The sequence below is a fragment of the Faecalimonas umbilicata genome (genome assembly GCF_004346095.1).
GTDB lineage: Bacteria > Bacillota > Clostridia > Lachnospirales > Lachnospiraceae > Faecalimonas > Faecalimonas umbilicata.
Window position 1 is genome coordinate 1 of record NZ_SLZV01000023.1, and the last position, 55991, is coordinate 55991.

The window sequence follows — 55991 nt, forward strand, 5'->3', positions numbered from 1 at the left end:
ATAAAATCATAAAATTTGACGAAAAAATAAGCCATGAATGGCTTAAATAAGGGGTTTCTAAGGAAAGTTATAAAAATGATGTGTCAAACTCCCGTCACAGACGTTTCTTCTTAAAAAGAGAACTGTAAAGAAAAGGGACGATAAGATTGTAAGGATCCCGTTTTGGGTGTATAATAAAAAAGAAATACCAGTGTGGTTCATAAATAAAGAGAAAAGAACTTTGTTTACTGGCATTGACAGAATCGAAATGGAGGGAAGATTCAAATGAAAATTGCAGTAACATATGAAGAAGGAAAGGTGTTTCAGCATTTTGGACACACAGAACACTTCAAATTTTATGAGGTGGAAGACGGAAAAGTCACAACGAGTCAAGTTGTAGACACGAACGGAAGCGGACATGGAGCGCTTGCAGGACTGCTTGCGGAGCATCAAGTGGATGTTTTAATCTGCGGCGGTATTGGAGGCGGCGCACAGGCAGCGCTTGCGGAAGCGGGAATCAAGCTTTATGGAGGAGTGACCGGAGAGGCAGATCAAGCTGTTGAGGCATTTTTAAACGAAGCACTTTCTTATGATCCAAATGTGAAATGCAGTCATCATGAAGGGGAACACGAGCATCATGAGAACTGTGCAGGCGGCGGATGCGGAAGTGGTCACTGCGGACATTAAAAGAATAAATAAGAGATTCGTAGGCTACCGGAAAAACGGTAGTCTATTTTCTACTCGTTTAAGACCTGGGAGCAGGTACAAAATAGAAAGATCAGACTATTAAGAAGAAAGGTTGATGTCATGATAACAGAAAAGAAAGAGAAGCGGATTTTAATGATGTCCTTTATTTCAGGACTTGCGTTTGCTGTCATAGAATTTATATTTTCTATTTACAGTCACTCACAATCAGCTTTGACGGATGCGGTATATGATGCTTCCGAATTAGTATTTATCGCTTTGTTACTATTTTTAACACCATTGTTTCATAAGCCGGTATCGGAAAAACATCCCTATGGATATTTTCAGATCGAGTCCATATTTGTCATTATCAAAGGAGTCATGATGCTGTCAGTGACAATGGGAGTTTCGGCAGAGATTATTGAGTCGGCATTATCGGGTGGTAATGCGGTGAATAATGCACAAATTTCTGTTTTTCAATTATTTTTGGGGATAGCAAGTATTATTATTTTTGTGATTATGAAAAAGTGGAACAAAAATTTATCCTCTCCTACCATTGAAGCAGAATTGTTAGGATGGAAATTGGATATTGTTTACAGCTTGGGTATGTCATTTGCCTTTTTTATATCACTTTATTTAGAGCGCACACCGCTTGCGTTTGTAGCTCCATATTTTGATCAGATTGTGGCGGTAGTAGTGATGATCTTCATGCTTCCGGAAAGTGTGAAAGTATTGTGGAATGCGATAAAAGAAGTATTTTTGTTTTCACCGGAAAAACATGTAGTGGACGAGATTAAAACACTTTGCAATCCGATTTTAGAGAAATATCAGTTTTCCCCTGTATTTTATGATGTGACTAAGACAGGACGGCATTTATGGATCGCAGTCTATTTTCAGATTGCAACAGAAAGTATGTCTGTGCGGGACTTGGAGTCTGCATTGAGACAGGTAAATGAGCAGACAAAGGAAAAATACCAGGAATGCACGTGTGAATTGATTTTAGTACCCGGAAAATAAAATATGATTTGGAAAGAGATGATTTGGAAAGAGAAAACAATTGCATTGACATCATCTATATGATTATTTATAATATCAGTTTGAATTACATGTATTCCGTTGTTAAACTAAAAAAGGAATAGAAAACAATACAAGGAGGAAATAAGATGAGAAAGAAATTAGTCAGTTTATTGTTAGTGACTGCTATGTCAGTGACTGCTTTAGCAGGATGCGGTTCCAAAGCTGACGGAACTGAAGGAAGTAAAAAAGAAGCGCAGTCTATTACATTTATGGCTCCTGATTGGGCGGTACCGACAGATGAACAGCTGGATGAATTTACAAAAGAAACAGGAATAGAAGTTGTAGTCAATGAAGTTGGCTGGGATGATATTCGTGAAAAAATGGTTACTGCAGCTGCAGGAGGACAGGCCGTTGCAGATGTGGTAGAAGTAGACTGGTCATGGGTTGGTGAATTTTATGCGGCTGACTGGTTAGAGCCATTAGAGGTTTCTGATGAAGTAAAAGCAGATATGCCTACTCTGGAAACATTTACAAAAGATGGAAAAGTACTTGCAATCCCATATGCAAACGATTACCGTTTATCTTACTATAATACAGAACAGTTTGAAAAAGCCGGAATTACAGAGGAGCCTCAGACATGGGAGGATGTGCTGGAAGCATGCCGAACATTAAAATCTACAGGGACAGTAGAGCATCCTTTTGCAATTGCATTAAATGCAGAGGAAAAAACAACAACCTGTTTGATGTGGCTTGCATATACGATGAATGGTGTTGTCTATAATGAAGATGGTACTTTAAATGAAGAATCTGTAACAGAGGCTTTAAAGTACATGGAAACTCTGATTCAGGAAGAACTTGTAGATCCGGCAGATAAGACTTCATCTGGTATGGATGCCTATAAACGTCTGACAGGTGGAAGCGCAAGCTTCTTAACAGGACCGACTTCTTTTGTATCCAGAAGCACAAATCCAGAGGAGTGCAGCGTTGTCGGACAGATTACACCAATCCTTACACCGGGAAAAGAAGGAAAATCCGAAGTGACAATGGCTCTCCCAGAAGCGCTTGGTGTAACAAAATTTTCTAAAAACAAAGAGGCAGCGAAAAAATTTGTTGAGTGGTATACATCTGCTGATATGCAGAAAAAATTAAACGAAACAAACAGTGCGATTCCAACAAGAAATTCAGTGTTAGAAGAACTTATCAACGATGATAAAATTCAGAATGCTGGTGCAATGCTGGAAGAGGCGAAGTTAATTTCTTCTCCATTCCCGGATGGAATCCCGTCTTACTATGCGGAGATGAGCAATGCAATGTACAATGCAATCAACAAAATGGCTCTTGGTGAACTGACAGCTGAAGAAGCTTTCAAAGAAATGGATACTAAGATCACTGAGTTAGCAGGACAGAAATAATGAAAAAGAAGATTTTACCATATCTTTTACTCACACCCATGATACTGATCATGGGTGTATTAGTATTTTATCCGATTGCAGCAACCTTTTCTTACAGCCTAAAGTATTGGAAACTGACTGCGCCAAATGACATTCATTTTATTGGATTCGATAACTACATAAATATTTTAAAATCAGAGTCCTTCTGGTACAGCCTCCAGAATACGGTGTTCCTCCTCGTACTGATTTTGTTTGGAACAACCATTCTCGGGGTGCTGCTCTCTCTGTTTTTGAATATTGAAGTAAAGTTTTCCGGAGTTCTGCTTGCAGTTGCGGTTCTTCCGTGGGCACTGCCGCCTTATGTAAATGGAATTTTGTGGAGATTTATTTTTTACCCGGGATACGGTCTGATGAACAAGCTGCTGATCGGAATGGGAATGGTCGATCAGCCGGTCGAATGGCTCAATTCGAGGTGGACACTTCTCTTTGTCGTATCCATTGTAGTAATTTGGAGGAGCATTCCGTTTATGGCGCTGGTATGTCTTGCCGGAAGACAGTCGATTCCACATGAATTATATGAAGCTGCAAAAATCGATGGCGCAAATGTTCCAAATATTTTTCGGCGGATCACGTTCCCGCTGATGCTTCCGTTTATTGGAATCGGAGTGACATCCACTTCAGTGACAGCGATCAATGTTTTTGATGAGATTGTTGCGTTATCTGGTTATAGCGATCTGGGGAAAAATATCCTTGTGGAAAGCTATTTGACGACATTTAGTTTCCTGGACTTTGGAAAAGGAAGCGCAGTTACCTATCTGGTAATGTTCCTCGCCGCAATCTTAGGAATCTTTTACTTGCGGAGTCTGAATAAGGAGGTGGAATACTAATGAAATGGTTGAAAAAAGCAGGGTATGTTTTGTGCTTACTTGTATTCCTTCTTCTGACGCTTGGACCATTTGTGTGGGCGTTTATTTTGTCTATTACTCCGGAGCATGCGATGCTTGCGAAATCGACAGCGCTTCTTCCGGAAGTAGTTACCTGGAAAAACTATTTGGAACTGTTTGGAGGAAGTCGGAAAGGACAGCTTTTGTTTGCCGGCATCGCAAATTCGTTAAAAGCGGTTGGCATGACTTTGCTGGTTGGGATTCCAATCTGTCTGATGAGTGCATACACGTTGAGTCGTATGGAATTTAAAGGGAGAAAATTCATCCGGAATCTTCTTTTGATCACGATGGTCATTCCTGTCATGGCGACGATCATTCCGTTGTTTCGGATTTTTGTTGCCAGACAGTTGTTGGATAACGTATTTTGGCTCAGCCTTGTTTATGTCAGTTCGTATCTTCCGATGATTACCTGGCTGATGTCCAATTATTTTTCTACGATACCAAAAGAATTAGAAGAAGCGGCAGTGATTGATGGCTGCGGCAGGCTTGCTGTTTTTATGAGGATTTTTCTTCCGATTTCTTATCCGATCATCCTCTCAGCAGCATTGATCATATTTTTAAACACATGGAATCAGTTTCAGATTCCGTTAATTCTCGCTTCTTCTGTGGGGACAAAACCGGTGGCGATCGTTGTATCCGAGTTCATGACAAAGGACTCCATTCAATACGGTCTGACTGCGGCTGCAGGGATTATAACTGTGATTCCACCGGCCATTACAGCGTTAATCTTTCGAAAGTTTTTGATTTCCGGAATGATGCGTGGATCTGTAAAAGGTTAGAGCCTTCCTTTTTTCGTGGGTGAAGTGTGGGACTGTTGGAAAATGAAAAAACATTTTTCAACAGTCTTTTTTTGCTTTTTTTAAAATATTTTGAGGGAAAGATAAAAATATTATAAGTAATAGCCTATAAGTTATATAAAACTTATGTATTTTACAAATGATATAGAGTGTGATAAACTCATTTCGGAAACAGGGAAGACCAGAGAAGGTTTACATAGAAAATGGAGGAGAGCATTATGAAAAAGGATTATAGTAAACTATGGGTGTTATTTAAGTCAATGTTTGTGCTCAGTGCATGCACATTCGGAGGGGGATTTGTCATTGTATCCTTGATGAAGAAAAAATTTGTGGAAGAGCTGCAGTGGTTGGAGGAGGATGAGATGCTTGATGTGACGGCGATCACACAGTCAGCGCCCGGTCCGCTTCCAGTGAATGCTTCGGTGATCATCGGATATCGGATCGCAGGGGTCATAGGTTCGCTGACGGCTATTCTCGGTACAATTCTTCCGCCGATGATCATTATTTCCATCATCTCACTGTTCTATGAACAGTTCCGTACCAATCCGTATATCAGTACAGCGCTGCAGGTGATGCGGGCAGGTGTGGCAGCGGTTATCTTTGACGTAGTCATTAACCTTGCTGGAAATGTGATAAAGACAAAACGGATTCTGTATATTTCCATGATGGTCATCGCTTTTGTTGCGACGTATCTGCTGGATGTCAGCGCAATGATCATTATTCTGACTTGTCTTGGAATTGGTCTGCTGGATCTTGCTGTAGGAACTTTTCGGAAAAAGAATGGAGGGGTTGCATAAATGTTATTATTAAAATTATTTTTTGCTTTCATACAAGTTGGAATGTTCAGTGTAGGCGGTGGATATGCTGCTATTCCACTGATTCAGGAACAGATTGTCAATATTTACGGGTTAATGACACTGGAAGAATTTTCAGATTTGATCACGGTTGCAGAGATGACGCCGGGACCGATTTCCATCAATTCAGCAACGTTCGTAGGAATGCGGATTGCAGGGATTCCAGGTGTTCTGCTCTGTTCGATTGGATGTATCATACCATCCTTTTGCATTTGTCTGATCCTTGCACATTTCTATTATAAATATCGTTCGGTTGGTGGTGTGCAGGTTGTTCTTGGAGCAATGCGGCCGGCAGTTGTATCTCTGATCGCCTCTGCAGGTGCGTCCATTTTGATGTTGGGATTATTCCAGGCAGAGTTAAGAGAAGTGGTAGTTGGTGAACTTCGCGTTGTAGAGTTGGGAATTTTTGTGGTAGCACTGTTCCTCCTGAGAAAATACAAAGTAAGCGCAATTGCAATTATTTTGGGAAGCGGTGTTGTCGGGACGATAATTTATGCACTGTTGGGAGCCATCTAAATCACTGTGAGGTTCATCCGGAAAAGCAGAAGAATCCGAAGATTTTAGGGAAAAAGAAGAGCAGGGACCAAGATAGAAGGGAAGGAACATATGACAATCAGGCATTTGAAAATATTTACGGCGGTAGCAGATTACGGCGGGATGAGCAAGGCGGCAAAGATGCTGCACATCTCTCAGCCGAGTATCAGCCAGGCAGTTTCAGAACTTGAGAAACATTATGGAGTAAAGCTGTTTGAACGGCTTTCACAAAAGATATATTTGACGAAAGAAGGAGAGCTGATGCTCTCTTTTTCCCGTCATATTCTCGATTCGTTCGACCATATGGAAGCGGCGATGAACCGGGCAGTAGAAACAACAAGTCTGCGGATTGGATGCAGCGTATCTGTGGGCACATGTCTGATCAATGATATTCTGGATCAGGCAGAGAAACGGATCCCAGAATGTATGATCAGTGTCAATGTGAGCAATTCTTCAGAGATTGAGAGACAGATTTTAAATAATGAAGTGGATCTTGGAATTGTGGAAGGAATTTTAAAAAGCAAGGATCTCGTCCTGACACCTGTCTGTAAGGATGAGATGGTTGTCGTTTGTGGAAGAGAGCACTGGCTTGCAAAAGAGAGAGGTGTGACATTGGAGATGCTCCAGGGGGAGTCATACATTAGCAGAGAAAGCGGCAGCGCGGAGCGCAATCAGATTGAAAAGATGTTTGAGGATCGTGGAGTACAGCTTCGCAGGACATTTTGCAGTACGAATACGGAAGCAATTAAAAATGCGGTGATCCGTGGAAGAGGGATTGCCATTTTCTCAAGAAGAATGATCGAGAAAGAGGCAGAAGACAGAAGCATTGTCATACTGCCGTTAAAGGAGATCAGTGTCACAAGGAACATCCATCTTGCCATTCATAAAAATAAATATTTGTCAGAGGAAATCAAAGTACTTCAGGAAATTTTATTGAGCAGTTGCTAATTTTTCCAGATTGTACAGACATATGGATTTGAGGAGAGCTAAATCGGATCAGCTATGATTTTGTTTAAGTACATTTAAGGTAACCTCTGTATACTGTTGTCAAGAAACAGATTAGCTATTCAGACAGTATCAGAAGGAGAAAAATAGATGAAGAATTTTCGGAAACAATATGGGAAAAATGTATGCAGAAGTCTTTTGCTTCTTATCGCAGGGACGGCGGTTATAACCGTTCATGCACAGACAGTGAAGCAGGAGGAAAAAGAAGAGGCAGATCTGGAAGCAAAAAGGGAACTGATCAGAGAAATCTATAGCGAGGAATATCAGCAGGAAGTGTCTGATAGACTGGAAGAGGCAAAGGCAGGAGGAAACTATACGGAGGACACCATGCTGATTGAGCCGAACCCATATGGTACGAATTCGTTGTCGCTCTATGTTTATTTCCAGACAAAGGAGAAAGCACAGGTATCCTATACGGTATCAGTAGAGGATGAAAACATTGCAGATTTTACTGCGGATGAAAATGCGCGTCTGCGTGAAGAAGAGTTAGAACACAGGGAGACAGAAGGAAAGACAGAACATGAATTTCAGGTGATCGGGCTTGTTCCCGATCATACAAATACAGTGACTTTTACGATCACCTATGCAGATGGAAATCAGGTGATAAGAGAGTATAAGCACAACCCAGGTTCTGTATACGGAGAGGAAGAAATGCAGCTGGAAGTGACAGATGCAAAGGAAAATAGTGAAGAGGAATTAAGCGATGGTTTGTATGTAATTCTGGGAAATGACAGTGAGGGGCTGGACTTTATGTATTATTATGATACCAATGGTGTGCTCAGAGGGGAAATTCCAATCATAGGATACAGAAGTCATGGGATTCTCTTTTGGGAAGAGTGTATGTACTACAGCATTTCTGCAACGAAGATTGCTGCGGTGAATGCACTTGGAAAGGTGGAGAAGGTTTATGATACCGGGACATACAAGCTGCATCATGACTACACTTTTGATGAAGAAGGAAACCTGATTGTGCTGGCAACGGACACACAGAGTAATTCGGTGGAGGATCGAATTATCCGTATCGATCATGAGACAGGGGAGATTACAGATGTGTTTGATCTGGCTGAGGTTCTAGGGAAGTATAAGGAGTTGCTCACGGATGCGGACACGGAGGATTTAGACTGGATGCATATTAATACATTACAGTGGATGGGAGAACAGACAGTCATATTAAGTTCCAGAGAGACTTCGTCAATATTGAAAATCTCCAGTATCTTTGAAACTCCAAAACTTGAGTACATCATCGGAGAAAAGGGATTTTGGAACGGAACCGGATATGAAGATTTTCTTCTGGAAAAAGATGAGAGCGACGGAACATTTTCCGGAACCGGAGGACAGCATACCGTTACTTATGAAACTTCTGAAGCACTGGAAGACGGAGCGTATTATCTCTACATGTTTAACAATAATCTGGGATACAGTGAGTCAAGAGATTATGATTGGACGCAGATTGAAGGGATTGCCACTTCAATCGACGTGGAAGCGGTTTCTTACTATTATAAATATCTAGTAAATGAGACAGAAGGTACATATGAGCTTGTGAAGTCTTTTGAAGTGCCGTTTTCTCCTTATGTAAGCAGTGCACAAGAATATGATGAGAATATTATCGTGGATTCGGGAATGAAAGGAATCTTTGGAGAGTACGATCAAGACGGAAGTCTCCTGAGACAGTTTCAGATGAAATTAGCAGATAGATATATTTATAGAGTATACAAATATCATTTTTAAAGAAAAGCTCGCAGATGGGACAAAATTCAAGTGTAGTGTGGTATAATAAATTTATTTCATGTAGATGAAAAGGCAGTGTATCTGTCTTTCCAGACAGCAGAAGAAATGAAAAGGAAAAAAGAGGGACAAAAGAGAATGAAGATTTTGAGTATTACAGCACAGAAACCACACAGCACGGGAAGCGGTGTCTATCTGACAGAACTTGTGAAAAACTGGGCAGAAGCGGGACATGAACAGTCTGTTATCGGGGGAGTTTACGAGGAAGATCAGGTTGATTTTCCTGATGGGGTGAAGTTCTATCCGGTATTTTATCAGACAGAGGCACTTCCATTTGCAATTACAGGGATGTCTGACGAGATGCCGTATGAGAGCACATGCTACAAGGATCTGACATCAGAGATGTTGGGGCAATTTCGGGAAATATTTTGCCGTACGATTGAAGATGCAGTGAGGGAGCTGAACCCAGATGTGATTGTCTGTCATCACCTTTATCTTCTGGCAGCGATGGTCAGGGAATGGTATCCGGGGAAAAAGATCATTGCCATCTGTCATGGATCGGATCTGCGGCAGATAGAAAAGAATACTCTGGAGCGAGAGTATATCAAGGAACGTATTCGGCAGTTAGACGGAGTGATCGCACTTCACAGGGAACAAAAGAAGGAAATCGAAAGAATTTTTCAAGTCAAAGAAGAAAAAATAAAAGTTGCCGGTGTCGGTTACAATGATAAGATCTTTTTTCAAACTGGTGAAAAAAAGGAGAAGAAAGAATCGTTTCAGATTATATTTGCAGGAAAAGTTTCAGAAAAGAAAGGAGTATGCAGCCTGCTTCGTGCGCTTTCCTATCTTCCGTATCCAAAAGAAAAATTGAAAGTTGTGCTTGCAGGTGGACATGGGCCGGAGGAGGAATATGAGCAGATACAGCAACTGGCGACAGAATGTCGCTATCCGGTCCAGTTTTTAGGAATGTTGTCTCAAGCAGAATTGGCGGAGCAATTTCGGCAAAGTGATGTATTTATACTCCCTTCTTTTTTTGAAGGGCTGGCGCTTGTCAATATTGAAGCGATGGCATGCGGATGCAAAGTAGTTTGTTCAGATATTCCGGGAATGAAAGACTGGTTTGAGGAAAATGTTCCGGGAGAGCAGATTACTTTCGTAAAACTTCCGAGGATGGAGAACACCGATGAGCCGGTGGCAGAAGAACTTCCGGCATTTGAACAGCGACTGGCAGAAGCATTGCGGCAGAAGTTGGAACAAACAGAAGAAGAAACTCCACAGCTTTCTCAGATTTCCTGGAGAAAAATCAGCGAATGTGTATTGAGATAGAGAAAATTTAGGTTACTCATAGATAAAATGAATAAGTATTCCGTCTTATTTTATATTTCTATTAGAAAAAATGTGGCTGGAGTGATAACATTATTTTTAGAAGTGATTAGTGTGCAGAGATATTCTTGCTTGTCAATAAATGGTTGTACACTTGTCGGAAAAATGGAATTTTTTCATCAGGATTTCGGTGTAAAGATACAGAGAAAGGGGAAAGATTCAGGGGGAAGACCAATGAATCAGGGCGTAAAATGTTTATTGATTTACACATGCATGAGTGTACCTATTCCAAAGATAGTCACTTAAAATTAGAGGAAATCGTAGAGTTGGCAAAAAAGAGAGGGCTGGGGGCAGTCTGCATTACAGACCACGATGATATGGGTCTGAAAGAGTATGCGGCGGAATATTCAAAAAAGACTGGATTTCCAATCTTTGTCGGAATTGAATTTTTTTCCTTACAAGGAGATATTGTAGCATTCGGAATTGAAGAATATCCGAAAGAGCGAGTGAATGCTCAGGAATTTATTGACCTTGTGAAAGCGCAGGGAGGAATTTGCTTCAGTGCTCATCCGTTTCGTAACAACAACCGTGGGCTGGAAGAGAATTTGAAAATTGTTCATGGGCTGGACGGAGTGGAAGTATTAAATGGAAGCACATTGCCGGAAGCAAATAAAAAGGCGGCAGATGATGCCAAAGAGTTAGGATTGGTTACTGTAGGTTCCAGCGATTGTCATGTAAGAGAGAAAGTAGGATTTTTCGCGACGTATTTCCCGGAAGATGTGTATACGATGGAAGACTTTATGCGCGTGTTCAAGAGCGGCGGGTGTAAGCCTGCTTATTATTGGGAAGGGGAATATAAAATCTGGGATATGGAGACGCCGATACATAAGCCGTTTTTGCTAAAAGAATAGAAGGGAAATGGCAGAAGGCGAAAGTAATGAAAACTCATAGAAAGAAGAAACTCTGCCGGGGGAGGTGAGTTTCTTCTTTCACTTTGTGGAGAAAGCCGGAAAGATGTTGTATACATCTTGACCGGCTAAAAAGAAAAAGCTCTATGTAAACGCAAAACGTAGTAGTTAGGCGAAGTACAATAGCCACAAATAATAAAAGTATAAATGCAACCATTGACTTCTTTGTTTTGATAAGATTATGATAAAATAAAGTTGTGAGGAAAGTGTGACAAAAGAGAAAAGGATTTCTTAATAATCTAAAGAAGTTTAGAAAAAGGAGAAAAACGATGAACTATAAGTGGGAGGACAGCCAAAAGTCCTGTCAGATTGAGTTGTTGACGCCAGAAGAATTTCAAAGGTTGTATGCGGAGAAGTTTCCAAGAAGCTTTAAAGGTAATGAGTTGGAGCAGATTCGGTTTTGTAAGGCAGACCGTTTCTACCAGAGAGTGTCGGGGACATTTGCAATTCCGCTGAAGGAAGACCCTTCAGCAGAGAAGATTCGGTTTGGATATTATTTGTTAGAGGATACACTGATCTTTATTGAGAACAATGGAGAGGTCCGTAGAATTTTGGACGAGATGCAGGGATATCAGATGACAGATATTACATCAGCATCCTTATTGTTGTTTGATTTTATGGAGTACCTGATCAAAGATGATATGCTGTATTTACAGCAGTATGAGGAGAAACTTACTCAGATGGAGGAGATGCTTCTAGATGGGGAATTAAAGGACTTCAACAGAAGTCTGCTTGAGGTCAGAAAGGATTTATCCGCATTGAGCGCCTATTATGAACAGTTGTCAGATGTTGGCGAGACGCTTCAGCAGAATGCGGCGGAATTAGGAGATGAGCAGGATAAGTTTTTATTCGGACTGTATTACGAGCGAGCAGAAAGGTTATATGCGATGGTACAGAATCTAAAAGAATATTCGATGCAGTTAAGAGAAATGCACCAGACACAGATTGATATTAGACAGAATGAAATTATGAAAATTCTGACAGTCGTTACAACCATTTTTATGCCGCTGACATTGATTGCTGGATGGTATGGGATGAATTTTAAAAATATGCCGGAATTGGACGCGAAATACGGTTATATAGTAGTAAGTGCAATTTGTCTTGCCATTGTGGCAGTAGAAGTGTGGATTTTTCGAAAGAAAAAGTGGTTTGAGTAGTTGTTGAGGAAGAAAGGATAAAATGAAATGGAAACAATCGGAGAAAAGGCAGAAGGGAAATCTCTGACAAGGTCAGTGACAAAGAAAAGTACACAAAAACGAAGGATAACAAACTGTGAGAGCTGTATGAATTACGAATACGATGAAGAGTATGAGTATTATGTGTGCAGCAAAAATCTGGATGAGGATGAGATGTATCGGTTTGTCCGGGGAGAATTCCGGGATTGTCCATATTATCAGTTTGGAGACGAGTACCAGATTGTGAAGAAGCAGATATAATAGGGCAGTTTCTATACTAGAGAAAGATGAGAAGAGGAAACGATATGGTGATAAGACAGAGCAAACATTTCAACTTGCAGCAGATCTGCGATTCAGGGCAGTGCTTTCGGATGGAGAGAGTATCGGAGAACTGTTACAGGGTGATTGCATTTGGCAGATCTCTGGAAATCTTGCAGGAGGGAGAGCAATGTACATTTTTCTGCACGCCGCACGAGTTTGAGGAGATATGGAACGATTATTTTGATTTGGAAACGGATTATCAAAGTTATATAGAGGAGATTAACCCAAATGATTCTTACTTGCTCGCGGCGGCAGAGTGGGGGAGTGGGATACGGATTCTCCGGCAGGATTTGTGGGAGATGATAGCATCATTTCTGATTTCCCAGCAGAACCATATTACGAGAATCCGGAAGTGTATTCAAAATCTGTGTGAGACATACGGTGAGGAGAGGACAGGCGATTCCGGAAATACATTTTATACATTTCCGGAGCCGGAAAAACTAGCAGAACTTGGGGATGATGATCTCAAAGCATGCAATCTTGGATATCGCAGTAAATATGTTGTGCGGACTGCAAAAAGTATTGTATCAGGGGAAGTGGATCTGGATGCAATCCGACATCTGCCTTATGCAAAAGCAAAGAAAGAGTTGTTAAAGTTGTTTGGAGTCGGTGAGAAAGTTGCAGACTGTATCTGTCTGTTTGCGCTTCATCATCTGCAGGCATTTCCGATAGATACACATATCAGTCAGGCACTTCAGAAGCACTATAAGCGAGGATTTCCAAACCGCAGATATAAGGGCATGCAGGGTGTGATGCAGCAGTACATTTTTTACTATGAACTGACCGGAGATCATGAAAAAAGGCATATGTAAGAAGTGACAGGAGGTATAAATAATGGCAGACAGAACAGTGCAGATAAAAAAACTGGAGCAGCTTGGAATCTGTGTTTCAGAAGGAATAGAGCAGTTCGGGGAAGAACAATATTTTAAAGAATTGGAGCAGTTTGTAAGGGGACAGGAGTTCCTGCGGCTTGGGCAGACAGTGACAAGAGGACAGTGGTCAGCTGCGAGAATGACAATGCGGAGAATCGGTCAGACGATGGAGCGGCTGAGAATGCAGAGCATGAAGAAATTTCTTCCACAGCTTCAGAATACATTTGCCAGAAAAAATACAGCGCAGGCAAAAAATGTGCTTGCGCTGATGACACAGAGACGTGTGCAGATCATTCGGATTTTGACAGAAGCATAAGAGCATTTGTAGCATGAGCTTCTCTTTAGAAAAGTTCCAGAAGGGATTCGGACAGCATTCCCTCGAGCGTGTGGACAAGACATTCTAATCCATGTCGGTCTTCATCGTCGAACCGATGAAGGCATGGACTGTCGATATCGAGGACACCGACTACTTTCCCGCTGCAGTGGATGGGAACGACTATTTCGGAATTAGAGGCAGAGTCACAAGCGATATGTCCGGGGAATGCGTGGACATCTGGCACAAGCATTGTGCGGTCTTCTGCGACAGCAGTACCACAGACTCCCTTTCCTGCTTTGATCTCTACGCATGCAGGTTTTCCCTGGAATGGTCCGAGAATCAGAGTGTCGTCTTTCAGAAGGTAGAATCCTACCCAGTTAATGTCGCGCAGTGCTCCGGCAAGAAGTGCGGAAGCATTTGCAAGATTTGCGGTCAGGTGAGGAACTCCGTCGACCAGTCCGGTCAGTTGCGTTCTGAGAAGACGGTACATCAAAGTTTTGTCATCAGGATAAGTTGTTGCAATCTGTTTCATAAAAAACTCCATTCTGCCGTTCGAACGGCAATTTAATAAAGTCATTCTATCACAAGAAGAAGAACAGGTCAAAAGCCAGGATGGGGATTTTTATGTGGATGAAAGATGGGAAATGTGGAAAAAAGCGGGAAGCAAAATATAAGATGTGGAAAATAGTATCAGATTCAGGAGGAGATATATGATTTTAGTAGACGCGGATGCATGTCCGGTTATCAGGTTGATTGAGCAGATTGCAGAGAAATATAGTGTTCCCTGCATTTTATTTTGTGATACGAATCATGTATTGTCATCTGATTATAGTGAAGTGAAAGTGATCGGTGCGGGGATGGATGCAGTTGATTTTGCACTTGTCGGAGCATGCAGCAGAGGGGATATTGTTGTGTCGCAGGATTATGGTGTTGCGGCGATGGTGCTTGGAAAAGGTGCTTACTGCATTCATCAAAATGGACGAGAGTATACAAATGAAAATATTGACAGGCTCCTGATGGAGAGGCATATGGCTAAGAAAGCCAGAAGGGCAAAGAGCAAGCATCATCTGAAAGGACCTGCCAGACGTACCGAGGAGGATGACAGAAAGTTTGCAGAAGCATTTGAGAGGATCGTTCGAAAGAGTTTTCAGTTATAGGAACAGCTATGGATAAAAGAGCGGAAGGAAAGAAGATACCAGAGAGGCAGGTGAGAGCGTGGAGGAAGTGAAAGTACGGGAGGAATTATCAGAATATCTGGATGGGCTGCAGGAGCAGATGCCGTTGGCATTTTGGAAGCTTGCGGAGATTTTTAAATATCAAGTATTTGAACTTTGCGAGGAACCTGAAGAGAAAGAAGAGGAAAGCGGGAAAAGTTATTTCATCCCATATATGATGAATGATGCGATTGAGGATTATCTGGTCTTGGAAAACTGCCGGATGGTAGGAGAGGTTGCCGCAGAAGAGCAAGCGGGAGGATTGGAACTGTCCGCGAGGATTTCCGGGAAAGAGGGCGCTTATGTACTTGTTGTACGGCAGAAGAGCTTGCTTCATGGGGAGGAAACGGTGTTTACACTGCATTTTGAAAAAATCCGTGAATCTAGAACCTGCTATCAGTACCATGAGATAGGGCATTTTTGGATGGAAGGACAGGAGCAGTGGAGGCGGCTTGTCTATATGGCAGGAACGATCTATGACAAATTTGCGTATGTAGGGGAAGAAGTCTGTACAGAAGGAGAATTGGAACTTCTGAGACTGGTAGAGTTTGCTCCATTTCGGAATTGGTCCCCGGTACGAGAGTCGCTGGAAGAAAAATATCCTGCGACTTATGAAGGAATTGCATGTATGGAGCAGTTTGCGGTAATGGCACAGGATCGAGGATATTTGGCACTGCTTCGTTTGTACCGCAGATTTCCATCAAGATTTCTGGAACGGTGGCTGACAAGAGCGCTGATGGATTCAAGCAGAGAGCAGCTTTACGAAACCATCTTACAGGCAGTGGAAGCCGAGTCAGGTACTTATGAAAAGCGGGATTATGGAACGGCATTTCATCAAAAGATTGCAGAAAAACGGAAGCAGGCGGAACAGAAACTGATTCGAGCAGGATTTACAGGTACATATCCGGAGTATCATCGGGGAGAGTTTGAGGTCATCATTTTGGAGGAGCATCCTTTTACGGTGATGGAATGGGATCATTTTCAATTTCGGATCTACTATATGGTATCGCAGGTGAACCGGCAAACAACAATAGGAAAGAATTGCCACAGACAGGCAAGAAACCGAGGATTCTTTCGGGGAAGAGGAAGAAACAGCTGGATTTTCACAGAAGATGGGAAAAATGTTGCAGACAGAATCCGAAAAAAGATGTAAAATAGAAAAACAAAATAAAAAGAAGACAGACCGTGAGAAAACAGAAAAAGAACAGTAGAAATTACGGGATGACAGGAGAAGATAAAGATGGCAAAGACAAAAAAGCAGAAACTGGCGCTGGAAGTGATCGAGCGCTTGCGGGAGGAATATCCAGATGCAGAGTGTACGCTGGACTATGACCAGGCATGGAAATTGTTGATCGGGGTAAGACTGGCGGCACAGTGTACCGATGAACGGGTGAATATTGTGGTAGAGAAATTATATGAGAAATTTCCAGATGTGGATGCGCTGGCAGCCGCGGATGTGGTGGAGATCGAAGAGATCGTGCGCCCTTGTGGGCTTGGAAAAAGCAAGGCGAGAGACATCAGCGCATGTATGAAGATTTTAAAAGAGCAGTATGGGGGACAGATTCCGAAGACCTTTGATGAACTTCTGAAACTTCCGGGTGTCGGAAGAAAAAGTGCAAACTTGATCATGGGTGATGTATTTGGGGAGCCGGCAATCGTCACGGATACACATTGTATCCGCCTTGTAAATCGAATCGGACTGGTAGATGGCATTAAGGAGCCAAAGAAAGTAGAGATGGAACTTTGGAAGATCATCCCACCGGAGGAAGGAAGCGATTTTTGTCACAGACTTGTATACCACGGAAGGGAAGTGTGCACGGCCCGCACAAAACCACACTGTGACAGATGCTGTCTGGCAGATATCTGTGCGAAGAAAATTTAGAGTACAGGGATATTAGTATGTGGTAGGAAAGATAAATAATAGAATTTTAACAAAAGATGCTATCCCGATTTGTGAGTGATACAAGTCAGGATAGCATCTTTTATGAAAGTTTTGATATAAGTTTTTTAATATCTTTAGATTGAATTCACGCAGCAAGTGAAATTATAAATTTACTTTTGCTAAAGCTGCTTCGTCCCCTACGACTGTCACATCTGGGTGCATCTGTAAGATGGAAGCAGGAACGTGTGGTGTTACCGGTCCGAAAAATGCTTTTTCTACGATGTCAGCCTTGTCAGCGCCACTTACAACTACAACAATTTTCTTCGCTTTCATGATCGTTCCGATTCCCATAGTGTAAGCCTGTCTTGGTACGTCGTCGATAGAAGCAAAGAATCTTTTATTTGCCTCGATCGTACTTTCCTGAAGATTTACACAGTGAGTTGTCTTTGCAAAATCATCTGCAGGCTCATTGAATCCGATGTGTCCATTGTGACCAAGTCCGAGAAGCTGAAGATCCTGACCTCCGAGAGAAGCGATCAGAGCTTCGTAGTCAGCACATTCTTTCTCACTGTCTTCGATCATTCCATTTGGCACATGTGTATTCTCTTTGTCGATGTTGACATGGTCAAATAAATTATCGTTCATGAAATAGTAATAACTTTGATCATTGTCGCGAGGAAGTCCCTTGTATTCATCTAAGTTCACAGTAGTGACTTTGGAAAAATCAAGATCTCCGTTGTTATATTTTTCGATGAGCTGCTTGTATGTACCGATCGGTGAGGAACCGGTTGCAAGTCCAAGTACACAGTCTGGCTTCGTAATGATCTGTGCAGCGATGAGATTGGCTGCTTTTTGGCTCATCTGGTCATAATCTTTCATTTTGAAAATCTTCATCATAGTTCTCCTCCAGTTTCCATGCTTATAAATAAATTAGAAATTTGTACTTTAGATAATTCAAATGTAACAAAATCAAACTGGAAAAGCAAGCTTTTGCAGATGAAATCAACAAAAGTACAAAAAAAACCTACAATCAGATAACGTAGATAACGGTAAAGCGAGAGGTAAAATTAAATGGCTTCCCACCTACCCGAAGCACCGCATGGAAGGACGAGTCCGCTTTCCGATACTGGAAGTCCGATTTCGGAAGATTCTACAGTTCCATGGAAGTGCTTTAACTCTGTGGCGAGCATGTAGGTCAGTACTGCCGGTGCAAGCCCGGTTGTGTAGGAATTGATCAGGAAAAACAGTGGATTGTCTGACAGGATCTTTGTACAGAGTTTCACGAGTGGATGAATGGCATCCTCGATTTTCCAAATTTCTCCTTTTGGACCTCTTCCGTAAGATGGAGGATCCATGATGATCGCATCGTATGTGTTGCCGCGGCGGATCTCACGCTCAACAAATTTGACACAGTCGTCCACGAGCCAGCGGATCGGTGCATCTTTTAAGCCGGAAGAAACAGCATTTTCCTTTGCCCAGTTTACCATTCCTTTTGAGGCATCTACATGTGTGACATGTGCTCCCGCAGCAGCAGCAGCAAGTGTTGCACCGCCGGTGTAGGCAAAAAGATTCAGTACTTTGATCGGACGCCCGGCATTTTTAATCTTTTCAGAAAACCAGTCCCAGTTTGCAGCTTGTTCCGGGAACAGTCCTGTATGCTTGAAACTGAACGGTTTCAGATTGAAGGTGAGCGTTCCATAATGAATCTGCCATTGTTGAGGGAGGTCAAAAAATTCCCATTCACCGCCTCCTTTTGAACTTCTGTGATAGTGGCCATTCATATGTTTCCAGCCTTTGTGTGACTTTGGAGTATCCCAGATAACCTGCGGATCCGGACGGACCAGCAGATAGTCTCCCCAACGCTCTAGTTTTTCCCCGTTTGAACAGTCAATAACTTCATAATCTTTCCAGTGATCTGCAATCCACATATTTTTATTCCTTTCTGTTGTTCGTTTTCTCTTAGAATAGTTAAGTTTGCTATTTCAATGTCAGGCACGTTTGTTCCATTCAGGAATTTTACATGCTGTTTTTTGAGTATTGATTTTACGTTTCTTCTTATATTCTCATAGAATCCGACTTTTTTCAATGATTTTGCAGGAAGAACCGTAGAATTGGGGAAATTGGAGGAAAAATGTAGAAAATTAGGTTTACCAAAGTGAAAAACAGTGATAGAATGTATCTATAAGTGAAGAAGAAGGGGCACTTGAAAAAAAGAAAGGTGGATATGAAAATGATTACAGTAAATGCGATGGGTGATAACTGCCCGATTCCAGTAATTAAAACAAAAAAGGCAATGCAGGAGATCACAGGTCCTGAGACGATAGAAGTACTTGTGGACAATGAGATCGCTGTTCAGAACGTGACGAAGATGGCAGTTAGCTCAGGGGGAAATGTAACTTCTGAAAAATTGGGAGAGAAAGAATTTAAAGTGACGATCCAGATGAACGGTGCAGTAGCCAAGGAAGCAGGAGAGGAAGCAGTATGTACACCAGATCGTAAGGGAGATACGATTGTTGTGATCGCTTCTGACAAAATGGGAAGCGGTAATGATGAACTCGGAAAGGTACTGATCAAAGGATTTATTTTTGCGGTGACACAGCTGGAAGAATTGCCAAAGGCGATGATCTTCTACAATGGAGGGGCAACTTTGACAGCAGAAGGTTCGGATTCTCTGGAAGATTTAAAGAGTTTGGAAGCGCAGGGTGTTGAGATTCTGACATGCGGAACATGTCTGAATTATTACGGCCTGACAGATAAGCTGGAAGTAGGATCTGTGACAAATATGTATACAATCGTGGAGAAGATGGCAGAGGCAGGAAAGATCATTCAGCCTTAGCAAGCAAAAAGAGGTTTTATTTCATATAAGGAAAATCCGGCTGAAGGAGAAATAAAAGTAAAAGACAGAGAGAAGGAGAACAAAAAAGCGATGAAAAAAGACGTGAAATTAACGCAGTTGACGAAGACGGCGGGTTGAGCTGCCAAGATAGGTCCAGAGACACTTGCCCAGGTGTTGGGTAAGCTACCAAAATTTCATGATGACAATCTGCTCGTCGGCATCGAGACGTCCGATGATGCGGCAATCTATAAAGTGACAGAGGATATTGCACTGATTCAGACCGTGGACTTCTTCACTCCAATTGTGGATGACCCCTATACTTTCGGTCAGATTGCAGCGGCAAATTCTCTCAGCGATGTTTATGCGATGGGAGGGGAACCGAAGATTGCGCTGAATATCGTAGGATTTCCGAATTGTCTGGATCCGGCGGTGTTGGGAGAGATCCTGGCAGGAGGAGCAGATAAAGTGAAAGAGGCAGGAGCGGTACTCGTAGGAGGACACTCTGTGCAGGATGATGAGCCAAAATATGGACTTTGTGTATCCGGTTTTGTTCATCCGAAGAAGATTTTTAAAAATTACGGATGCAGACCGGGGGATATACTGATCTTGACAAAGCAGATCGGTACTGGAATCGTCAACACGGCGATCAAAGCGGAGATGGCATCGGAAGCTGCTGTCAAAGAAGCAGTGACGGTGATGGCATCTCTGAATAAGAAGGCAAAGGAAGTTGTAGAAAAATATGATGTGTCAGCCTGCACCGATATTACAGGATTTGGACTGTTAGGTCACTGTGTCGAGATGGCGTCGGCAAGTGAAGTTACCTTTGAATTGCATGTGGAAGACATCGCCTATCTGGAAGAGGCGATCTCATACGCACAGATGGGGCTGATTCCGGCAGGAGCTTATAAGAACCGCGGATATTCGATCGATCAGGTAGACTGTGGAACCGTTGCAGAACATTATGTAGATCTTCTGTATGATCCACAGACATCAGGCGGTCTTTTAGTCAGTGTCTCCCCAGAGCAGGCAGAAGAAATGATAAAAGATTTTGCAGAAAAGGGAATGGATACGAAAATATCAATAATTGGAAAGGTACTGGAAAAAGGTGAAAAACTGATTCACCTGAAGTAAGGAAAGTAAAATGAATAAGAATTTATTATACCGCAGGATACCGAAGGTAGATGTACTGTTGGAAGACGAAAAGATTCGGGAGCTGACAGAGCAGTACAGTTACGATACCGTGCTGGAAGCGGTGCGGGAGGAGTTGGATAAACTCCGGGCGTTGATCGGAACATGCGAAGACGAAGCAGAAGGAATCCGGGAGATTGAACAATTGTCTGTACGGATTCAGGAGGCAGTAAAGGCGATGCATACGCCGAATATGCGTACAGTGATCAACGGAACCGGAACAATTTTGCATACAAACCTTGGACGTGCACCGATTGGGGAGCGTCATATGAGACACATTGCGGATATTGCAATGAATTATTCTAATTTGGAATATAACCTGGAAGCAGGAGCAAGAGGGGAACGTTATTCGCATTTTGAAAAATTACTTTGCAAAATTACCGGAGCAGAGGCGGCGATGGCGGTGAATAACAATGCGGCGGCAGTTATGCTGATCCTGAGCACAATGGGAAAAGGAAAAGAAGTGATCGTCTCTCGGGGAGAACTTGTAGAGATCGGCGGAAAATTCCGGATTCCCGATGTGATGGAGCAGAGTGGAGCAACGCTTGTAGAGGTCGGTACGACAAATAAGACGCATTATACAGATTATGAAAATGCGATCACAGAGGAGACGGCAGCGCTGTTAAAAGTACATACAAGTAACTACCGAATCGTTGGATTTACAGATAACGTAAGTATCGCAGAACTTGTTCCGCTTGGGAAAGAGCGGGAGATTCCTGTAATCGAAGATCTTGGCAGCGGTGTGCTGATCGATCTTAGTAAATATGGACTGACCTATGAGCCGACCGTACAGGATTCTGTGCGAAATGGTGCAGATGTCGTGTGCTTCAGCGGGGATAAGTTGCTCGGAGGTCCGCAGGCGGGGATTATTGTCGGCAAGAAGAAATATATTGACCAGATGAAGAAAAATCAGCTGACGAGAGCGCTTCGGATTGATAAGTTTACAGCGGCAACGCTGGAGGTCGTTTTACAGGAGTATTTATCTGAGGAAAAAGCAATCCAGAATATTCCGGCACTTCGCATGATCACAAAAGAGATCGAAGAGATTACAAGAGATGCGCAGGAATTGGAAGCACTGTTACAGCAGGCAGAATTGCCGGCTCAGATTCAGATGGAGCCATGTGAGTCACAGATTGGAGGAGGATCTCTGCCGTTGGAGCGGATTCCAAGTATGGCTGTGACGATTCATCCGGAAAAGATTACGACAGCAGAGTTGGAACTTCGGCTGAGACATATGTCTGTTCCGATGATCGTGCGTACAATGAATGACAAGATTGTGATCGATGTGCGCACAGTGGATAAGAAATGGTATCCGAAGATCGCAAAGATGCTCAAAGAAGAAGAGATATTGGAGTAAGGGGAAGCAAAGAGATTCGCCTGAATCAGAAAAAAGGGGATCGGCAAAGATCCCCGAAGGTAGAAAGGCAGTACAGATGAAGAATATCATTATTGGAACCGCAGGTCATATTGACCACGGAAAGACAACTTTGATAAAAGCGCTTACTGGGCGAAATACAGACCGGTGGGAGGAGGAACAGAGGAGAGGGATTACGATCGACCTCGGATTTACTTATTTTGATCTGAAAAACGGGGATCGTGTCGGAATCATCGATGTTCCCGGACATGAAAAATTTATCAACAACATGGTGGCAGGCGTCGTTGGAATGGATCTTGTCATGCTTGTTGTGGCAGCAGATGAAGGAATCATGCCGCAGACGAGAGAACATATGGATATTCTCGGGCTGCTTGGAATTGAAAAAAGCATTCTTGTTATCAACAAATGTGACTTGGTTGATGAGGAGTGGCTGGAACTTGTGGAGGAAGAAATCAAGGAAGAACTGGAAGGCACTTTTCTGGAAGATGCCCCGATCGTAGAAGTATCTGCAGCGACAGGAGAGGGGATTCCACACTTGATCGATGTAATTGAGCAGATGACGGCAAAAGAGGTGGAGCCAAAAGAGATCAACACGATCCCGCGACTTCCGATCGACCGTGCGTTTACTTTATCCGGATTTGGGACAATCATCACAGGAACGCTGCTGACGGGAAGTATCAGCAAGGAAGATGTCCTTGAGATGTATCCGATTGGCAAAGAGTGCCGAATTAGAAGTATTCAAGTGCACGGGCAGGATGTGGACCGCTGTTATGCGGGGCAGCGTGTGGCAATCAATCTCTCGAATGTAAAAAAGAAGGAAATTGCGAGAGGATGTGTGCTGGCACCGCCGAACAGTATGAAAAATACAATGCTTCTTGATGTGAAGCTGAATATGCTCCCATCTTCGATGCGAGTGTTGACCAATCATGCGAGACTGCATTTCTTCACGGGAACAAGTGAAGTGCTCTGTCGGGCAGTACTTCTTGACAAGGAAGATCTGGGACCGGGAGAGAGTGGATATGTGCAGCTTCGTCTGGAAGAAGAGGTGGCATTGCGAAGAGGAGACAAATTTGTTGTCCGTTTCTATTCTCCGATGGAGACAATCGGGGGAGGCGTTGTTCTGGAGCCAAATCCAGAGCGAAAGAAGCGTTTCCAGCAGGATGTGATCGAGGAACTGAAACAGAAAGAATCAGGTTCCTCCGAGGATATTATCGAACTTCATGTCAAGGCGCATGCAGAGACGATGGTAACACTTGGGGAACTTGCGAAATTGACTGCACTTTCTATGGAAGAAGTGGAGGCAGATGTACGATCACTGGAAGCACAGGGAAAAGTATATGTATTCCAGATGAAGAAAGATGTCTATGTATGGCATGCGGCGAGTGAAAGTGCAATGAGAGAGACTTTGTGTGAGACGCTGCGCAGTTATCATAACAGTCATCCGTATCGATATGGTATGAAGAAGGCAGAAGTACATATGACTTATCTGAAGAAAGTCAAGGCGAATGTATTTGACCTTTATATGGAAATGCTTGTGGAGAAAGGCGTATTGAGACGTCACCAGGAATTTTTGGCATTGCCGGAGTTTGAAATTCCAAAAGATGAAAGATATCAGAGACTGCATGATCAGATGATCACTGTGTTTGAAGACGCAAAATTTGATTTCGCGAAATTTTCTGAGATCCCATTTGAGGAGAAGGAACGTCCGATGGCCGAAGATATTGTAATGTTTCTTGTAGATGAGGGAAGTGTGGTAAAGGTGGCAGAGGATCTGTATACAAGGAAGCACTTCATGGAAGAAGCAAGAGAGATTGTGGAAGGAATGCTGAGGGAGCGCGAGATCATCACGATCGCAGAGCTTCGAGATGCACTGAATACGAGTCGCAAGAGTGCGAAGCCGATCATGGAATATATGGACAGCATAAAAGTGACAAAACGAAACGGAACAGAAAGTGAAAGGGTAGCATACGTATGAATTTAAAACAGCTGGAAGCATTTGTGAAGGTTACGGAAGGACGGAGTTTCTCCAAGGCAGCAAAAGAATTATTCCTGACACAGCCGACAATCAGCGCACACATTGCTTCTTTGGAAAAAGAGTTGAATACAAGGCTGTTTGTGAGGAATACAAAAGAGGTCAGCCTCTCAGAAGATGGAACCGTTTTATATGAATATGCAAAGCAGATGGTAGAGCTGGAACGGAAGATAGAATATGCGTTTCTTCATGAAGAAAAAGATGCGCCGCAGTGTATTACGATTGCCGCATCTACGATTCCGGCGCAGTATCTTTTGCCGCGGATTCTGGCAAGATTTAGTGAACGGTATCCGAAAGAACAGTTTAAAGTGATGGAGACTGACAGTGCAAGAGCGATTGAACATGTGATCAATCATACTGCAGACATCGGTTTTACCGGGACGGTGATGGAGAAAAAAAACTGCAAGTACATTCCGTTTTACTGGGATGAACTTGTCGTGATCACACCGAACAATGAAAAATTCCGCAGACTAAGGGAGATTGGTTCCCCACTTGACTGGATCATGAATGAGCCGATCATCATGCGCGAGGAAGGATCAGGAACGCGGAAGGAGGCAGAACGTCAACTTCGGGAAAATGGTATTGAGGTGGAGAGTCTGAATATCATTGCAAGTATTGAGAATACAGAGACCATCAAGCGGTCTGTCGGAAATGGATTGGGTGTGTCTGTGCTGTCAAAGCTCGCAGCACAGGATGAACTGATCCATGGAAGGATATTAAGTTTTTCTCTTCCGTCACAGCGCGGAGGAAGAAATCTGAATATTGTATACAACAAAAATTTTCATCTGCCTCAGGCAGTAGAGAAGTTTATTAAGGTGACAAGAGAGGTTTACCAGACATTTTAGAAGAAAATGCTGGTGGGAACCGCAGGGAATGTGAAAGCTGTTTTCTGCGGTTCTGCAAGAAAAAGAAAGCAGGCAGGTACGGTTATGATATATATGGATAATGCTGCGACGACGATGAGAAAGCCAAAGGAAGTCATCGAGGCAGTCGCAAATGCAATGCAGTGTATGGGAAATGCCGGCAGGGGGGCACATGAGGCATCTTTAGATGCATCGAGAGTGATTTACGATACAAGAGAGCGTCTGGCAAGGCTTTTTGGGGCGGAGAGTCCGAAAAATATTGTATTTACAAATAATTCGACAGAGAGTCTGAACATTGCAATCCGGGGGGTGTTATGTCCGGGGGATCATGTTGTGACGACGATGTTAGAGCACAATTCAGTATTGCGGCCGCTTTATGCAATGGAAGAAAACGGTGTGGAGCTGACGATTGTTTCCAGTGATCCGTCGGGGAATATTTCATACGATGAAATGGAAGCGGCGATTCGTCCACACACAAAGGCGATCGTTTGCACAAATGGCTCAAATCTGTCAGGGAATATGATTGATATTGCTCGTGTGGGAGAAATTGCGAAGAGACATGAGGTGCTTTTGATTGTCGATGCTTCACAGACGGCAGGGGTATATCCGATCGATGTACAGCAGATGCAGATTGATATTTTATGTTTTACTGGACATAAATCCTTGTTAGGTCCGCAGGGAACCGGGGGAATGTATGTCCGCACAGGATTGGAAGTCCGCCCACTCAAGTGTGGCGGCAGTGGTGTCGATACTTACAATAAGCATCATCCGAAAGAAATGCCTACTGCTTTGGAGGCAGGGACACTAAACGGACACGGAATCGCAGGACTTGGAGCTGCAGTGAAATATCTGGAGGAGACGGGGATTGATCAGATCCGGGAGAAGGAACTTCAGTATATGTGGCAGTTCTATCACGGGGTGAAAAAGATTCCGAATGTAAAAATCTACGGGGATTTCTCGACAGAGCGACGCTGTCCGATCGTGACGTTGAATATTGGGGAGTATGATTCTTCAGAAGTCAGCGATGAGCTTCTGATGACCTACGGGATTTCTACAAGACCGGGGGCACACTGTGCGCCGCTGATGCATGAAGCGTTTGGAACGGTTGAACAAGGGGCAGTACGCTTCAGCTTCTCACATTATAATACAGAAGAAGAAGTAGAGACAGCGATCCAGGCAATCCGGGAACTGGCAGAAGAGTAGATGCAGAGACAATAAAATAAAAAGAAAGTAAGTAGAAAACATGAGAAAGAAAGAATTGAAACTAGTGATCACCTTCCATACAACAGCAGATGCGATGGCGATGGAGAAAGCATGTAAGGAGCATGGAGCTGCCGGAAGATTGATCCCGGTTCCGCGCACGATTTCAGCGGGCTGTGGGTTGTCTTGGTGTGCAGATCTGACAGAGCGGGAAGCGTTAAAAAGTGTTATGGAGAAAGTCGGACTTCAAGAAGAAGAGATGCATGAGTGCATGGTATAAGAAGGAACAGAAATAAAAATTGTGAGGGTATCGCCCAATCATCTAATTGAATGATTGGGCAATACCCTCAATTTTTTTATTATATTCTGCAAACATTCTTTCTTCGTTTGTGTTAATTTTTTGCGAGGAACTGTGCCAGTGTCCCCGGCAGAAGTTCTGCGCTGTATTTGCTTAGAGAGTAAGATCCCTGGCAGAGCAGCCAGTCGTAGATCAGTGAGCGTTCATACATCGTGTAGAGATGAACAAGTTCGTTTACGGAACGGTCAGAAGTAAACTCCCCACGGTTTTGTGCAGTTTCGATGATTTCCCGGATGCAGGTGAAATAGAATCGCTGATCATCCAGAAGTGCACGTTGGTCTCTTGTCGTCAGCTGCGAGGAGTAGAGCAGTGTCAGAAGTTCCATATCCACGCTTGTCTCGATCATCAGGAACAGTTCATAATTCAAATAGAGAAGTTTGTCAGCGGCAGAAAGAGTTGGATCCATCGATGTGACAAGCTCTTCGTATTTATCATCAAACAGATAGGCAAGTGAGCCGAGCAGGGCATCTTTTCCTTTAAAATAATGATAAAAGCTGCCTTTGGATGTTCGGGAGGCAGTGATGATATCATCGATTGTCGTTGCGTGATATCCTTTTTTGTAGAAAAGGTTCCATGCAGCTTTTACAATCTTACTCTTTGTCGTCTGTCGTTTTCTAGGCATAAGCTGCCTCCTTTCTTTTTGTGTGAAGATTACCCAACTTGGAACCCATACTTTAGCGGATCATCCGGATCGATCACATAGGTTGCTTCTCCGGTAATGTAGGCACTTCCGGTAATCTGTGGGATGATTGCTTTGTAGTTCCCGACAGTTGTTTCCCCTTTGACGATTCCGGTAAATTTAGAGCCGATGAAACTTTCATATACAAAAGGTTCGTTCATGCCGATTTGGCCGTGGGCATACAGTGCGGCAAGCTTTGCGCTTGTTCCGGTTCCGCAAGGAGAACGGTCAGCCATGTGGTCTCCAAAGATTACGACATTTTTCATGGTGCATCCAGGGGTTGTCGTAGAACAGTACAGTTCTGCGAGATCCACAGAAGTAATATCAAGTGTAGGGTGTTTGATTTTTACTTCTTCATTGACCTGTTTTACAAGCTGCATTCCAAAACGTGTCAGCTCCTGGATGTTTTCCGGTGTGACTGTCTTGCCGATCTGTGAGAGATCTACGAGAGCGAAAAAGCTTCCGCCGAAGGAAATATCGTACTTGATTTTTTTGCCGTCAATCACCGTTGTAAGATTTTCTTTATATAAGAAAGCAGGAACATTTGTGAGTGTGACGTTTAAGACTTTTCCATTTTTGACTTCTGCTTTTGTTCGGATCAATCCGGCAGGAGCATCCAATACCACTTCTGTATAAGGTTCCTTTGCCTCGACAAGCCCGGTTTCGATGAGTGCAGTGACAGAGCCGATGGTTCCGTGGCCGCACATATTCAGATATTCTCCGGTGTCCATGAAGATGACGCCAAAATCTGCTTCCGGATGGATCGGATCGGTCAGAAGTGCACCAAACATATCGTGATGTCCGCGCGGTTCGAACATTAGGGCAGTGCGGTATTTGTCATAATGTTTTGCGAGATAGTTCTTGCGCTCGATCATCGTATCTCCCTTTAATGGGGGGAATCCGGACAAAATAATTCGCGTAAATTCTCCTACGGTATGTGTGTCGATTGCTTTGAAAGCGGCCTCGAAAGAGTCCGTGTTTAAATGTGGATTGATTTCCATTGCGGTACCTCCGAAATTTTTATGTCAGCTGTATATAAGATAGCAGACTTGTTAATAGAATAAATACTAGAACGCAGTTCAGTTTTCTAATAGTATTATCAATGAAAAGTCCTAAAAAGTCAATGGAAAGTGGGAGTTTGAAAGAATAAATAAAATGAAAAAAGTTGGAATTTACTATTGAAAAACAGATAGGTTTGTGATAAAGTAAATGAGCAGAGAAAAATGCATATCTGGGGGTAGATGGGTAACTGGTGTGCCTCCTAGTCTTCAAAACTAGTGTGGGGCGTTAGGAGCGTCCCGGGTGGGTTCGATTCCCACATGCCTCCGCCAAAAGGAGAAAAGTTCCAGATGCATCCGCAGTCCGACTGAGAAGTCGAGAGAAGCTGTGGTTCCGGAAGATGCATTGCGTAGAATGTAAAGCACAGATGTCTTTGAGTGGCTTACATATAGATGTGCAGACTGGAATGGATATAGATGGTCAGTGATGACCGAGAACAGAATAGAGAATGCAGGGCTGTTGCTGTCAGAATACAGGGGCAGGCTTGATTAAATGATGAATGAAAAAGCTGAGTATTATACTCAGCTTTTAGTGAATACAGATAAAGGAGTCGAGAGCAGTGGGACGGGTACATATTTTATTAAAGCAGCATGTGGGGGCACCATGCAAGGCTGTCACGGAGCCGGGGGCGGATGTACAGAGAGGGACATTGATCGCAGTTCCGGACGGGCTTGGTGCCAATATATTTTCTAGTGTCTGTGGAGTTGTGGAGTCGGTAACTGACACGGAGATCGTCATTCGCAAGAAGGAAGAACAGCCAGAAAGTTATGTGAAGATTCCGGAAGGAACGAAGGCTGAGATGGTAGCCTATGCTGGTATCACCGGAATGGGCGGCGCGGGATTTCCGACAGCAGTGAAACTTTCTGCAGATTTGCACGGGGGATATATTCTTGTCAATGCGGCAGAATGCGAGCCGGGACTTTGTCATAACATCCGACAGATTGAAGAACAGTGTGACAAGATCATAAGGGGAGTAAAATATTGCATGGAGCTGACAAATGCATCCAGGGCGATTTTTGCAATTAAGAAAAAAAATGAAAAGGCAGTTCGCGTTTTAAAAGAAGCACTGAAAGAAGAGGAAGAAATCACACTTCATCTCTTGCCGGATATTTATCCAATGGGAGAAGAACGAGCAGTTGTAAGAGAGTGTCTTGGAGTGGAACTTGGAGTGGATCAGCTTCCGACGGCAGCAGATGCAGTTGTAATCAACGTAGAGACTGTTTCTAGAGTGGCAGAGGCGATCGATGAGAGAAAGCCATGTTTTTCCAAGAATGTAACTGTCGTAGGAAAGTTAAACGGCGGCGAAGAGCCACATGTCTTTTTAGATGTTCCGATCGGGACGAGTATCGGGGAACTGATTGAGCGTGCAGGAGGGATTAATGGAATTTACGGAGAGATTATCGTGGGAGGACCATTTACCGGGCATGCAGCGCAGGAGGATACCCCGGTGACAAAGACAACCGGAGGGGTGATCGTGACGATTGATCTTCCAGATCTTCATGGGGCGCCGGTAGGACTTCTTGTCTGTGCCTGTGGTGGGACAGAGGAGCGTATGCGCGATATCTGTGCGAAGATGAATGGCAAGGTTGTATCGGTTGCGAGATGTAAGCAGGCCGTTGAGATGAAAAATGGTGCGTTAAAATGTGAGCGCCCGGGAAACTGTCCGGGACAGGTGAAAAACAGCATCCAGTTTAAGAAAGATGGATGTGAGTACATTATAATAGGAAACTGTTCGGACTGTTCCAACACAGTGATGGGATCTGCGCCAAAGATGGGGCTGAAAGTATTCCACCAGACAGATCACGTGATGCGGACAATTCACCATCCGCTGTACAGACACTTAAGAGTATCAAAGAAAGTAGAACAGGATATTTAATCTGCTTTCCGGTCTGGTGGACCGGGAAGCATTCATATAAGGAGGGACATGTTATGTCAATTACAGCAGAAACAGCAAAAGAACATGCGAAGGATCCAGCGGTGCTTTGCTGCCGGGCGGAAGCGGGGATTACGATTGGTGTTGAGAATCTGGAAGATCCAACGATTTTTGATGATCTTGTAGACTCTGGGCTTTTAAATCTGGACGGAGTTCTGACGATCGAGCAGATTCTTGGGGCGACATTGACGAAGACTTGTGATTCACTGACGCCACTTACACCGGATGTGGTAGCAGGAATCAAGGAAGTGGAACAGGAGATGGCTGTTGAAGAGCCTGAAGAAACAGAGGCAGAGCAAAAAGAGGAAGTGGCATCCAGTCAGAGTATTGTCACAACAGCTGGCGGTGTGTTAAAAATTCACATTGGAAAGGGAAAAGATATTGACATCGAAATTCCGACAGGAATCACAGCGGGTGCTGCAGGTGTGCAAATGCCAGCGATGCAGCCGGCTTCTGTTGTGCCGGTTGCAGCGGCGCCGGCAGCGGAAGAGAAACCTGAGAAGGTTATCAGAAGCCTGACAAGAAAGCATTTTAAAATTACAGAAGTAAAACGTGGACCGGAGACAAAGATCGAGGGAACTGTTTTATATATTCGAGAAGGGATTGAGGAGGAAGCAGCAGCTTCCCAGGAACTTGTCAATAGTCTGAAGATTGATATCATCACACCGGAACAGTATCATACATACTCTGAGACGATTATGGATGTACAGCCGATCGCAGCCAAAGAAGGGGAAGATGAGATTGGATCCGGTACAACAAGAGTGCTTGACGGCGTTGTTGTTATGGTGACAGGTACCGATGCAAATGGTGTTCAGATTGGAGAGTTTGGATCTTCTGAAGGAATTTTAGATGAAAATATTATGTGGGGAAGACCGGGAGCGCCGGAGAAAGGTGAAATCTTCATTAAGACAGAAGTGGTCATCAAAGAAGGTACGAATATGGAACGTCCGGGACCGCTTGCGGCCCACACTGCAACGGATGTGATCACACAGGAGATCCGCCTTGCCCTGAAGAAACTGGATGATACACTTGTTATTGATACAGAAACATTTGAACAGGTGAGAAGACCTGGTAAGAAAAAAGTTGTGATCGTAAAAGAAATTATGGGACAGGGAGCGATGCATGACAATCTGATTCTTCCGGTAGAGCCGGTTGGTGTCCTTGGAGCAAAACCAAATGTAGACCTTGGAAATGTTCCGGTTATGGTATCTCCGCTTGAGGTACTTGACGGATGTATTCATGCGCTGACGTGCATTGGACCTGCATCAAAGGAAATGTCAAGACATTACTGGAGAGAGCCTCTTGTACTGGAAACCTTGTATGACAAAGAACTGGATCTCTGCGGCGTTATTTTTGTAGGAAGTCCTCAGATCAATTCGGAGAAATTCTACGTGTCAAAGCGTGTCGGAATGATGTGCGAAGCTCTGGATGTAGACGGAGCATTTGTCACAACCGAAGGGTTTGGAAACAATCACATCGATTTTGCAAGCCACATTGAACAGATTGGTATGAGAGGAATTTCTGTAGTTGGGATGTCGTTCTGTGCAGTGCAGGGAGCGCTTGTTGTCGGAAATAAATATATGACCAATATGGTTGATAACAATAAATCGGAATCCGGAATCGAGAATGAAGTGCTCGCATGCAATACACTCTGTCATGAAGATGCAATTCGTGCGCTTTATATGCTGAAAGCGGATATGGCGGGAGAAGAGATCAAGAAGCCGGAGAAAAAATGGAATCCAAATGTGAAGGAAAATAATGTGGAGCTGATCTCTAATGTAACTGGAAAACCGGTAGAACTTGTGGCAAATGAACAGTCTCTGCCAATGAGCCAGAAGCGAAAAGAAAAATACGACTAAAATTTTGCGGCAGCCAGAAACTGTCGGAAAGTCGATAGCAGGTGATGACATGAAGTATGGGGATAAGATCATTCGGATGGAAGGGGTGATCGTGGAGGTACATGATGGCTGTGTGGGGATTGATTTGAAAGGTCGTCTCGGCTATCTGAAAGTACCGATGCGGATGTTGATCACAGACTATCCGGTGAAGGTGGGACAGGAAGTTGCATGGAACATGAGTTTTGTGGAACAGATGGGTCCTGAGATCAATGAAAAATATATGAGCAATCTGATGACGTATCAGAAGCGTCAGGAAAAAATGCGTGCGAACAATAGAGACGATGAGGAGGTAACGCAATGAGCTTAACAGTAGTGAAAGGTATGCAGTCGGAAATCTTTGTTCCGATCACACCGCCGGCTGTATGGACTCCGGTGAAGAAAGAGCTGAAAGATATGACGATCGCGCTGGCAACAGCAGCGGGTGTTCACCATAAAAGCGATGAGAGATTTAATCTTGCAGGTGATTTTACCTGGAGAAAAATCACAGATCAGATGAAATCCGATGAATTGATGGTATCCCACGGTGGATATGACAATGGGGATGTCAATAAAGACATCAACTGTATGTTTCCGATTGACCGTATCCATGAACTGGCGAAGGAAGGATTTATCAAAGCGTGCGCGCCAGTGCATGCCGGATTTATGGGAGGCGGCGGAAATCAGGAGAAGTTTAAACATGAGACAGGCCCTGCGATCGCTCAGATGTTTAAAGAGGAAGGCGTAGATGCAGTGATCCTTACTGCTGGTTGAGGTACCTGCCACCGCTCTGCAGTACTGGTGCAGAGAGCGATTGAGGAAGCGGGAATTCCGACAATTATTATTGCGGCACTTCCGCCGGTTGTACGTCAGGCTGGAACCCCTCGTGCGGTAGCGCCGCTTGTTCCGATGGGAGCAAATGCGGGAGCGCCGAACGATGTAGAGATGCAGACTGCAATCGTAAAAGCGACATTGGAACAGCTCATAGAGATTGAAACTCCTGGAAAGATTGTTCCGCTTCCATTTGAATATGTAGCGAAAGTATAATTGTGTGTAATATCATATGAAAAAAGAAAACGTGTATGAGAACTATTTCTGGTAGAGTGAGTATCAAAGGAACGATGCGAAGAAAGAGAATGGGAATTCATACACGTTTTTTAATTGCTTTTTGTAATAGGTGTGAAGAGAAAAGCAGATGTGAAAGGAAGGGGAAAGAAAAGTGGAAGAAATTAGAAAACGGCGTCTTGTCATTAAAGCTTTTCATGCAGAAACTGTCCGGGAGGGGCAAGAAAATCGGATCACAAGGGCGAGGGAGATAGAAGTAGCACCAGAATCTTTTGCAGAAAAAGCGGATCATGAGATGATTGAACAGATTCGTATTCGGCTTGTGCATCCAGATCAGTATCAGGAGGAGACAAATAGCATTATGGATGTAATTCCGATTTCAGCAAAAGTACTAGGAGAAATCGGTGAGGGAGTGACACACACCGTGACAGGAGCTTATGTATTGTTAACCGGGGTGGATGTAGATGGAATCCAGACAGCGGAATTTGGATCATCGGAAGGGGTGATCGAGGAGCAGATCGCATGGGGGAAAGCTGGAACACCTAAGCGGGGAGATGAACTGATTTTGTTTGAGGTGACGTTCTGTGCCGGCAAGGGGCAGGATCGTGAGGCGGTCACAAGGGCGCATGCGCTCTGCGATGAATTTGTCCAGCAGTACCGGGAGTGTTTAAAAAAGCTGCGCGGGGAACAGTGTACAGAGCGGAGAGAGTTCTATGATATTGAGAGACCGGGAAGAAAGAAGGTTGTGATTGTAAAACAGGTGGCTGGTCAGGGGGCAATGTATGACATGCAGCTCTTTGCAAAAGAACCATCAGGAATGGCAGGAGGCAGATCTATCATTGATATGGGAAATATGCCTCTGGTCGTAACACCGAATGAATACCGGGATGGAATCTTGCGATCCATGCAGTAAGGAAAGAAGGAGGAAAAAGCGATGGGAATCGGACCGTCTACAAAAGAAACAAGCCTGCATCATTTTCGGGATCCGCTTCTGGATGTAATATCTTCGGATGAAGAACTTGATCTGTTAGGCATTATTATAGTAGGAACTCCTGATAATCAGGAAGAAAAAATGCTCGTAGGAACGAGAGCTGCCGTGTTGGCGGAGAGTATGCGGGCAGATGGGGCAATCATTTCTGCGGATGGATGGGGGAATAGTGATGTGGATTATGTCAATACGGTGGAGCAATTGACAAAGAGAGGAATTGCTGTCTCTGGATTGAAGTTTGTTGGGACTTCCGGCGGTTTTGTTGTGGAGAGCCCGAATCTGAATGCAATCGTAGATATTAATAAGAGTAAGGGTGGTACAGAGACGTGTGTGCTTGGAGAAAATAGTGTGACAGAGCTGGATGCGAGAAAGGCTGCGGCGATGTTAAAGCTAAAGATGAGAAGGGGATAAAGAAAAAGACGAAAAAAGACATGCCTGCAAGATGACTGACTAAGCTGCGGCATGTCTTTCTTCTATATTTATTGAGAGGTTTGTTGCTTTGCAATCCGTTATATTAAAAGAGGGGGAATGGATATTGGATTGAATTTCGCACAAACTGTCTATTGGGGGAAACAGTTTTTTCAAATCCTTGCAAAAGCAACAGTTAGTGGTATAAAGTTATAAAAGATAGGCTGAAAAAAAGACAGTATCCTCCTGAAGATCACCGCCTTTGGTCTGCATCACTAATATAACTTCGGTGATAGTATAAAGCCGGAGTCGAAAATTGTCAATAGGAAAGAAGAAAAAAATTGTACATTAAAAAATACAATAAAAAATCGAAAAAAATGTAAAAAATAGTTGCAAAACTAAAAAGTATCTTGTATACTAAGAGAGCTGTGACATGATAGCGATGAAGCGTGAGGTTGCTGCTTAACATAGCAGGTGTTCCGTGGAGCGAATGTCAAGTTAGGAAACTGGCGACAAGTCACTGTACGAATCAATAACAGCCGATGAAAAACGGTAACAACGTGTGAGAGTTTTATGACACACACGGGAGAGTGTACAGTCACCGCTTGTCGTACTTAAGTTGAATAGTACGAAAAGGAGGCGACTTTTTTTATGGCAAGTCAAGTAATGAGAATCACATTAAAAGCATATGATCATCAGTTAGTAGATGCATCAGCAAAGAAAATTATCGAAACTGTAAAGAAAAATGGAGCACAGGTGAGTGGACCGGTACCACTTCCAACTAAGAAGGAAGTTGTAACAATCTTAAGAGCGGTACACAAATACAAAGATTCCAGAGAGCAGTTCGAACAGAGAACTCATAAGAGACTGATCGATATCACAACACCGACACAGAAAACAGTTGATGCATTATCAAGATTAGAGATGCCGGCTGGTGTTTATATTGATATCAAAATGAAAAACAAATAAGACAGTAACAATCCTATATTTAGGATGAACACATATATTCAGTGTTCCGCTGTAAATCACAGGAGGTAATTATAATGAAGAAAGCTATTTTAGCTACAAAAGTCGGAATGACTCAAATCTTCAACGAAGACGGAGTTTTAACTCCAGTAACTGTACTTCAGGCTGGTCCATGTGTAGTAACACAGATCAAGACAGTTGAGAACGACGGTTACAGCGCTGTTCAGGTTGGTTTCGTTGACAAGAAAGACAAAATCGTTAACGTAGACAAGAACGGTAAGAAAACAATCGTGCACAGACACGGTACAACAAAAGCAGAAAAAGGACATTTTGACAAAGCTGGTGTTTCAAGCAAGAGATTTGTAAGAGAATTCAAATTTGAAAACGCTGACGAGTTCGAATTAGCACAGGAAATCAAAGCTGATATCTTTGCTGCTGGAGATAAAGTAGATGCTACTGCAATCTCTAAAGGTAAAGGATTCCAGGGTGCGATCAAGAGACATAACCAACACAGAGGACCTATGACTCACGGTTCTAAATTCCATCGTCATGCAGGTTCCAATGGTGCTGCATCTGATCCGAGCAAGGTATTCAAAGGAAAGAAGATGCCGGGACACATGGGAAGCAAGAGAATTACAATTCAAAATCTTGAAATCGTAAGAGTAGATGCTGAAAACAACTTAATCTTAGTAAAGGGATCTGTACCGGGACCTAAGAAATCTTTAGTGACAATTAAAGAAAGCGTAAAAGCAATCTAGTCTTTAATAGGAAAGGAGGAACACACAGATGGCAAACGTATCTGTTTATAATATCGAAGGTAAAGAAGTTGGAACAATCGACTTAAGCGATGCAGTATTCGGTGTTGAAGTAAACGAACACTTATTACACATGGCAGTTGTAAGCCAACTTGCAAATAAACGTCAGGGAACACAGAAAGCAAAAACTCGCTCAGAAGTTCGCGGCGGTGGTAGAAAACCATGGAGACAAAAAGGAACAGGTCATGCAAGACAAGGTTCTACAAGAGCTCCACAATGGACAGGCGGCGGAGTTGTATTTGCTCCAACACCAAGAGATTACTCTTTCAAATTAAATAAGAAAGAGAAGAGAGCTGCTCTGAAATCAGCTCTGACAAGTAGAGTAGAAGAAAAGAAATTCATCGTTCTTGATGAGATCAACTTTGGAGAGATCAAGACAAAGAATTTCCAGAATGTACTGAACAACTTAAATGTAGCAAAAGCGTTAGTTGTTTTAGAAGATGGAAACAAGAATGCAGAATTATCTGCAAGAAACATTCCTTCTGTTAAGACAGCTCGTACAAATACAATCAATGTATACGACATTCTGAAATACAACACAGTAATCGCTACGAAAGCAGCTGTTGAGACTATCGAGGAGGTGTACGCATAATGGCAAGCATTCAGTATTATGATGTAATCCTTAAACCAGTGATCACTGAGAAGAGTATGGCTGCTATGGCTGAAAAGAAATACACATTTTTAGTTCATCCACAGGCAACAAAGTCTCAGGTAAAAGAAGCAGTTGAAAAAATGTTCGCAGGAACAAAAGTAAAAAGCGTAAATACTATGAATCTTGATGGAAAAACAAAAAGACGTGGTATGACATACGGAAAAACTGCAAAGACAAAGAAAGCAATCGTTCAGCTTACAGAAGAAAGCGCTGATATCGAGATTTTCGAAGGCTTATAAGATAAAGTAACTATACGGTGCAAATCCGTGAAACGAAAAATTAGGAATTGAAAGGAGAGACAGTAATGGGAATTAAAACATACCGCCCATATACACCTTCCAGAAGACATATGACTGGCTCTGATTTCTCAGAGATCACAAAGACAACTCCGGAGAAATCTTTAGTTGTATCTTTAAGCAAAACAGCTGGTCGTAACAATCAGGGTAAAATCACAGTTAGACACCGCGGAGGCGGAGCAAAAAGAAAATATAGAGTAATTGATTTCAAGAGAAGAAAAGACGGAATTCCGGCTACTGTAATCGGTATCGAATACGATCCGAACAGAACAGCTAACATCGCTTTAATCTGCTACGCAGATGGAGAGAAAGCTTACATCTTAGCTCCTCAGGGATTAACAGATGGAATGAAAGTTATGAACGGACCAGAAGCAGAAGTAAGAGTAGGAAACTGCTTACCACTTTCTGAAATTCCGGTTGGTACACAGATTCACAACATCGAGTTATATCCAGGAAGAGGCGGACAGTTAGTTCGTTCAGCTGGTAACAGCGCTCAGTTAATGGCGAAAGAAGGAAAATACGCTACACTTAGACTTCCGTCTGGAGAGATGAGAATGGTTCCGATCATTTGTAGAGCATCTATCGGTGTAGTAGGAAACGGAGATCACAACCTTGTGAACATCGGTAAAGCCGGACGTAAACGTCACATGGGTATCAGACCAACAGTTCGTGGTTCTGTTATGAACCCTAACGACCATCCACACGGTGGTGGTGAAGGTAAGACTGGTATTGGTCGTCCAGGTCCATGTACACCTTGGGGTAAACCAGCACTTGGTCTTAAGACAAGAAAGAAAAACAAACATTCTAACAAGTTAATCGTTAGAAGAAGAGATGGTAAAGGTATCAAATAAATAGTTTACAAGGAGGTTAGAACCTATGGCTCGCTCACTTAAAAAAGGACCATTCGCGGACGAAAGCTTACTTAAAAAAGTAAAAGCTATGAATGAAGCAGGCGACAAATCAGTGATCAAAACATGGTCACGTCGCTCTACAATCTTCCCACAGATGGTTGGACATACAATCGCCGTTCATGACGGAAGAAAACATGTACCTGTATATGTAACAGAAGATATGGTTGGACACAAACTCGGAGAGTTCGTTGCAACAAGAACATACAGAGGACATGGAAAAGACGAAAAGAAATCAAGAGTTCGTTAATAGAGATGAATAAAACAACACCCTTTGGGTACATAGTACCCTTGGGGAGGGCTTAATTATGAAAGGAGGATTCATCCATGGCTAAAGGACATAGATCCCAAATCAAAAGAGAGAGAAATGCAAACAAAGACACTAGACCGTCAGCTAAGTTATCTTACGCTAGAGTTTCAGTTCAGAAAGCATGTTTCGTATTAGATGCCATCAGAGGTAAGGATGTACAGACAGCACTTGGTATTTTAACTTACAATCCAAGATACGCTTCTAGTTTAATAAAGAAATTATTAGAATCAGCAATCGCAAATGCTGAGAACAACAACGGTATGAATGTTGAGAACCTTTACATTGAAGAATGTTACGCAAACAAGGGACCAACAATGAAGAGAATTAGACCGAGAGCACAGGGAAGAGCTTACAGAATCGAGAAGAGAATGAGCCACATTACACTTGTGCTGAATGAAAGATAAGGAGGGCAATCATGGGACAGAAAGTTAATCCTCATGGCTTAAGAGTCGGTGTTATCAAAGATTGGGACTCTAAATGGTATGCAGAAGACAAATTTGCAGATTATTTAGTAGAAGACCATAAAATCAGAACATTTCTGAAAAAGAAATTATATAGCGCAGGAGTTTCTAAGATTGAGATCGAAAGAGCATCTGACCGCGTGAAAATCATCATCTATACAGCAAAACCAGGTGTAGTAATCGGTAAAGGTGGAGCTGAGATCGAGAAAGTAAAAGCTGAATTAGCTAAATTTACAGATAAGAAATTAGTTGTAGATATCAAAGAAATCAAAAGACCAGACAAAGATGCTCAGTTAGTAGCTGAGAACATTGCATTACAGTTAGAGAACCGTATTTCTTTCAGACGTGCAATGAAATCTTGTATGTCAAGAACAATGAAAGCAGGAGCACTTGGTGTAAAAACTTCTGTATCAGGACGTTTAGGTGGAGCAGATATGGCTCGTACAGAATTTTACAGCGAAGGAACAATCCCGCTTCAGACATTAAGAGCAGACATCGACTATGGATTCGCTGAAGCTGACACAACTTATGGAAAAGTTGGTGTTAAAGTATGGATCTACAAAGGCGAAGTTCTTCCAACAAAAGAGACTAAGGAAGGGAGCGATAAATAATTATGTTAATGCCTAAAAGAGTAAAACGTCGTAAACAATTCCGTGGTTCTATGAAAGGAAAAGCTTTACGTGGAAATAAAATCACAAACGGTGAATATGGTATTGTTGCAATGGAACCATGCTGGATCCGTTCAAATCAGATCGAAGCAGCCCGTATCGCTATGACACGTTACATCAAACGTGGTGGTAAAGTTTGGATCAAAATATTCCCGGACAAACCTGTAACTACAAAACCAGCTGAAACACGTATGGGTTCTGGTAAAGGAACTCTGGAATACTGGGTAGCAGTTGTAAAACCAGGACGTGTAATGTTTGAACTTTCAGGAGTACCTGAAGAAGTAGCTCGTGAAGCATTACGTCTTGCAATGCACAAGTTACCTTGTAAATGTAAGATTGTTTCTCGCGAAGAATTAGAAGGCGGTGATAACAGTGAAAATTAATAAATTTGTAGAAGATTTAAAGGCAAAATCAGCTGCAGAATTGAATGAAGAATTAGTAGCTGCTAAAAAGGAACTTTTCAACTTAAGATTCCAGAACGCAACAAATCAATTAGACAACACAAGCAGAATTAAAGAAGTAAGAAAAAATATTGCCAGAATCCAGACTGTAATTACAGAGATGGCAAAAGCTGAGTAATATTCATAGAATATAGCTTCAGGAACTTCGGAAAGGAGTAGAAACTGTGGAAAGAAATTTAAGAAAAACTCGTACAGGTAAAGTTGTAAGTGACAAGATGGATAAAACTATCGTAGTTGCAGTAGAGGATCACGTAAAACACCCTCTGTACAACAAAATCGTAAAGAGAACATATAAATTAAAAGCTCATGATGAAAACAACGAATGCGGAATGGGCGATATCGTAAAAGTTATGGAAACAAGACCTTTATCAAAAGATAAGAGATGGAGACTTGTAGAAATTATGGAAAAAGCAAAATAATTTGCTTTAGAATTATGAAGGAGGTTTACCGGCATGATACAACAAGAAAGTAGACTTAAAGTAGCAGACAACACAGGTGCTAAAGAATTACTCTGCATCCGCGTGTTAGGTGGTTCTACTAGAAGATATGCCAGCATTGGTGATGTGATCGTTGCCAGCGTTAAAGATGCAACACCAGGTGGTGTTGTTAAAAAAGGCGATGTAGTGAAAGCCGTAGTTGTACGTACAGTAAAAGGTGCTCGTCGTAAAGACGGTTCTTATATCAGATTTGATGAAAATGCTGCTGTAATTATTAAAGATGACAAAAACCCAAGAGGAACTCGTATTTTTGGACCAGTAGCGAGAGAGCTTCGTGAGAAACAGTTTATGAAAATTGTTTCATTAGCTCCAGAAGTATTATAAGGAGGTACCGGAATGTCAACTATGAAAATCAAAAAAGGTGATACTGTAAAAGTGATCGCTGGAAAAGATAAAGATAAAGAAGGCAAAGTAATTGCTGTCAACAAAAAAGACGGAACAGTATTAGTTGAAGGTATCAATATGCTGACAAAGCACACAAAACCAAGTGCTGCTAATCAGAATGGCGGTATCGTTCACCAAGAAGGTCCTATTGATATTTCTAACGTAATGTATGTCCACAACGGAAAACCTACAAGAATCGGGTTCAAGATGGACGGAGACAAAAAAGTGCGTGTAGCAAAATCAACAGGCGAAGTGATCGTTGATAAGAAGAACTAATTCGGGAAAGGAGGACCAGAACTTTGAGTAGACTGAAAGAACAATACCAAAACGAAATCGTAGATGCTATGATTAAGAAATTTGGATACAAAAATATTATGGAAGTGCCAAAACTTGATAAGATCGTTATCAACATGGGTGTTGGCGAAGCAAAAGACAATGCGAAAGTGTTAGAATCAGCAGTAGCTGATCTTGAGAAAATCTCAGGACAGAAAGCAGTTCTCACAAAAGCAAAAAAATCTGTAGCGAACTTCAAATTAAGAGAAGGAATGGCTATCGGATGTAAAGTTACTTTAAGAGGAGAAAAAATGTATGAGTTTGCAGATCGTCTGATCAACTTAGCATTACCTCGTGTACGTGACTTCAGAGGAGTAAATCCGAACGCATTTGATGGAAGAGGTAACTATGCTCTTGGTATCAAAGAACAATTAATCTTCCCGGAAATCGAATACGATAAAGTAGATAAAGTAAGAGGTATGGACGTTATCTTTGTTACAACAGCTAAGACTGACGAAGAAGCTCGCGAATTATTGAAATTATTCAATATGCCATTTACAAAATAGTAGGGAGGAAATATTTCATGGCAAAAACATCTATGAAAATTAAACAACAACGTAAACAAAAATTCTCTACTAGAGAGTACAATCGTTGTAGAATCTGTGGTCGTCCACATGCATATTTAAGAAAATACGGAATCTGCAGAGTATGTTTCCGTGAATTAGCATACAAAGGACAGATCCCGGGAGTAAAGAAAGCTTCCTGGTAAGCCACAAAATAGAAAGAGCAAACAGGATATCCGTAGTAGAAGCGGTCGGATTTTCCGGCTGCATCTGAAGGATGTAACAAGTAAATGAAGAATGAAAAAATAGGAGGCAACTTCAAATGACTATGAGTGATCCAATCGCAGATATGCTTACAAGAATCCGTAATGCAAACACTGCAAAACATGATACAGTAGATGTTCCGGCATCTAAAATGAAACTTGCTATCGCAGAAATCCTTTTCAACGAAGGATACATTGCAAAATATGACGTAATCGAAGATGGTAACTTCAAGACAATCCGCATCACATTAAAATATGGTGCAGATAAGAATGAAAAAGTTATCACAGGTCTTAAGAGAATCTCTAAGCCAGGTCTTCGTGTATATGCAAACAAAGAAGATCTTCCTAGAGTATTAGGCGGACTTGGAACAGCTATCATTTCTACAAATCATGGTGTAGTTACTGATAAAGAAGCTAGAAAACTGAATGTTGGTGGAGAGGTACTCTGCTTCGTTTGGTAATCGGCAAATGCAACTGAAAACAGAGAAGCATAAATTGCTTCTCCGAAAATTTAAGTGTAGGAGGTAAAGGTATGTCACGTATCGGAAGACTGCCAGTAGCAATTCCAGCAGGTGTAACTGTGGAAATCGCTGAGAACAACAAAGTGACTGTAACAGGTCCTAAAGGAACTCTTGTAAGAGAGCTTCCAACAGAGATGGAAATCAAAAAAGAAGGCGAAGAAATCGTAGTAACAAGACCAAGCGACTTAAAGAGAATGAAAGCGTTACACGGTCTTACAAGAACACTCATCAACAACATGGTAGTTGGTGTTACTCAGGGATACGAAAAAGTTCTTGAAGTAAATGGTGTTGGTTACAAAGCCGCAAAATCAGGAAACAAATTAACATTAAGTTTAGGATACTCTCACCCAGTAGAAATGATCGATCCAGAAGGTGTTGAAACAGTACTTGACGGACAGAACAAAATTACTGTAAAAGGTATCGATAAAGAAAAAGTAGGCCAATACGCAGCTGAAATCAGAGATAAGAGAAGACCGGAACCTTACAAAGGTAAAGGTATTAAATATGCTGATGAAGTTATCAGACGTAAAGTTGGTAAGACTGGTAAAAAATAATTAAGGAGAGTGTGAAAATGGTTAGTAAAAAATCAAGAAGCGAAGTTCGCGTAAACAAACATAGAAGACTGCGTAACCGTTTCAGCGGTACAGCTGAAAGACCACGTTTAGCTGTGTTCAGAAGTAATAATCATATGTATGCTCAAATTATTGACGATACAGTTGGAAAGACTCTGGTATCTGCATCTACTCTTCAGAAAGAAGTAAAAGCAGAATTAGAAAAAACTAACAACGTTGATGCAGCAGCATATTTAGGAACAGTGATTGCAAAGAGAGCAATCGAAAAAGGTATTAACACTGTTGTCTTTGACAGAGGCGGATTTATATACCAGGGAAAAATCAAAGCATTAGCTGATGCAGCTAGAGAAGCTGGATTAGAATTCTAGGAGGAGGAACACAATGAAACAAAATCGCATTGATGCTAGTCAATTAGAACTAACAGAAAAAGTGGTATCAATCAAACGAGTAACAAAAGTTGTTAAAGGTGGTCGTAACTTCAGATTCACAGCTTTAGTAGTTGTTGGTGATGGAAATGGCCATGTTGGTGCTGGTTTAGGAAAAGCTGCTGAAATTCCGGAAGCAATCCGCAAAGGAAAAGAAGATGCAGCAAAAAAACTTATTTCTGTTTCATTAGATGAGAATGGAAGTATTACACACGATTTAATTGGTAAATTTGGAAGTGCTTCTGTATTACTTAAAAAAGCTCCAGACGGTACTGGAGTTATCGCCGGAGGTCCGGCACGTGCGGTTATCGAGCTTGCAGGTATCAAAAATATCCGTACAAAATCTTTAGGATCTAACAACAAACAGAACGTAGTACTTGCTACGATCGAGGGATTAAGTCAGATTAAAACTCCAGAAGAAGTAGCTAAACTTCGCGGAAAATCTGTTGAAGAGATTTTAGGCTAAGGAGGAGATTGAACATGGCAAATTTAAAAGTTACATTAGTAAAATCTACAATCGGTGCTGTTCCAAAACACAAAAAGACAGTGGAAGCTTTAGGTTTAAAGAAACTGAACAAAACAGTTGAATTACCGGACAACGCTGCAACAAGAGGAATGGTTCAGCAAGTTAGACATTTAGTGAAAGTAGAAGAAGCATAATTATAGACAAGGAGGTGTCACGATGAACTTATCAAGCTTAAGACCTGCTGATGGGTCAAAACATAGTGATAATTTCAGAAGAGGCCGCGGACATGGGTCAGGAAATGGCAAAACTGCTGGTAAAGGACATAAAGGTCAGAAAGCACGTTCAGGCGCTACAAGACCAGGTTTTGAAGGTGGACAGATGCCATTATACAGAAGAATACCAAAGAGAGGTTTCACATGCAGAAACTCTAAAGAAATCGTTGGTATTAATCTGAGCGCATTAGAAGTATTTGAAAATGATTCAGTTGTTTCAGTTGAGACATTAATCGAAGCAGGAATTGTTAAGAATCCTAGAGATGGTGTTAAGATTCTTGGAAACGGTGAACTTACAAAGAAACTTACTGTTCAGGCAAACGCTTTCAGCGCAAGCGCTGCAGCTAAAATTGAGGCTCTCGGTGGAAAAGCAGAGGTGATCTAATGCTAAAAACATTTCGGAAAGCATTTCAAGTGGCAGATATTAGAAAAAAGATTTTCTATACATTTATGATGCTTGTTGTGATTCGAATAGGTTCACAATTGCCGACACCGGGTGTTGATCCAACTTATATTCAGAATTTTTTTGAAAGTCAGACAGGGGAAGCGTTTAACTTTTTTAACGCTTTCACTGGCGGTTCTTTCACACAGATGTCAGTATTCGCGCTGAGCATCACTCCATACATTACATCTTCTATCATTATGCAGCTTCTCACAATTGCAATTCCAAAATTGGAGGAAATGCAGAAAGATGGAGAAGATGGAAGAAAGAAGATTGCAGCGATTACTCGTTATGTGACAGTGGCTCTTGCACTGATTGAATCTACAGCAATGGCTGTTGGATTTGGACGTCAGGGACTTCTTGTTGATTTTAATTTTGTAAATGCTGCAGTAGTAGTAGTGACACTCACAGCTGGTTCTGCATTCCTTATGTGGATCGGTGAGCGGATTAATGAGAAGGGTGTGGGAAATGGTATTTCCATCGTACTTCTGATCAATATCATTTCAAGAGTACCAGATGACTTTGTGACACTGTATAATCAGTTCATGAAAGGCAAGAGCCTTGCTTCCGCAGGACTCGCAGCTGTTATTATACTTGCAATTATACTTGTAGTAGTTGTCTTTGTTATTATTCTTCAAGATGGACAGAGAAAGATCGCTGTTCAGTATTCCCAGAGAATCCAGGGAAGAAGAAGTGTAGGAGGACAGTCTTCATTTATCCCATTGAAAGTAAATACAGCAGGTGTTGTTCCTGTTATTTTTGCATCTTCTTTGATGCAATTCCCGGTCGTGATCGCTTCTTTCTTAGGAAAGGGAAACGGAAAGGGAATCGGAAGTGAGATTCTGAAAGGATTAAGTTCTAATAACTGGTGTAATCCAGAGCAATTAAAATATTCCTGGGGACTGATCTTATATATTGTCCTGACTGTTTTCTTTGCATATTTCTATACATCTATTACATTTAATCCGTTAGAGATTGCAAACAATATGAAAAAGAGCGGTGGGTTTATTCCGGGTATCCGTCCGGGAAAACCGACAGCAGACTATCTGACAAAGATCCTGAATTATATCATCTTTATCGGAGCAGTAGGACTGATCATTGTACAGGTAATTCCTTTCGTATTCAATGGCTGGCTCGGAGCAAATGTTTCCTTCGGCGGAACATCTCTGATCATTATCGTAGGTGTTGTACTGGAGACGATCAAACAGATTGAATCCCAGCTGCTTGTACGAAATTATAAAGGTTTTTTAAATAAGTAATCAATTAGTGTTCTGAATTTTTTCAGAACACTAAAATACTATACGGACATATCGTCGCGTTTGGAGGAAAATGCCATGAAAATTATTATGCTAGGTGCGCCGGGGGCAGGCAAAGGAACACAGGCAAAAAAAATTGCTGCAAAATATCAGATTCCACATATTTCCACAGGAGATATTTTCAGAGCGAATATTAAAAACGGGACAGAACTGGGAAAACAGGCAAAGACATATATGGATCAGGGACTTCTTGTTCCGGATGAGCTTGTAGTAAATCTGGTTGTGGATCGAGTGAATCAGGAAGACTGCAAAAATGGATATGTACTTGATGGATTCCCGAGAACAATTCCGCAGGCAGAAGCGCTTGACCGTGCATTGGAAGCACTTGGACAGAAAGTGGACTATGCGATCAATGTAGAAGTACCAGATGAAAACATTGTAAATAGAATGTCAGGAAGAAGAGCATGTGTAGGCTGTGGTGCCACTTATCATGTAGAATATGCACCGACAAAGGTGGAGAATGTATGTGATGTCTGTGGTGCAGACTTGATCTTAAGAGAGGACGATCAGCCAGAGACAGTTTTAAAGCGTCTTGGTGTTTACCATGAGCAGACACAGCCTTTGATCCAATACTACACAGAGAAGCATGTATTAAAAGAGGTCGACGGAACAGTGGATATGGAAGCTGTATTTGCGGTGATCGTTGAGATTTTAGGAGCGTAAGCATATGCCAATTACAATGAAATCGGCAAGAGAAATCGAACTGATGACAGAGGCGGGAAGGATTCTCGCAGCCGTACATGAGGAACTTGAGAAGGCATTGCACCCGGGGATGACGACACTTGACATTGATAAGATCGGTGAGGAAGTGATCAGAAGTTATGGATGCATTCCGTCATTTCTCAATTATAATGGATATCCGGCGTCCATCTGTGTATCAGTCAATGACGAAGTGGTACATGGGATTCCGTCGAAGAACAGGATCATAAAAGAAGGAGATATTGTCAGTCTCGATGCAGGAGTGATCTACAAAGGATATCATTCGGATGCTGCAAGGACACATGCGGTCGGCGAAATCAGCAAGGAAGCAGCTGATCTGATCAAGGTGACAAGAGAATCTTTCTTTGAAGGAATCAAATTTGCCCGAGAGGGAATGCATTTATTTGAAATTTCAGCAGCAATCGGAAGATATGCGGAGGAGAGAGGATATGGTGTCGTAAGAGAATTATGCGGACATGGAATCGGTACTCACCTGCACGAATCACCTGAGATACCAAACTTTGCACAGGGAAGAAGAGGACCGAAACTGCGCGCTGGAATGACACTGGCGATCGAACCGATGATCAACATCGGTACGCATGAGGTCGACTGGCTGGATGATGACTGGACAGTCGTGACAAGAGATGGTTCCTTATCTGCACATTACGAAAATACGGTGTTGATCACAAAAGACGAACCGGTACTTTTAACCTTATTGAAGTAAGAGGACAGAATATGAAGGAATTAGAAACAGGAATGCTCGCAAGATCAAAAGCCGGGCATGACAAAGGGCAGATTTATATCATCAAAGATATGGATGAAAACGATGTGTATCTTGTAAATGGAGAGAATCGTACATGTGACAAACCTAAAAAGAAGAAAAGGAAGCATGTACAGATCATTACAGAACGATACGAGATACAGGCCGCAGACGATGTGGCAGTAAAACGGATACTGAAATTATATAAGGAAAAGAACGTGAATCATTAGGAGGGTGTAAAAAATGTCAAAAGCTGACGTGATTGAAATTGAAGGAACAGTAGTAGAGAAGTTACCAAATGCGATGTTTCAGGTAGAATTAGAAAATGGACATCAGGTACTTGCACATATCAGCGGAAAGCTGCGTATGAATTTTATCAAAATTCTTCCGGGAGATAAAGTAACCTTAGAGTTATCACCGTATGATTTGTCAAAAGGTAGAATTATTTGGAGAGATAAGTAAAAAACTATTGACTTTATTAAAATTATAATGCTATAATATTAGGCGAACTGTTTTGTGATTATTTTGCAGAATAGTGGGTAAATATAGGCAGAGCAGTGGATGAAAGGAGGATTTGACGTGAAGGTTAGATCATCAGTTAAACCAATTTGCGAAAAATGCAAAATCATTAAAAGAAAAGGAAGCATCAGAGTAATCTGTGAAAATCCGAAACACAAACAAAGACAAGGATAATAAGCGTCGTTGTCGAATTTGTGCGTAAAGCACAAAGATTTATTTAGGCGGCTGTAACATGACACACCAGGGTGTGTGGTGTTATTAAAATATACAAGAACATACCGATTGTATATTGCTTATAATACTGGCTCCGGCCAGAAAGGTCACGGGAAACTGTGGCTGGACGCAGTGAAGAAGGATGAAGATCCCGGCGTCCCAATTTGAGACAATATAAACTACGGCAGAAGAGGGTGTATACTACATTTCAGACCTGTAACCCAGGGGCTATGCATACTTCTTGCTGACCAAGATTCAAAATGGAGGAAAATCACATGGCTCGTATTGCTGGTGTAGACTTACCAAGAGACAAACGTGTAGAAATCGGATTAACTTACATCTACGGAATTGGTAGAGTAAGCTCTAATCGTATCTTAGAAGAGGCAGGAGTAAATCCTGATACTCGTGTCAGAGATTTAACTGACGAAGAAGTAAAGAAAATCAGTGCTGTAATCGATGAAACTCAGTTAGTAGAAGGTGATCTTAGAAGAGAGATCGCTCTTAACATCAAGAGATTACAGGAAATCGGATGCTATAGAGGAATCCGTCACAGAAGAGGACTTCCGGTACGTGGTCAGAAGACAAAGACAAATGCCAGAACAAGAAAAGGTCCTAAGAGAACAGTAGCAAACAAGAAGAAATAATAAGAATTCGTAGAAAGTAGGTTAGTTTAAATGGCTAAGAAAGTTACAAAAAAAGTGACAAAGAAACGTGTCAAGAAAAACGTTGAACGCGGACAGGCACATATCCAATCATCTTTTAATAATACAATCGTAACATTAACAGATGCTCAGGGAAATGCTCTTTCATGGGCAAGTGCAGGTGGTCTGGGATTTAGAGGTTCAAGGAAATCTACTCCTTATGCAGCACAGATGGCAGCTGAGACAGCAGCAAAAGCAGCATTAGTACATGGTTTGAAATCAGTAGACGTTATGGTAAAAGGACCAGGTTCTGGTAGAGAAGCAGCAATCCGTGCGCTTCAGGCATGCGGAATCGATGTAACAAGCATCAAGGACGTAACACCAGTTCCACATAACGGATGTCGCCCACCAAAACGTAGAAGAGTGTAATTAGGAGGATACGAAAATGGCAGTAAATAGAGTTCCAGTTCTGAAAAGATGCCGTTCATTAGGTATGGACCCAATCTATTTAGGAATTGATAAAAAATCTAACAGACAATTAAAAAGAGCTAATAGAAAAATGAGCGAATACGGACTTCAATTACGCGAAAAACAAAAAGCAAAATTTATCTATGGCGTTTTAGAAAAACCTTTCAGAAACTATTTTGCAAAGGCTCAGAAAATGAACGGAATGACAGGTGATAACCTTATGATTCTTCTTGAATCAAGATTAGACAACGTTGTATTCCGTTTAGGTTTAGCAAGAACAAGAAAAGAAGCTAGACAGATCGTTGACCATAAGCATGTATTAGTAAATGGAAAACAGGTAAACATTCCTTCTTACTTAGTGAAAGCAGGAGATGTTATCGAAATTAAAGAAAAGAATAAAGGTTCTCAGAGATACAAAGACATCTTAGAAGTGACTGGCGGAAGAATGGTACCAGATTGGTTAGAAGCAGACGCTGAAAACTTAAAAGGAACTGTAAAAGAGCTTCCATTAAGAGAAGCAATCGACGTTCCAGTAGATGAGATGTTGATCGTCGAATTATATTCTAAATAATTAAACCTTTTGCGTTTGATTACGCTGCAACAGACAGGGGTGTTGCAAAATGGAAAATTTCTACAGGAGATCGTCTTCGTCTATCGGCGGTTGGCAATATCTTGGCTGAATGCTTCATTTTGTGAGAACCCCTAGTTGTATCCTATCATATATTATTTGTCGGAATGCGGATTCAGACAGAGTATCGTGTGAAAATGTGTACGGCATATAGATATGCTGTGGGAAGTTTATTTGGAGTATAGTTACCCTCAATAGTTTAATAGCCCAGAAGGAGGGACTTTATCGTGTTTGATTTTAATAAACCAAATATTGAAATTACTGAGATTTCAGAAGACAAAAAATATGGCAGATTTGTTGTAGAACCTTTGGAAAGAGGATATGGTACAACACTTGGTAACTCTCTGAGAAGAATCATGCTTTCTTCTTTACCGGGAGCTGCAATCAGCCACGTAAAGATTGACGGTGTGTTACATGAGTTCAGTTCAATTCCGGGCGTGAAGGAAGATGTGACAGAGATCATCATGAATCTGAAATCACTGGCAATCAAGAACAGTTCCGAGACAGATGAGCCGAAGACTGCTTATATTGAGTTCGAGGGCGAAGGTGTCGTGACTGCTGCTGATATTCAGGTGGATCCAGATATCGAGATCATGAATCCGGATGCAGTGATCGCTACATTAAATGGCGGTGCAGACAGCAAACTTTACATGGAACTTACTATCACAAAAGGCAGAGGTTATATCAGTGCAGATAAGAACAAGAACGAAGAACTGCCGATCGGCGTGATTCCGATTGATTCTATCTACACACCGGTAGAACGTGTAAATCTGACAGTAGAGAATACTCGTGTTGGACAGATCACAGACTATGATAAACTGACACTGGATGTATATACAAATGGAACATTACTTCCAGATGAGGCAGTCAGCCTTGCTGCTAAGGTTCTCAACGAACACTTGAAATTATTCATCGATCTTTCAGAAGTAGCTCAGGCTGCAGAAGTTATGATCGAAAAAGAAGACGATGAAAAAGAAAAAGTGTTAGAGATGAGCATTGATGAATTAGAGCTTTCTGTTCGTTCTTACAACTGCTTAAAGAGAGCCGGCATCAATACAGTGGAAGAACTGACAAACAGAACTCCGGAAGATATGATGAAAGTTCGTAACCTCGGACGGAAATCATTAGAGGAAGTTCTTGCAAAATTAAAAGAACTCGGATTAGAATTAAGCCCGGGAGAAGAGTAAATGATAACAGCATCTAGCTAGTAAGCCCGAAGATGCATAACTAGATGACACCGGTTAATAAGCCCGAAGTGCATAGCCGTGTGTTCCGAAATATGGAGGAAATTAGAAATGGCAAAATATAGAAAACTTGGCAGAACAAGCAGCCAGAGAAAAGCATTAATCAGAAACCAGGTAACAGCATTACTTCACAATGGTAAGATCGTTACAACAGAAGCAAAAGCAAAAGAAATCCGCAAAGTTGCAGAAGGTCTTATCGCTTTAGCAGTAAAAGAAAAAGACAATTACGAAGAAGTAACTGTAAAAGCAAAAGTTGCACGTAAAGATAAAGACGGCAAGAGAGTGAAAGAAGTTGTAGACGGAAAGAAAGTTACAGTTTACGATGAAGTAGAAAAGACAATCAAAAAAGATATGCCTTCAAGACTTCATGCAAGAAGAGAAATGTTAAAAGTTCTCTACCCAGTGACAGAAGTTCCGGAAAAAGCTGCTGGAAGAAAGAAAAATACAAAAGAAGTAGATTTAGTTGAAAAATTATTCAGCGAAATCGCACCAAAATACGAAGATCGTAAAGGTGGATACACAAGAATCGTTAAGATTGGTCTTCGTAAAGGTGATGCTGCAATGGAAGTTCTCCTTGAGTTAGTATAAGATCCAGGATTATTTCAGAGCATAAAATTAAAAGTCATAAGACAAATCAATACAAAGAGATGGAAGAAATACAGAGATGTATTCTTTCATCTCTTTTTGCATTTTGGAATTCTAAAAAAAATGATTGCAATTATGGAAAAAAGTGCTATACTAATTGTATTATTTAAGTAGTACAAAGGTACATTTAGATATCACAGAATAGCAATATGGGGGTGGCAAGGTGGAACCATTGATATCAATTAAAGATATGCATAAGATATACAATCCGGGTGAAAACGAAGTGCGTGCGCTAGATGGTGTCAGCCTGGAGATCCATGAAGGAGAGTTTGTTGCGATCATTGGTCATTCCGGCTCTGGAAAATCCACGTTGATGAATATGATCGGTTGTCTGGATACACCGACTTCGGGAAGTTACTTTTTGCATGGAAAGGATGTTTCGAGAATGACGGACAATGAACTGTCCGATGTGAGAAATCAGGAGATTGGATTTATCTTTCAGGGGTTTAATCTGATTGCCAATCTAGATGCGATTGGCAATGTGGAGCTGCCGTTGATCTACCGGGGAATTGACAGAAAGACGCGAAGAGCCGCGGCAAAGCAGGCACTGATCAAAGTAGGTCTCGAGAAGCGGATGACACACAAACCGTCAGAGATGTCAGGAGGTCAGCAACAACGTGTCGCAGTGGCGAGAGCGATCGCGGCAAGCCCTCCGGTGATACTGGCAGATGAACCTACCGGAAATCTGGATTCAAAATCTACAAAAGAGATCATGCAGATTTTAGAAGGGCTTCACAAATCAGGAAGAACAGTCATTATCATCACGCATGATAATGAAATTGCGGAGCAGGTAAAGCGAGTAATCTACATAAGAGATGGAAGAATTGAGCAGGATTATTTAAACGAAGAGAAGCAAGGAGAATAGTCGTGAGAAAGAAAGACAAAGAGATTTATGAGGAGACAGACATGATCGTTCTGTCGGAGGAAGAGGAAGGAAGCAAAGAAACTACAGATGTCCGGAAGAAAAAGAAGAAGCTTCCGAACTGGGTGATTGTTCCGGTTATCGGGGGAATTGTCGTTGTGGCAGTGATTGCGTCCCAATTTACTTCAAAAGAGAAAAAGACAGGAGGAACTGTGGAAGTTGTCGAAGTGGTACGAGGAGATGTGAAAGAAATCTACAATGTATCCGGAACAGTGGACAGCGAGAAGAAAAAGGTATTTTATTCCCCGGTCAATGCGCCGGTCAGCCAGCTTCGTGCGAAGGTCGGTCAGGCGGTGAAAGCAGGAGATCTCCTTGTGGCATTTGATACGTCTGATCTGGAAAAGAACAATCAGAAAGCACAGATGGATCTTCAGTCTGCAGTCAATACAAATCAAAGCGCAAGGGAGCAGGCAGATCGAAGTGCTTCTGAGGCAGCGAAGGCAGCGGCCGATGCACAGGCGGCAGCTGGTGCAGCCCGTGCACAGGCAGAACAGCAGATTGCCAGTGTAGAATCACAGATTTCAGCGAAATCACAGCAGATGGCATCGCTGGAGCAGAGTGTGCAAGATGAAATTACTGCGAACCAGACTCTTCAGCCGCAGTTGGACGAATGGAATGCACAGAAGGCTGCAAATTTGGAGCGGATTTCTGTATTGTATGGGGAAGTCAACAGCCATCGGGAAGAGATTAATGCAGGAAATGTAAGTGATGAAAAGAAGGCACAACTGGAGGCCGAGATTACTGAGAAATCAAAAGAGATTTCTGAAAAAGAAGGAGCAAACGCAGCGCTCGATGCCCAGATTGCCCAGATCAGTGCCCAGATACAGACCGGAAGCCAGCAGGCATATGCGCAGATACAGCAGGAAGTACAGGCATTACAGGCACAGGCAGAGCAGCTTCGTGCAAGTATTTCTGTAGAAACACCGAGTGCAAGCATTCCGGATACGAGTCTCACACAGGGACAGATCAACAATATGGCAATCACGGAGAATCTGGCAGAACTGGCAGTGCTCAGCTCTGAGGAACTGATGGCAAAGGCAAGAGATGGGATCAAGGCAGATTTTGATGGTGTGATCTCTGATGTAAAGACGATGGAGGGCGGTACTGCTGTCGCAGGAGGAGAGTTATTTACACTTGTGAGTAATCAGGATGTCAATGTGAAGCTGGAAATTCCTGCAAGTGATTTTGACAAAGTAGAAGTTGGAAGCAAGGCAGTTGTAAAAATCGGAAAGTATAAATATGATGGAGTTGTAGAATCTATCGATAAGATTGCAGTTCCAAATGCAAAAGGGAATCCGGTGATCGGTGCAAATGTAAAGATTCAGAATCCAGACGAGAATATCTACATTGGAGTTGCGGCAAAGTTGACAATGACAGTGGCAGAGGAAAAGGATGTCCTTTACCTTCCGAATGAAAATGTAAATACTTCGACCGAAGGAGATTTTGTCTATGTAGTACAAAATGGTGTTGTGAAGAAAAAGGCAGTGGAACTTGGAATCACATCCAACAGCAAGGTGGAGATCAAGTCAGGTCTGAAAGAAGGAGACAAAGTTGTTGCAGATACTTTTGGAACGGTGGAAGAGGGGATGAAAGTAACAACGACAACTGTGGCGAAGTCAGAGGAGAAATAGAAAGGTAGGTACGCGATGGCACAATTATTGGAATACATTAAGATGGCATTGTACAGTATCAAGTCCAATAAAGGGCGTTCTTTCCTCACGATGCTCGGAATCATTATCGGAATTTCTTCTGTGATCACAATTGTGTCAATCGGAAGCGGATTAAAGGCAGATGTGATGGCGACCGACGAGACAAAAAGTGTCTCTGTGATTGTTAATAAAGATGCTACAAGCTACACGAATATTATTACCTGGGACGATCTGAAAGCAGTAAAGGATAATCTTGGAAATAAGGCAATCGGAGTAGTGTCTTCCGGCGCAACGATGGGGACAGTCACGACGAGAAAAGGAGAGTTTGATGCGTCAGTGACACTGACAATGCCGGATGAGGAGAAGAATCCAATGCAGACTTCGATCATCCGAGGAAATTATTTTACCGAAGACAATGTACTCAATGCAGATTCTGTCTGCGTCATTGACAAGGCAAGTGCATTGTATTTGTTTGGGACACCGGATGTCATCGGAATGGAGTTAGAGGCGACGATCGAAGGTGTACTGCAGACGATCCAGATAGTTGGAGTTCGGGATTCTGATGAGGAATTGATGAAGGCGAATGATGAAGCTATGAAGATGTTCGGTATGGAGATGCCGGTATTTCTTGAGATGCCGTATACAGCAGCAGAAAACTGGGGAAGCCAGATAGAGGATTTTTCCAGCCTGACAATCTATTTAAATGGTGGAGACCAGGCAAATGCAGCTACAAAATCTGCTATTCAGACATTGTCTGCAAGACATTTGGGAGAGGGTGAGGAGCTCTTTGTCAAACAGCAGGAGATGAACATGGCGGAAGCGATGGGAAGCGTGCTTGACATGGTGACAGCATTTGTAGCATTTGTAGCAGGAATTTCCCTTGTTGTCGGAGGAATTGGTGTCATGAACATCATGCTTGTATCAGTGACAGAGCGGACAAGAGAGATTGGAATCCGAAAGGCGCTGGGAGCGAAGACATCATCCATTATCGTACAGTTTTTGTGTGAGTCTGCGATCATTTCTGGAATTGGTGGAGTCATCGGAATTTTGATCGGGGCAGGGCTGTCTGGACTGATCTCGGTACTGGAGATTGGTGGATTATCCGCGAGACTGTCTCCGACAGCAATCGTTTTGACGACCTGTTTCTCGTGTGGGGTTGGAATTGTCTTTGGCATTTATCCGGCGAGAAAGGCGGCGAAGATGAGTCCGATCG

At 42.3% G+C, this 55991-nt stretch carries 72 protein-coding genes and 1 tRNA gene (1 of these 73 running past the window's edge); 68 read left to right on the forward strand and 5 right to left on the reverse strand.

The window, feature by feature from the left end:
- The first annotated feature begins 264 nt into the window (after window positions 1-264).
- The 15 genes from EDD74_RS10785 (at window position 265) to EDD74_RS10855 (ending at window position 13905) form a co-directional block, all read left to right on the forward strand.
- Complete coding sequence (locus EDD74_RS10785; protein WP_008977037.1) at window positions 265-666, forward strand: NifB/NifX family molybdenum-iron cluster-binding protein; 402 nt, start codon at window positions 265-267, stop codon at window positions 664-666.
- A 120-nt stretch (window positions 667-786) separates the two neighbouring features.
- The gene (locus EDD74_RS10790) at window positions 787-1680 is read left to right on the forward strand and encodes a cation efflux transmembrane domain-containing protein (protein ID WP_116441084.1); all 894 of its coding nucleotides are present in this window, start codon (window positions 787-789) and stop codon (window positions 1678-1680) included.
- Window positions 1681-1826: 146 nt separating this feature from the next.
- On the forward strand, window positions 1827-3092 hold the full coding sequence (locus EDD74_RS10795; RefSeq protein ID WP_116441085.1) for an ABC transporter substrate-binding protein: 1266 nt from the start codon (window positions 1827-1829) through the stop codon (window positions 3090-3092).
- On the forward strand, window positions 3092-3958 hold the full coding sequence (locus EDD74_RS10800) for a carbohydrate ABC transporter permease (protein WP_116441086.1): 867 nt from the start codon (window positions 3092-3094) through the stop codon (window positions 3956-3958). The genes EDD74_RS10795 and EDD74_RS10800 overlap by 1 nt, the downstream gene beginning before the upstream one ends.
- Complete coding sequence (locus EDD74_RS10805) at window positions 3958-4794, forward strand: carbohydrate ABC transporter permease (protein WP_116441087.1); 837 nt, start codon at window positions 3958-3960, stop codon at window positions 4792-4794. The genes EDD74_RS10800 and EDD74_RS10805 overlap by 1 nt, the downstream gene beginning before the upstream one ends.
- A gap of 236 nt (window positions 4795-5030) precedes the next feature.
- Window positions 5031-5609 carry a chromate transporter gene (locus tag EDD74_RS10810; RefSeq protein WP_116441088.1) on the forward strand — a complete coding sequence of 193 codons (579 nt, stop codon included), beginning with the start codon at window positions 5031-5033 and terminating at the stop codon, window positions 5607-5609.
- Window positions 5610-6182: a chromate transporter gene (locus tag EDD74_RS10815; protein WP_016441381.1), complete on the forward strand. Its 573-nt coding sequence runs from the start codon at window positions 5610-5612 to the stop codon at window positions 6180-6182. It begins immediately after the preceding gene.
- A 90-nt stretch (window positions 6183-6272) separates the two neighbouring features.
- A complete protein-coding gene (locus tag EDD74_RS10820; protein ID WP_116441089.1) occupies window positions 6273-7148 on the forward strand; it encodes a LysR family transcriptional regulator in 876 nt (291 codons plus the stop codon).
- Between the two features lie 147 nt (window positions 7149-7295).
- Window positions 7296-8933, forward strand: a complete 1638-nt coding sequence (locus EDD74_RS10825) for an aryl-sulfate sulfotransferase (protein ID WP_116441090.1) — start codon at window positions 7296-7298, stop codon at window positions 8931-8933.
- A gap of 135 nt (window positions 8934-9068) precedes the next feature.
- Window positions 9069-10256, forward strand: coding sequence for a glycosyltransferase family 4 protein (locus EDD74_RS10830; RefSeq protein ID WP_116441395.1), 1188 nt, complete (start codon window positions 9069-9071; stop codon window positions 10254-10256).
- 248 nt (window positions 10257-10504) lie between these two features.
- Window positions 10505-11164, forward strand: a complete 660-nt coding sequence (locus tag EDD74_RS10835; RefSeq protein WP_116441396.1) for a PHP domain-containing protein — start codon at window positions 10505-10507, stop codon at window positions 11162-11164.
- A gap of 326 nt (window positions 11165-11490) precedes the next feature.
- On the forward strand, window positions 11491-12378 hold the full coding sequence (locus EDD74_RS10840) for a magnesium transporter CorA family protein (protein ID WP_016441385.1): 888 nt from the start codon (window positions 11491-11493) through the stop codon (window positions 12376-12378).
- Between the two features lie 27 nt (window positions 12379-12405).
- A complete protein-coding gene (locus EDD74_RS15655; protein WP_008977027.1) occupies window positions 12406-12657 on the forward strand; it encodes a DUF6472 family protein in 252 nt (83 codons plus the stop codon).
- A 44-nt stretch (window positions 12658-12701) separates the two neighbouring features.
- Complete coding sequence (locus EDD74_RS10850) at window positions 12702-13529, forward strand: DNA-3-methyladenine glycosylase family protein (RefSeq protein WP_116441091.1); 828 nt, start codon at window positions 12702-12704, stop codon at window positions 13527-13529.
- A gap of 22 nt (window positions 13530-13551) precedes the next feature.
- Window positions 13552-13905 carry a hypothetical protein gene (locus tag EDD74_RS10855; RefSeq protein ID WP_116441092.1) on the forward strand — a complete coding sequence of 118 codons (354 nt, stop codon included), beginning with the start codon at window positions 13552-13554 and terminating at the stop codon, window positions 13903-13905.
- Window positions 13906-13930: 25 nt separating this feature from the next.
- On the opposite strand, the gene EDD74_RS10860 is transcribed toward EDD74_RS10855, so the two are convergent.
- Window positions 13931-14437, reverse strand: a complete 507-nt coding sequence (locus EDD74_RS10860) for a GAF domain-containing protein (RefSeq protein WP_116441093.1) — start codon at window positions 14435-14437, stop codon at window positions 13931-13933.
- A 178-nt stretch (window positions 14438-14615) separates the two neighbouring features.
- Here EDD74_RS10860 and EDD74_RS10865 point away from each other — a divergent pair, with 178 nt between their 5' ends.
- The 3 genes from EDD74_RS10865 to EDD74_RS10875 all read left to right on the forward strand — a co-directional run bounded on the left by EDD74_RS10865 (window position 14616) and on the right by EDD74_RS10875 (window position 17001).
- Complete coding sequence (locus EDD74_RS10865; protein WP_008977023.1) at window positions 14616-15062, forward strand: YaiI/YqxD family protein; 447 nt, start codon at window positions 14616-14618, stop codon at window positions 15060-15062.
- A gap of 58 nt (window positions 15063-15120) precedes the next feature.
- Window positions 15121-16272, forward strand: coding sequence for a DUF3878 family protein (locus tag EDD74_RS10870; RefSeq protein ID WP_116441094.1), 1152 nt, complete (start codon window positions 15121-15123; stop codon window positions 16270-16272).
- 87 nt (window positions 16273-16359) lie between these two features.
- The gene (locus EDD74_RS10875) at window positions 16360-17001 is read left to right on the forward strand and encodes an endonuclease III domain-containing protein (RefSeq protein ID WP_116441095.1); all 642 of its coding nucleotides are present in this window, start codon (window positions 16360-16362) and stop codon (window positions 16999-17001) included.
- 162 nt (window positions 17002-17163) lie between these two features.
- Here the strand turns inward: EDD74_RS10875 and nagB are convergent, their stop codons facing one another.
- Window positions 17164-17895, reverse strand: a complete 732-nt coding sequence (gene nagB, locus EDD74_RS10880) for a glucosamine-6-phosphate deaminase (RefSeq protein ID WP_165851567.1) — start codon at window positions 17893-17895, stop codon at window positions 17164-17166.
- A gap of 173 nt (window positions 17896-18068) precedes the next feature.
- On the reverse strand, window positions 18069-18929 hold the full coding sequence (locus EDD74_RS10885) for a class I SAM-dependent methyltransferase (RefSeq protein ID WP_116441097.1): 861 nt from the start codon (window positions 18927-18929) through the stop codon (window positions 18069-18071).
- Between the two features lie 302 nt (window positions 18930-19231).
- On the opposite strand from EDD74_RS10885, the gene yedF reads away from it, so the two are divergent.
- The 7 genes from yedF (at window position 19232) to EDD74_RS10920 (ending at window position 26775) form a co-directional block, all read left to right on the forward strand.
- A complete protein-coding gene (yedF, locus tag EDD74_RS10890; protein WP_008977018.1) occupies window positions 19232-19837 on the forward strand; it encodes a sulfurtransferase-like selenium metabolism protein YedF in 606 nt (201 codons plus the stop codon).
- A 90-nt stretch (window positions 19838-19927) separates the two neighbouring features.
- The gene (gene selD / locus EDD74_RS10895; RefSeq protein ID WP_081636852.1) at window positions 19928-20968 is read left to right on the forward strand and encodes a selenide, water dikinase SelD; all 1041 of its coding nucleotides are present in this window, start codon (window positions 19928-19930) and stop codon (window positions 20966-20968) included.
- A 10-nt stretch (window positions 20969-20978) separates the two neighbouring features.
- Window positions 20979-22382 (forward strand): L-seryl-tRNA(Sec) selenium transferase, encoded by a 1404-nt coding sequence (selA, locus tag EDD74_RS10900; protein ID WP_008977016.1) that lies wholly within the window; start codon window positions 20979-20981, stop codon window positions 22380-22382.
- 76 nt (window positions 22383-22458) lie between these two features.
- Window positions 22459-24375 carry a selenocysteine-specific translation elongation factor gene (selB, locus tag EDD74_RS10905; RefSeq protein WP_116441098.1) on the forward strand — a complete coding sequence of 639 codons (1917 nt, stop codon included), beginning with the start codon at window positions 22459-22461 and terminating at the stop codon, window positions 24373-24375.
- Window positions 24372-25277 (forward strand): selenium metabolism-associated LysR family transcriptional regulator, encoded by a 906-nt coding sequence (locus EDD74_RS10910; RefSeq protein WP_008977014.1) that lies wholly within the window; start codon window positions 24372-24374, stop codon window positions 25275-25277. Before selB ends, EDD74_RS10910 begins: the two co-directional genes overlap by 4 nt.
- Window positions 25278-25361: 84 nt before the next feature.
- Complete coding sequence (locus EDD74_RS10915; protein ID WP_174704840.1) at window positions 25362-26498, forward strand: aminotransferase class V-fold PLP-dependent enzyme; 1137 nt, start codon at window positions 25362-25364, stop codon at window positions 26496-26498.
- Window positions 26499-26538: 40 nt separating this feature from the next.
- The gene (locus EDD74_RS10920) at window positions 26539-26775 is read left to right on the forward strand and encodes a putative Se/S carrier protein (protein ID WP_008977012.1); all 237 of its coding nucleotides are present in this window, start codon (window positions 26539-26541) and stop codon (window positions 26773-26775) included.
- A 112-nt stretch (window positions 26776-26887) separates the two neighbouring features.
- On the opposite strand, the gene EDD74_RS10925 is transcribed toward EDD74_RS10920, so the two are convergent.
- Together EDD74_RS10925 and EDD74_RS10930 are read right to left on the reverse strand one after the other, a co-directional pair.
- Window positions 26888-27475, reverse strand: a complete 588-nt coding sequence (locus EDD74_RS10925; RefSeq protein ID WP_008977011.1) for a TetR/AcrR family transcriptional regulator — start codon at window positions 27473-27475, stop codon at window positions 26888-26890.
- 29 nt (window positions 27476-27504) lie between these two features.
- A complete protein-coding gene (locus EDD74_RS10930; protein WP_008977010.1) occupies window positions 27505-28533 on the reverse strand; it encodes a proline racemase family protein in 1029 nt (342 codons plus the stop codon).
- Between the two features lie 232 nt (window positions 28534-28765).
- Here EDD74_RS10930 and EDD74_RS10935 point away from each other — a divergent pair.
- The 43 genes from EDD74_RS10935 to EDD74_RS11140 form a co-directional block, all read left to right on the forward strand.
- Window positions 28766-28863: transfer RNA gene (locus EDD74_RS10935), tRNA-Sec, on the forward strand.
- Window positions 28864-29150: 287 nt separating this feature from the next.
- Window positions 29151-30467, forward strand: a complete 1317-nt coding sequence (prdC, locus tag EDD74_RS10940; protein ID WP_242990063.1) for a proline reductase-associated electron transfer protein PrdC — start codon at window positions 29151-29153, stop codon at window positions 30465-30467.
- Between the two features lie 53 nt (window positions 30468-30520).
- Window positions 30521-32383 carry a D-proline reductase (dithiol) proprotein PrdA gene (prdA, locus tag EDD74_RS10945; protein ID WP_116441101.1) on the forward strand — a complete coding sequence of 621 codons (1863 nt, stop codon included), beginning with the start codon at window positions 30521-30523 and terminating at the stop codon, window positions 32381-32383.
- Between the two features lie 49 nt (window positions 32384-32432).
- Entirely contained in the window at window positions 32433-32723 is a 291-nt protein-coding gene (locus tag EDD74_RS10950; RefSeq protein ID WP_008977007.1) for a CBO2463/CBO2479 domain-containing protein, read from the forward strand.
- Window positions 32720-33172: a glycine/sarcosine/betaine reductase selenoprotein B family protein gene (locus EDD74_RS15740; protein ID WP_008977006.1), complete on the forward strand. Its 453-nt coding sequence runs from the start codon at window positions 32720-32722 to the stop codon at window positions 33170-33172. Before EDD74_RS10950 ends, EDD74_RS15740 begins: the two co-directional genes overlap by 4 nt.
- Window positions 33173-33199: 27 nt before the next feature.
- Window positions 33200-33445, forward strand: a complete 246-nt coding sequence (locus EDD74_RS15745) for a proline reductase (protein WP_008977005.1) — start codon at window positions 33200-33202, stop codon at window positions 33443-33445.
- 172 nt (window positions 33446-33617) lie between these two features.
- Window positions 33618-34376, forward strand: coding sequence for a proline reductase cluster protein PrdD (prdD, locus tag EDD74_RS10960; protein ID WP_009263323.1), 759 nt, complete (start codon window positions 33618-33620; stop codon window positions 34374-34376).
- 21 nt (window positions 34377-34397) lie between these two features.
- Entirely contained in the window at window positions 34398-34862 is a 465-nt protein-coding gene (locus tag EDD74_RS10965; RefSeq protein WP_116441102.1) for a glycine/sarcosine/betaine reductase component B subunit, read from the forward strand.
- 648 nt (window positions 34863-35510) lie between these two features.
- Window positions 35511-35828 carry a 30S ribosomal protein S10 gene (gene rpsJ / locus EDD74_RS10970; protein ID WP_004843615.1) on the forward strand — a complete coding sequence of 106 codons (318 nt, stop codon included), beginning with the start codon at window positions 35511-35513 and terminating at the stop codon, window positions 35826-35828.
- A gap of 74 nt (window positions 35829-35902) precedes the next feature.
- Entirely contained in the window at window positions 35903-36583 is a 681-nt protein-coding gene (rplC, locus tag EDD74_RS10975; protein WP_008977002.1) for a 50S ribosomal protein L3, read from the forward strand.
- A 28-nt stretch (window positions 36584-36611) separates the two neighbouring features.
- Window positions 36612-37232 carry a 50S ribosomal protein L4 gene (rplD, locus tag EDD74_RS10980; protein WP_008977001.1) on the forward strand — a complete coding sequence of 207 codons (621 nt, stop codon included), beginning with the start codon at window positions 36612-36614 and terminating at the stop codon, window positions 37230-37232.
- Window positions 37232-37531, forward strand: coding sequence for a 50S ribosomal protein L23 (gene rplW, locus EDD74_RS10985; RefSeq protein ID WP_008977000.1), 300 nt, complete (start codon window positions 37232-37234; stop codon window positions 37529-37531). Before rplD ends, rplW begins: the two co-directional genes overlap by 1 nt.
- 65 nt (window positions 37532-37596) lie before the next feature.
- Entirely contained in the window at window positions 37597-38439 is an 843-nt protein-coding gene (gene rplB, locus EDD74_RS10990) for a 50S ribosomal protein L2 (protein ID WP_009263322.1), read from the forward strand.
- 25 nt (window positions 38440-38464) lie between these two features.
- Window positions 38465-38746 (forward strand): 30S ribosomal protein S19, encoded by a 282-nt coding sequence (gene rpsS / locus EDD74_RS10995; RefSeq protein WP_004611886.1) that lies wholly within the window; start codon window positions 38465-38467, stop codon window positions 38744-38746.
- A 77-nt stretch (window positions 38747-38823) separates the two neighbouring features.
- Window positions 38824-39210, forward strand: coding sequence for a 50S ribosomal protein L22 (gene rplV / locus EDD74_RS11000; protein WP_008976998.1), 387 nt, complete (start codon window positions 38824-38826; stop codon window positions 39208-39210).
- Window positions 39211-39221: 11 nt separating this feature from the next.
- Window positions 39222-39878 (forward strand): 30S ribosomal protein S3, encoded by a 657-nt coding sequence (gene rpsC / locus EDD74_RS11005; RefSeq protein WP_008976997.1) that lies wholly within the window; start codon window positions 39222-39224, stop codon window positions 39876-39878.
- Window positions 39879-39880: 2 nt separating this feature from the next.
- Window positions 39881-40318, forward strand: a complete 438-nt coding sequence (gene rplP, locus EDD74_RS11010; protein WP_008976996.1) for a 50S ribosomal protein L16 — start codon at window positions 39881-39883, stop codon at window positions 40316-40318.
- On the forward strand, window positions 40308-40514 hold the full coding sequence (gene rpmC, locus EDD74_RS11015) for a 50S ribosomal protein L29 (protein WP_008976995.1): 207 nt from the start codon (window positions 40308-40310) through the stop codon (window positions 40512-40514). The genes rplP and rpmC overlap by 11 nt, the downstream gene beginning before the upstream one ends.
- Window positions 40515-40560: 46 nt before the next feature.
- On the forward strand, window positions 40561-40815 hold the full coding sequence (rpsQ, locus tag EDD74_RS11020) for a 30S ribosomal protein S17 (protein WP_008976994.1): 255 nt from the start codon (window positions 40561-40563) through the stop codon (window positions 40813-40815).
- Window positions 40816-40848: 33 nt separating this feature from the next.
- Window positions 40849-41217 carry a 50S ribosomal protein L14 gene (gene rplN, locus EDD74_RS11025; protein ID WP_008976993.1) on the forward strand — a complete coding sequence of 123 codons (369 nt, stop codon included), beginning with the start codon at window positions 40849-40851 and terminating at the stop codon, window positions 41215-41217.
- A gap of 12 nt (window positions 41218-41229) precedes the next feature.
- Window positions 41230-41553, forward strand: a complete 324-nt coding sequence (rplX, locus tag EDD74_RS11030; RefSeq protein WP_008976992.1) for a 50S ribosomal protein L24 — start codon at window positions 41230-41232, stop codon at window positions 41551-41553.
- Window positions 41554-41576: 23 nt separating this feature from the next.
- The gene (gene rplE, locus EDD74_RS11035) at window positions 41577-42116 is read left to right on the forward strand and encodes a 50S ribosomal protein L5 (RefSeq protein ID WP_008976991.1); all 540 of its coding nucleotides are present in this window, start codon (window positions 41577-41579) and stop codon (window positions 42114-42116) included.
- Window positions 42117-42133: 17 nt separating this feature from the next.
- On the forward strand, window positions 42134-42319 hold the full coding sequence (locus EDD74_RS11040) for a type Z 30S ribosomal protein S14 (RefSeq protein ID WP_004611895.1): 186 nt from the start codon (window positions 42134-42136) through the stop codon (window positions 42317-42319).
- 116 nt (window positions 42320-42435) lie between these two features.
- Window positions 42436-42837, forward strand: a complete 402-nt coding sequence (gene rpsH / locus EDD74_RS11045; protein WP_008976990.1) for a 30S ribosomal protein S8 — start codon at window positions 42436-42438, stop codon at window positions 42835-42837.
- 71 nt (window positions 42838-42908) lie between these two features.
- On the forward strand, window positions 42909-43451 hold the full coding sequence (gene rplF / locus EDD74_RS11050) for a 50S ribosomal protein L6 (RefSeq protein WP_008976989.1): 543 nt from the start codon (window positions 42909-42911) through the stop codon (window positions 43449-43451).
- Window positions 43452-43468: 17 nt separating this feature from the next.
- Entirely contained in the window at window positions 43469-43837 is a 369-nt protein-coding gene (gene rplR / locus EDD74_RS11055; protein ID WP_008976988.1) for a 50S ribosomal protein L18, read from the forward strand.
- 13 nt (window positions 43838-43850) lie between these two features.
- Window positions 43851-44360 (forward strand): 30S ribosomal protein S5, encoded by a 510-nt coding sequence (rpsE, locus tag EDD74_RS11060; protein ID WP_008976987.1) that lies wholly within the window; start codon window positions 43851-43853, stop codon window positions 44358-44360.
- Window positions 44361-44374: 14 nt separating this feature from the next.
- Entirely contained in the window at window positions 44375-44554 is a 180-nt protein-coding gene (gene rpmD, locus EDD74_RS11065) for a 50S ribosomal protein L30 (RefSeq protein WP_008976986.1), read from the forward strand.
- 22 nt (window positions 44555-44576) lie between these two features.
- The gene (gene rplO / locus EDD74_RS11070; protein ID WP_008976985.1) at window positions 44577-45017 is read left to right on the forward strand and encodes a 50S ribosomal protein L15; all 441 of its coding nucleotides are present in this window, start codon (window positions 44577-44579) and stop codon (window positions 45015-45017) included.
- Window positions 45017-46333: a preprotein translocase subunit SecY gene (gene secY / locus EDD74_RS11075; RefSeq protein ID WP_008976984.1), complete on the forward strand. Its 1317-nt coding sequence runs from the start codon at window positions 45017-45019 to the stop codon at window positions 46331-46333. The genes rplO and secY overlap by 1 nt, the downstream gene beginning before the upstream one ends.
- 75 nt (window positions 46334-46408) lie before the next feature.
- The gene (locus tag EDD74_RS11080; protein ID WP_116441103.1) at window positions 46409-47053 is read left to right on the forward strand and encodes an adenylate kinase; all 645 of its coding nucleotides are present in this window, start codon (window positions 46409-46411) and stop codon (window positions 47051-47053) included.
- A gap of 4 nt (window positions 47054-47057) precedes the next feature.
- Window positions 47058-47813 (forward strand): type I methionyl aminopeptidase, encoded by a 756-nt coding sequence (gene map / locus EDD74_RS11085; protein ID WP_008976982.1) that lies wholly within the window; start codon window positions 47058-47060, stop codon window positions 47811-47813.
- An 11-nt stretch (window positions 47814-47824) separates the two neighbouring features.
- Entirely contained in the window at window positions 47825-48079 is a 255-nt protein-coding gene (locus EDD74_RS11090; protein WP_008976981.1) for an RNA-binding protein, read from the forward strand.
- A gap of 13 nt (window positions 48080-48092) precedes the next feature.
- Window positions 48093-48311 carry a translation initiation factor IF-1 gene (gene infA, locus EDD74_RS11095; RefSeq protein WP_004607275.1) on the forward strand — a complete coding sequence of 73 codons (219 nt, stop codon included), beginning with the start codon at window positions 48093-48095 and terminating at the stop codon, window positions 48309-48311.
- Between the two features lie 117 nt (window positions 48312-48428).
- Entirely contained in the window at window positions 48429-48542 is a 114-nt protein-coding gene (gene rpmJ, locus EDD74_RS11100) for a 50S ribosomal protein L36 (protein WP_003497809.1), read from the forward strand.
- 314 nt (window positions 48543-48856) lie between these two features.
- Complete coding sequence (rpsM, locus tag EDD74_RS11105) at window positions 48857-49225, forward strand: 30S ribosomal protein S13 (RefSeq protein WP_008976980.1); 369 nt, start codon at window positions 48857-48859, stop codon at window positions 49223-49225.
- 30 nt (window positions 49226-49255) lie between these two features.
- Window positions 49256-49651 carry a 30S ribosomal protein S11 gene (gene rpsK, locus EDD74_RS11110; protein WP_004607272.1) on the forward strand — a complete coding sequence of 132 codons (396 nt, stop codon included), beginning with the start codon at window positions 49256-49258 and terminating at the stop codon, window positions 49649-49651.
- 16 nt (window positions 49652-49667) lie between these two features.
- Window positions 49668-50261, forward strand: a complete 594-nt coding sequence (gene rpsD, locus EDD74_RS11115; protein ID WP_008976979.1) for a 30S ribosomal protein S4 — start codon at window positions 49668-49670, stop codon at window positions 50259-50261.
- A 284-nt stretch (window positions 50262-50545) separates the two neighbouring features.
- Window positions 50546-51505, forward strand: a complete 960-nt coding sequence (locus tag EDD74_RS11120) for a DNA-directed RNA polymerase subunit alpha (RefSeq protein ID WP_008976978.1) — start codon at window positions 50546-50548, stop codon at window positions 51503-51505.
- Window positions 51506-51613: 108 nt separating this feature from the next.
- Window positions 51614-52150: a bL17 family ribosomal protein gene (locus EDD74_RS11125; RefSeq protein ID WP_008976977.1), complete on the forward strand. Its 537-nt coding sequence runs from the start codon at window positions 51614-51616 to the stop codon at window positions 52148-52150.
- Window positions 52151-52379: 229 nt separating this feature from the next.
- On the forward strand, window positions 52380-53072 hold the full coding sequence (locus EDD74_RS11130; protein WP_008976976.1) for an ABC transporter ATP-binding protein: 693 nt from the start codon (window positions 52380-52382) through the stop codon (window positions 53070-53072).
- Between the two features lie 2 nt (window positions 53073-53074).
- Window positions 53075-54760: an efflux RND transporter periplasmic adaptor subunit gene (locus EDD74_RS11135; RefSeq protein ID WP_116441104.1), complete on the forward strand. Its 1686-nt coding sequence runs from the start codon at window positions 53075-53077 to the stop codon at window positions 54758-54760.
- A 15-nt stretch (window positions 54761-54775) separates the two neighbouring features.
- On the forward strand, window positions 54776-55991 hold the 5' portion of the coding sequence (locus EDD74_RS11140) for an ABC transporter permease (protein WP_009263320.1). 20 nt of this gene lie beyond the right edge of the window; the window shows 1216 of its 1236 coding nt (coding positions 1-1216); it begins with the start codon at window positions 54776-54778; the stop codon falls past the right edge of the window.

Coding starts and splice junctions, on each gene's coding strand:
- prdA (WP_116441101.1), top strand. CDS start 30,521: ATGTCAATTACAGCAGAAACAGCAAAAGAACATGCGAAGGATCCAGCG.
- EDD74_RS15740 (WP_008977006.1), top strand. CDS start 32,720: ATGAGCTTAACAGTAGTGAAAGGTATGCAGTCGGAAATCTTTGTTCCG.
- rplX (WP_008976992.1), top strand. CDS start 41,230: ATGTCAACTATGAAAATCAAAAAAGGTGATACTGTAAAAGTGATCGCT.
- EDD74_RS10865 (WP_008977023.1), top strand. CDS start 14,616: ATGATTTTAGTAGACGCGGATGCATGTCCGGTTATCAGGTTGATTGAG.
- EDD74_RS11080 (WP_116441103.1), top strand. CDS start 46,409: ATGAAAATTATTATGCTAGGTGCGCCGGGGGCAGGCAAAGGAACACAG.
- rpsC (WP_008976997.1), top strand. CDS start 39,222: ATGGGACAGAAAGTTAATCCTCATGGCTTAAGAGTCGGTGTTATCAAA.
- EDD74_RS10800 (WP_116441086.1), top strand. CDS start 3,092: ATGAAAAAGAAGATTTTACCATATCTTTTACTCACACCCATGATACTG.
- rpsM (WP_008976980.1), top strand. CDS start 48,857: ATGGCTCGTATTGCTGGTGTAGACTTACCAAGAGACAAACGTGTAGAA.
- EDD74_RS10850 (WP_116441091.1), top strand. CDS start 12,702: ATGGTGATAAGACAGAGCAAACATTTCAACTTGCAGCAGATCTGCGAT.
- EDD74_RS10805 (WP_116441087.1), top strand. CDS start 3,958: ATGAAATGGTTGAAAAAAGCAGGGTATGTTTTGTGCTTACTTGTATTC.
- EDD74_RS11090 (WP_008976981.1), top strand. CDS start 47,825: ATGAAGGAATTAGAAACAGGAATGCTCGCAAGATCAAAAGCCGGGCAT.
- rplO (WP_008976985.1), top strand. CDS start 44,577: ATGAACTTATCAAGCTTAAGACCTGCTGATGGGTCAAAACATAGTGAT.
- EDD74_RS11125 (WP_008976977.1), top strand. CDS start 51,614: ATGGCAAAATATAGAAAACTTGGCAGAACAAGCAGCCAGAGAAAAGCA.
- EDD74_RS10815 (WP_016441381.1), top strand. CDS start 5,610: ATGTTATTATTAAAATTATTTTTTGCTTTCATACAAGTTGGAATGTTC.
- infA (WP_004607275.1), top strand. CDS start 48,093: ATGTCAAAAGCTGACGTGATTGAAATTGAAGGAACAGTAGTAGAGAAG.
- EDD74_RS15655 (WP_008977027.1), top strand. CDS start 12,406: ATGGAAACAATCGGAGAAAAGGCAGAAGGGAAATCTCTGACAAGGTCA.
- map (WP_008976982.1), top strand. CDS start 47,058: ATGCCAATTACAATGAAATCGGCAAGAGAAATCGAACTGATGACAGAG.
- EDD74_RS10820 (WP_116441089.1), top strand. CDS start 6,273: ATGACAATCAGGCATTTGAAAATATTTACGGCGGTAGCAGATTACGGC.
- rpsK (WP_004607272.1), top strand. CDS start 49,256: ATGGCTAAGAAAGTTACAAAAAAAGTGACAAAGAAACGTGTCAAGAAA.
- EDD74_RS10875 (WP_116441095.1), top strand. CDS start 16,360: ATGGCAAAGACAAAAAAGCAGAAACTGGCGCTGGAAGTGATCGAGCGC.
- EDD74_RS10925 (WP_008977011.1), bottom strand. CDS start 27,475: ATGCCTAGAAAACGACAGACGACAAAGAGTAAGATTGTAAAAGCTGCA.
- EDD74_RS10790 (WP_116441084.1), top strand. CDS start 787: ATGATAACAGAAAAGAAAGAGAAGCGGATTTTAATGATGTCCTTTATT.
- EDD74_RS10810 (WP_116441088.1), top strand. CDS start 5,031: ATGAAAAAGGATTATAGTAAACTATGGGTGTTATTTAAGTCAATGTTT.
- selB (WP_116441098.1), top strand. CDS start 22,459: ATGAAGAATATCATTATTGGAACCGCAGGTCATATTGACCACGGAAAG.
- EDD74_RS11040 (WP_004611895.1), top strand. CDS start 42,134: ATGGCAAAAACATCTATGAAAATTAAACAACAACGTAAACAAAAATTC.
- rplB (WP_009263322.1), top strand. CDS start 37,597: ATGGGAATTAAAACATACCGCCCATATACACCTTCCAGAAGACATATG.
- rplD (WP_008977001.1), top strand. CDS start 36,612: ATGGCAAACGTATCTGTTTATAATATCGAAGGTAAAGAAGTTGGAACA.
- EDD74_RS10965 (WP_116441102.1), top strand. CDS start 34,398: ATGGGAATCGGACCGTCTACAAAAGAAACAAGCCTGCATCATTTTCGG.
- rplP (WP_008976996.1), top strand. CDS start 39,881: ATGTTAATGCCTAAAAGAGTAAAACGTCGTAAACAATTCCGTGGTTCT.
- EDD74_RS10885 (WP_116441097.1), bottom strand. CDS start 18,929: ATGTGGATTGCAGATCACTGGAAAGATTATGAAGTTATTGACTGTTCA.
- EDD74_RS10795 (WP_116441085.1), top strand. CDS start 1,827: ATGAGAAAGAAATTAGTCAGTTTATTGTTAGTGACTGCTATGTCAGTG.
- rpsJ (WP_004843615.1), top strand. CDS start 35,511: ATGGCAAGTCAAGTAATGAGAATCACATTAAAAGCATATGATCATCAG.
- EDD74_RS10915 (WP_174704840.1), top strand. CDS start 25,362: ATGATATATATGGATAATGCTGCGACGACGATGAGAAAGCCAAAGGAA.
- yedF (WP_008977018.1), top strand. CDS start 19,232: ATGATTACAGTAAATGCGATGGGTGATAACTGCCCGATTCCAGTAATT.
- nagB (WP_165851567.1), bottom strand. CDS start 17,895: ATGAAGATTTTCAAAATGAAAGATTATGACCAGATGAGCCAAAAAGCA.
- EDD74_RS10830 (WP_116441395.1), top strand. CDS start 9,069: ATGAAGATTTTGAGTATTACAGCACAGAAACCACACAGCACGGGAAGC.
- selA (WP_008977016.1), top strand. CDS start 20,979: ATGAATAAGAATTTATTATACCGCAGGATACCGAAGGTAGATGTACTG.
- EDD74_RS10840 (WP_016441385.1), top strand. CDS start 11,491: ATGAACTATAAGTGGGAGGACAGCCAAAAGTCCTGTCAGATTGAGTTG.
- rpsE (WP_008976987.1), top strand. CDS start 43,851: ATGAAACAAAATCGCATTGATGCTAGTCAATTAGAACTAACAGAAAAA.
- rplF (WP_008976989.1), top strand. CDS start 42,909: ATGTCACGTATCGGAAGACTGCCAGTAGCAATTCCAGCAGGTGTAACT.
- EDD74_RS10910 (WP_008977014.1), top strand. CDS start 24,372: ATGAATTTAAAACAGCTGGAAGCATTTGTGAAGGTTACGGAAGGACGG.
- rplC (WP_008977002.1), top strand. CDS start 35,903: ATGAAGAAAGCTATTTTAGCTACAAAAGTCGGAATGACTCAAATCTTC.
- rplV (WP_008976998.1), top strand. CDS start 38,824: ATGGCTAAAGGACATAGATCCCAAATCAAAAGAGAGAGAAATGCAAAC.
- EDD74_RS10835 (WP_116441396.1), top strand. CDS start 10,505: ATGTTTATTGATTTACACATGCATGAGTGTACCTATTCCAAAGATAGT.
- EDD74_RS10785 (WP_008977037.1), top strand. CDS start 265: ATGAAAATTGCAGTAACATATGAAGAAGGAAAGGTGTTTCAGCATTTT.
- secY (WP_008976984.1), top strand. CDS start 45,017: ATGCTAAAAACATTTCGGAAAGCATTTCAAGTGGCAGATATTAGAAAA.
- EDD74_RS10930 (WP_008977010.1), bottom strand. CDS start 28,533: ATGGAAATCAATCCACATTTAAACACGGACTCTTTCGAGGCCGCTTTC.
- rpmD (WP_008976986.1), top strand. CDS start 44,375: ATGGCAAATTTAAAAGTTACATTAGTAAAATCTACAATCGGTGCTGTT.
- EDD74_RS10950 (WP_008977007.1), top strand. CDS start 32,433: ATGAAGTATGGGGATAAGATCATTCGGATGGAAGGGGTGATCGTGGAG.
- rplN (WP_008976993.1), top strand. CDS start 40,849: ATGATACAACAAGAAAGTAGACTTAAAGTAGCAGACAACACAGGTGCT.
- rpsS (WP_004611886.1), top strand. CDS start 38,465: ATGGCTCGCTCACTTAAAAAAGGACCATTCGCGGACGAAAGCTTACTT.
- EDD74_RS10825 (WP_116441090.1), top strand. CDS start 7,296: ATGAAGAATTTTCGGAAACAATATGGGAAAAATGTATGCAGAAGTCTT.
- rplR (WP_008976988.1), top strand. CDS start 43,469: ATGGTTAGTAAAAAATCAAGAAGCGAAGTTCGCGTAAACAAACATAGA.
- rplW (WP_008977000.1), top strand. CDS start 37,232: ATGGCAAGCATTCAGTATTATGATGTAATCCTTAAACCAGTGATCACT.
- rpsD (WP_008976979.1), top strand. CDS start 49,668: ATGGCAGTAAATAGAGTTCCAGTTCTGAAAAGATGCCGTTCATTAGGT.
- rpsH (WP_008976990.1), top strand. CDS start 42,436: ATGACTATGAGTGATCCAATCGCAGATATGCTTACAAGAATCCGTAAT.
- EDD74_RS10860 (WP_116441093.1), bottom strand. CDS start 14,437: ATGAAACAGATTGCAACAACTTATCCTGATGACAAAACTTTGATGTAC.
- EDD74_RS10920 (WP_008977012.1), top strand. CDS start 26,539: ATGAGAAAGAAAGAATTGAAACTAGTGATCACCTTCCATACAACAGCA.
- EDD74_RS10855 (WP_116441092.1), top strand. CDS start 13,552: ATGGCAGACAGAACAGTGCAGATAAAAAAACTGGAGCAGCTTGGAATC.